The sequence below is a fragment of the Streptomyces sp. NBC_01525 genome, from assembly GCF_045040405.1.
GTDB classification, from domain to species: Bacteria; Actinomycetota; Actinomycetes; order Streptomycetales; family Streptomycetaceae; genus Streptomyces; species Streptomyces benahoarensis.
The window spans coordinates 2953192-3010611 of the sequence record NZ_CP109397.1 but is presented as its reverse complement, the minus strand read 5'-3'; the positions used below and the strand labels follow the sequence as shown (position 1 = coordinate 3010611).

51 protein-coding genes and 3 tRNA genes (1 of these 54 only partly in view) are annotated in these 57420 nt (G+C 72.3%); 40 read left to right on the top strand and 14 right to left on the bottom strand.

The window, feature by feature from the left end; genetic code table 11:
- Window positions 1-716, bottom strand: partial view of a C40 family peptidase gene (locus OG422_RS13365; protein ID WP_143940869.1) — the 5' portion only. 115 nt of this gene lie to the left of the window's left edge; only the first 716 of its 831 coding nucleotides appear in the window; its start codon is at window positions 714-716; its stop codon lies beyond the left edge, outside the window.
- A 717-nt stretch (window positions 717-1433) separates the two neighbouring features.
- Here OG422_RS13365 and OG422_RS13360 point away from each other — a divergent pair.
- From OG422_RS13360 to nuoN, 14 genes are read left to right on the top strand one after another with little or no spacing between them, the layout of a single operon-like run.
- Window positions 1434-1793 (top strand): NADH-quinone oxidoreductase subunit A, encoded by a 360-nt coding sequence (locus OG422_RS13360; protein ID WP_143940870.1) that lies wholly within the window; start codon window positions 1434-1436, stop codon window positions 1791-1793.
- 9 nt (window positions 1794-1802) lie between these two features.
- The gene (locus OG422_RS13355) at window positions 1803-2357 is read left to right on the top strand and encodes an NADH-quinone oxidoreductase subunit B family protein (RefSeq protein WP_143940871.1); all 555 of its coding nucleotides are present in this window, start codon (window positions 1803-1805) and stop codon (window positions 2355-2357) included.
- Window positions 2354-3076: an NADH-quinone oxidoreductase subunit C gene (locus tag OG422_RS13350; RefSeq protein ID WP_143940872.1), complete on the top strand. Its 723-nt coding sequence runs from the start codon at window positions 2354-2356 to the stop codon at window positions 3074-3076. Before OG422_RS13355 ends, OG422_RS13350 begins: the two co-directional genes overlap by 4 nt.
- Window positions 3076-4422 carry an NADH-quinone oxidoreductase subunit D gene (locus tag OG422_RS13345; RefSeq protein WP_143940873.1) on the top strand — a complete coding sequence of 449 codons (1347 nt, stop codon included), beginning with the start codon at window positions 3076-3078 and terminating at the stop codon, window positions 4420-4422. The genes OG422_RS13350 and OG422_RS13345 overlap by 1 nt, the downstream gene beginning before the upstream one ends.
- 26 nt (window positions 4423-4448) lie before the next feature.
- The gene (gene nuoE, locus OG422_RS13340) at window positions 4449-5321 is read left to right on the top strand and encodes an NADH-quinone oxidoreductase subunit NuoE (protein WP_405747772.1); all 873 of its coding nucleotides are present in this window, start codon (window positions 4449-4451) and stop codon (window positions 5319-5321) included.
- Entirely contained in the window at window positions 5321-6676 is a 1356-nt protein-coding gene (gene nuoF / locus OG422_RS13335; protein ID WP_405742922.1) for an NADH-quinone oxidoreductase subunit NuoF, read from the top strand. Before nuoE ends, nuoF begins: the two co-directional genes overlap by 1 nt.
- On the top strand, window positions 6673-9183 hold the full coding sequence (locus tag OG422_RS13330; protein ID WP_405742920.1) for an NADH-quinone oxidoreductase subunit G: 2511 nt from the start codon (window positions 6673-6675) through the stop codon (window positions 9181-9183). The genes nuoF and OG422_RS13330 overlap by 4 nt, the downstream gene beginning before the upstream one ends.
- Window positions 9180-10574 carry an NADH-quinone oxidoreductase subunit NuoH gene (gene nuoH / locus OG422_RS13325; RefSeq protein ID WP_405742918.1) on the top strand — a complete coding sequence of 465 codons (1395 nt, stop codon included), beginning with the start codon at window positions 9180-9182 and terminating at the stop codon, window positions 10572-10574. The genes OG422_RS13330 and nuoH overlap by 4 nt, the downstream gene beginning before the upstream one ends.
- Window positions 10567-11184 carry an NADH-quinone oxidoreductase subunit NuoI gene (nuoI, locus tag OG422_RS13320; RefSeq protein WP_405742916.1) on the top strand — a complete coding sequence of 206 codons (618 nt, stop codon included), beginning with the start codon at window positions 10567-10569 and terminating at the stop codon, window positions 11182-11184. Before nuoH ends, nuoI begins: the two co-directional genes overlap by 8 nt.
- Window positions 11181-12035: an NADH-quinone oxidoreductase subunit J gene (locus OG422_RS13315; protein ID WP_405742914.1), complete on the top strand. Its 855-nt coding sequence runs from the start codon at window positions 11181-11183 to the stop codon at window positions 12033-12035. Before nuoI ends, OG422_RS13315 begins: the two co-directional genes overlap by 4 nt.
- Window positions 12032-12331: an NADH-quinone oxidoreductase subunit NuoK gene (gene nuoK, locus OG422_RS13310; protein ID WP_143940879.1), complete on the top strand. Its 300-nt coding sequence runs from the start codon at window positions 12032-12034 to the stop codon at window positions 12329-12331. Before OG422_RS13315 ends, nuoK (OG422_RS13310) begins: the two co-directional genes overlap by 4 nt.
- A gap of 13 nt (window positions 12332-12344) precedes the next feature.
- The gene (gene nuoL / locus OG422_RS13305; RefSeq protein WP_405742912.1) at window positions 12345-14237 is read left to right on the top strand and encodes an NADH-quinone oxidoreductase subunit L; all 1893 of its coding nucleotides are present in this window, start codon (window positions 12345-12347) and stop codon (window positions 14235-14237) included.
- Window positions 14238-14240: 3 nt separating this feature from the next.
- Window positions 14241-15908: an NADH-quinone oxidoreductase subunit M gene (locus tag OG422_RS13300; protein ID WP_405742910.1), complete on the top strand. Its 1668-nt coding sequence runs from the start codon at window positions 14241-14243 to the stop codon at window positions 15906-15908.
- Window positions 15905-17557, top strand: coding sequence for an NADH-quinone oxidoreductase subunit NuoN (gene nuoN, locus OG422_RS13295; RefSeq protein WP_143940882.1), 1653 nt, complete (start codon window positions 15905-15907; stop codon window positions 17555-17557). The genes OG422_RS13300 and nuoN overlap by 4 nt, the downstream gene beginning before the upstream one ends.
- 93 nt (window positions 17558-17650) lie before the next feature.
- On the opposite strand, the gene OG422_RS13290 is transcribed toward nuoN, so the two are convergent.
- Window positions 17651-18136, bottom strand: coding sequence for a hypothetical protein (locus OG422_RS13290; protein WP_143940883.1), 486 nt, complete (start codon window positions 18134-18136; stop codon window positions 17651-17653).
- Window positions 18137-18267: 131 nt separating this feature from the next.
- Window positions 18268-19479 (bottom strand): fumarylacetoacetase, encoded by a 1212-nt coding sequence (gene fahA, locus OG422_RS13285; protein WP_405742907.1) that lies wholly within the window; start codon window positions 19477-19479, stop codon window positions 18268-18270.
- Between the two features lie 584 nt (window positions 19480-20063).
- Here fahA and OG422_RS13280 point away from each other — a divergent pair.
- Together OG422_RS13280 and OG422_RS13275 are read left to right on the top strand one after the other, a co-directional pair.
- Window positions 20064-21077, top strand: a complete 1014-nt coding sequence (locus OG422_RS13280) for a polyprenyl synthetase family protein (protein ID WP_405742905.1) — start codon at window positions 20064-20066, stop codon at window positions 21075-21077.
- Window positions 21078-21364: 287 nt separating this feature from the next.
- Window positions 21365-22660 carry a LolA family protein gene (locus tag OG422_RS13275; RefSeq protein ID WP_405742903.1) on the top strand — a complete coding sequence of 432 codons (1296 nt, stop codon included), beginning with the start codon at window positions 21365-21367 and terminating at the stop codon, window positions 22658-22660.
- A 79-nt stretch (window positions 22661-22739) separates the two neighbouring features.
- Here the strand turns inward: OG422_RS13275 and rarD are convergent, their stop codons facing one another.
- The 6 genes from rarD to OG422_RS13245 all read right to left on the bottom strand — a co-directional run bounded on the left by rarD (window position 22740) and on the right by OG422_RS13245 (window position 30349).
- Complete coding sequence (gene rarD / locus OG422_RS13270) at window positions 22740-23708, bottom strand: EamA family transporter RarD (protein WP_405747770.1); 969 nt, start codon at window positions 23706-23708, stop codon at window positions 22740-22742.
- Between the two features lie 303 nt (window positions 23709-24011).
- Window positions 24012-25106 carry a 2-oxoacid:ferredoxin oxidoreductase subunit beta gene (locus tag OG422_RS13265; protein ID WP_143940887.1) on the bottom strand — a complete coding sequence of 365 codons (1095 nt, stop codon included), beginning with the start codon at window positions 25104-25106 and terminating at the stop codon, window positions 24012-24014.
- The gene (locus OG422_RS13260; protein ID WP_143940888.1) at window positions 25099-27051 is read right to left on the bottom strand and encodes a 2-oxoacid:acceptor oxidoreductase subunit alpha; all 1953 of its coding nucleotides are present in this window, start codon (window positions 27049-27051) and stop codon (window positions 25099-25101) included. The genes OG422_RS13265 and OG422_RS13260 overlap by 8 nt, the downstream gene beginning before the upstream one ends.
- A gap of 306 nt (window positions 27052-27357) precedes the next feature.
- Window positions 27358-28017, bottom strand: a complete 660-nt coding sequence (locus OG422_RS13255; RefSeq protein WP_285229382.1) for a response regulator transcription factor — start codon at window positions 28015-28017, stop codon at window positions 27358-27360.
- Window positions 28018-28176: 159 nt separating this feature from the next.
- Entirely contained in the window at window positions 28177-28989 is an 813-nt protein-coding gene (locus tag OG422_RS13250; protein WP_405742901.1) for a sensor domain-containing protein, read from the bottom strand.
- Window positions 28990-29149: 160 nt separating this feature from the next.
- Window positions 29150-30349 carry a sensor histidine kinase gene (locus tag OG422_RS13245; protein WP_405742899.1) on the bottom strand — a complete coding sequence of 400 codons (1200 nt, stop codon included), beginning with the start codon at window positions 30347-30349 and terminating at the stop codon, window positions 29150-29152.
- A 440-nt stretch (window positions 30350-30789) separates the two neighbouring features.
- Between OG422_RS13245 and OG422_RS13240 the strand changes: the two genes are divergently transcribed.
- The 14 genes from OG422_RS13240 to OG422_RS13175 all read left to right on the top strand — a co-directional run bounded on the left by OG422_RS13240 (window position 30790) and on the right by OG422_RS13175 (window position 46201).
- Window positions 30790-31575, top strand: coding sequence for an EsaB/YukD family protein (locus tag OG422_RS13240; RefSeq protein WP_405742897.1), 786 nt, complete (start codon window positions 30790-30792; stop codon window positions 31573-31575).
- Window positions 31576-32393: 818 nt separating this feature from the next.
- Window positions 32394-33983 carry a hypothetical protein gene (locus OG422_RS13235; protein WP_405742895.1) on the top strand — a complete coding sequence of 530 codons (1590 nt, stop codon included), beginning with the start codon at window positions 32394-32396 and terminating at the stop codon, window positions 33981-33983.
- Window positions 33984-34237: 254 nt separating this feature from the next.
- The gene (locus tag OG422_RS13230; protein WP_143941903.1) at window positions 34238-34645 is read left to right on the top strand and encodes an NADH-quinone oxidoreductase subunit A; all 408 of its coding nucleotides are present in this window, start codon (window positions 34238-34240) and stop codon (window positions 34643-34645) included.
- The gene (locus OG422_RS13225) at window positions 34636-35304 is read left to right on the top strand and encodes an NADH-quinone oxidoreductase subunit B (RefSeq protein ID WP_405742893.1); all 669 of its coding nucleotides are present in this window, start codon (window positions 34636-34638) and stop codon (window positions 35302-35304) included. Before OG422_RS13230 ends, OG422_RS13225 begins: the two co-directional genes overlap by 10 nt.
- The gene (locus tag OG422_RS13220; RefSeq protein ID WP_405742891.1) at window positions 35301-36833 is read left to right on the top strand and encodes an NADH-quinone oxidoreductase subunit C; all 1533 of its coding nucleotides are present in this window, start codon (window positions 35301-35303) and stop codon (window positions 36831-36833) included. Before OG422_RS13225 ends, OG422_RS13220 begins: the two co-directional genes overlap by 4 nt.
- The gene (locus tag OG422_RS13215; protein ID WP_405742889.1) at window positions 36830-37795 is read left to right on the top strand and encodes an NADH-quinone oxidoreductase subunit H; all 966 of its coding nucleotides are present in this window, start codon (window positions 36830-36832) and stop codon (window positions 37793-37795) included. Before OG422_RS13220 ends, OG422_RS13215 begins: the two co-directional genes overlap by 4 nt.
- A gap of 1 nt (window position 37796) precedes the next feature.
- The gene (locus tag OG422_RS13210; protein ID WP_405742887.1) at window positions 37797-38384 is read left to right on the top strand and encodes a NuoI/complex I 23 kDa subunit family protein; all 588 of its coding nucleotides are present in this window, start codon (window positions 37797-37799) and stop codon (window positions 38382-38384) included.
- A complete protein-coding gene (locus OG422_RS13205; RefSeq protein WP_405742885.1) occupies window positions 38381-39049 on the top strand; it encodes an NADH-quinone oxidoreductase subunit J in 669 nt (222 codons plus the stop codon). The genes OG422_RS13210 and OG422_RS13205 overlap by 4 nt, the downstream gene beginning before the upstream one ends.
- Window positions 39049-39426, top strand: coding sequence for an NADH-quinone oxidoreductase subunit NuoK (gene nuoK / locus OG422_RS13200; RefSeq protein ID WP_143941897.1), 378 nt, complete (start codon window positions 39049-39051; stop codon window positions 39424-39426). The genes OG422_RS13205 and nuoK (OG422_RS13200) overlap by 1 nt, the downstream gene beginning before the upstream one ends.
- On the top strand, window positions 39423-41327 hold the full coding sequence (locus OG422_RS13195; RefSeq protein WP_405742883.1) for an NADH-quinone oxidoreductase subunit L: 1905 nt from the start codon (window positions 39423-39425) through the stop codon (window positions 41325-41327). Before nuoK (OG422_RS13200) ends, OG422_RS13195 begins: the two co-directional genes overlap by 4 nt.
- Window positions 41328-41329: 2 nt before the next feature.
- Window positions 41330-43054, top strand: a complete 1725-nt coding sequence (locus OG422_RS13190) for a NuoM family protein (RefSeq protein ID WP_405742881.1) — start codon at window positions 41330-41332, stop codon at window positions 43052-43054.
- Between the two features lie 8 nt (window positions 43055-43062).
- Window positions 43063-44628, top strand: coding sequence for an NADH-quinone oxidoreductase subunit N (locus OG422_RS13185; RefSeq protein ID WP_405747768.1), 1566 nt, complete (start codon window positions 43063-43065; stop codon window positions 44626-44628).
- Window positions 44629-44857: 229 nt separating this feature from the next.
- Window positions 44858-45721 carry a zinc metalloprotease HtpX gene (gene htpX, locus OG422_RS13180; protein ID WP_405742879.1) on the top strand — a complete coding sequence of 288 codons (864 nt, stop codon included), beginning with the start codon at window positions 44858-44860 and terminating at the stop codon, window positions 45719-45721.
- 87 nt (window positions 45722-45808) lie between these two features.
- Window positions 45809-46201 carry a YccF domain-containing protein gene (locus OG422_RS13175; RefSeq protein ID WP_143941893.1) on the top strand — a complete coding sequence of 131 codons (393 nt, stop codon included), beginning with the start codon at window positions 45809-45811 and terminating at the stop codon, window positions 46199-46201.
- Between the two features lie 137 nt (window positions 46202-46338).
- Here OG422_RS13175 and OG422_RS13170 read toward each other — a convergent pair whose 3' ends face one another.
- Window positions 46339-46827, bottom strand: coding sequence for a YajQ family cyclic di-GMP-binding protein (locus tag OG422_RS13170; protein WP_143941892.1), 489 nt, complete (start codon window positions 46825-46827; stop codon window positions 46339-46341).
- 197 nt (window positions 46828-47024) lie between these two features.
- Here OG422_RS13170 and OG422_RS13165 point away from each other — a divergent pair.
- A tRNA-Tyr gene (locus tag OG422_RS13165) sits at window positions 47025-47106 on the top strand.
- Between the two features lie 127 nt (window positions 47107-47233).
- Here the strand turns inward: OG422_RS13165 and OG422_RS13160 are convergent.
- A complete protein-coding gene (locus OG422_RS13160) occupies window positions 47234-48130 on the bottom strand; it encodes a LysR family transcriptional regulator (protein ID WP_405742876.1) in 897 nt (298 codons plus the stop codon).
- A 147-nt stretch (window positions 48131-48277) separates the two neighbouring features.
- On the opposite strand from OG422_RS13160, the gene OG422_RS13155 reads away from it, so the two are divergent.
- Complete coding sequence (locus OG422_RS13155; protein ID WP_405742874.1) at window positions 48278-49318, top strand: YncE family protein; 1041 nt, start codon at window positions 48278-48280, stop codon at window positions 49316-49318.
- Window positions 49319-49472: 154 nt separating this feature from the next.
- Here the strand turns inward: OG422_RS13155 and OG422_RS13150 are convergent, their stop codons facing one another.
- The gene (locus OG422_RS13150; protein WP_143941889.1) at window positions 49473-49925 is read right to left on the bottom strand and encodes a CBS domain-containing protein; all 453 of its coding nucleotides are present in this window, start codon (window positions 49923-49925) and stop codon (window positions 49473-49475) included.
- A gap of 297 nt (window positions 49926-50222) precedes the next feature.
- On the opposite strand from OG422_RS13150, the gene OG422_RS13145 reads away from it, so the two are divergent.
- Complete coding sequence (locus OG422_RS13145) at window positions 50223-51023, top strand: DeoR/GlpR family DNA-binding transcription regulator (RefSeq protein ID WP_405742872.1); 801 nt, start codon at window positions 50223-50225, stop codon at window positions 51021-51023.
- Window positions 51024-51090: 67 nt separating this feature from the next.
- A complete protein-coding gene (locus OG422_RS13140; protein WP_405742870.1) occupies window positions 51091-52089 on the top strand; it encodes a zinc-dependent alcohol dehydrogenase family protein in 999 nt (332 codons plus the stop codon).
- A gap of 199 nt (window positions 52090-52288) precedes the next feature.
- On the opposite strand, the gene OG422_RS13135 is transcribed toward OG422_RS13140, so the two are convergent.
- Window positions 52289-52951: an NAD(P)H-binding protein gene (locus tag OG422_RS13135; RefSeq protein WP_405742868.1), complete on the bottom strand. Its 663-nt coding sequence runs from the start codon at window positions 52949-52951 to the stop codon at window positions 52289-52291.
- A 389-nt stretch (window positions 52952-53340) separates the two neighbouring features.
- The gene (locus OG422_RS13130; RefSeq protein WP_405742866.1) at window positions 53341-54594 is read right to left on the bottom strand and encodes an amidohydrolase family protein; all 1254 of its coding nucleotides are present in this window, start codon (window positions 54592-54594) and stop codon (window positions 53341-53343) included.
- A gap of 182 nt (window positions 54595-54776) precedes the next feature.
- Here OG422_RS13130 and OG422_RS13125 point away from each other — a divergent pair.
- From OG422_RS13125 to OG422_RS13100, 6 genes are all read left to right on the top strand, one after another.
- Window positions 54777-54849 (top strand) — tRNA-Thr (locus OG422_RS13125).
- A gap of 46 nt (window positions 54850-54895) precedes the next feature.
- Window positions 54896-54968, top strand: a tRNA-Met gene (locus OG422_RS13120).
- Window positions 54969-55056: 88 nt separating this feature from the next.
- On the top strand, window positions 55057-55221 hold the full coding sequence (gene rpmG, locus OG422_RS13115) for a 50S ribosomal protein L33 (protein ID WP_006604855.1): 165 nt from the start codon (window positions 55057-55059) through the stop codon (window positions 55219-55221).
- An 86-nt stretch (window positions 55222-55307) separates the two neighbouring features.
- On the top strand, window positions 55308-55763 hold the full coding sequence (locus tag OG422_RS13110; protein WP_143940018.1) for a MaoC family dehydratase N-terminal domain-containing protein: 456 nt from the start codon (window positions 55308-55310) through the stop codon (window positions 55761-55763).
- Between the two features lies 1 nt (window position 55764).
- Entirely contained in the window at window positions 55765-56199 is a 435-nt protein-coding gene (locus OG422_RS13105; RefSeq protein ID WP_405742864.1) for a MaoC family dehydratase, read from the top strand.
- A gap of 63 nt (window positions 56200-56262) precedes the next feature.
- A complete protein-coding gene (locus tag OG422_RS13100; RefSeq protein WP_405742862.1) occupies window positions 56263-57327 on the top strand; it encodes a UDP-N-acetylmuramate dehydrogenase in 1065 nt (354 codons plus the stop codon).
- Window positions 57328-57420: the final 93 nt, after the last annotated feature.

The window sequence follows — 57420 nt, the reverse complement described above, 5'->3', positions numbered from 1 at the left end:
TGGTAGGCGCTGCCCGCGCCGCCCCAGTAGAGGATGTCGCCGACCTGGAGGTTGCTCAGGCCGACCTGGGTACCGGCGGTCGACTGCGACTGCGAGACGCGCGGCAGCTCGATGCCGATCTGCCGGAACGCGGCCTGGGTGAGGCCGGAGCAGTCGTACGCGGAGGGGCCGGTGGCGCCCATGACGTACGCCTTGCCGACCTGGGCGCGGAGGAAGGAGAGCAGCGTGGCGGTGGAACCGGTGGCACCGGTGGACGGTGTGGAGTCGGTGGAGCCGGAGCCCGAGGAGTCACCGCCCGTCAGGCTGGTGCGGTCGGCGGAGCGGGAGGCCCGCGCCTGCACGGCCTCGGCGGCCTTCTTCTTCGCCTCCGCCGCCTTCTTCTTGGCCTCGGCGGCCTTCTGCTCGGCCTCGGCCTTGTCCTTCTTCGCGGCCTTGGCGGCGGACGACACCGCCTTGTCCTGCGCGGCCTGACGCTCGTAGGACTCCGCGACCTGCTGGGCGGTGTCGGCGCTCTCGGCGAGGTCGGCGGTGAGCGCCGTCGTGATGGTCGGCAGCTCCTGCGTCTCGGCCACCGGCTTGTCGGCGGCGTTGGCCGGAACGGTGGCGCCGGCCACCGCGAGGGTGAGGAAACCACCGGTCACGCCCGCACGCAGGGCCCGCGAGGACGCGGAACGGCGGGGCTTCCGGTGGCTGGGTATGAGTGCGTTCGGGGACATGGCACCACGGCTATCAAGAGTCACAGGTTGCTGCCAACAAAGGTGGCCTGCGCCACACTTGACGCGCACATGATGAATGAAAGGGACTTATTGCCACTCGTAGTGCCACTCGAACGGTGTCCGAAAATCGCGATCATGCACCTACGCACGGCTTTTGCAGCCGATGTGGGTGCGCGGAGGCGCCTATCACCTCTGCGGGCGCCACGCCAAGGCTTCCCGGAGGTCAAGGAGTTATGGCGCGAAACCGCGTGGGATAGCTCACTCGCGAGTGCCCGTTATGTTCCCGTGATCCGTCCGCACCCCGGCGCTCGTGAAGGCGTGCACGTACGGGCCATCACGAGCGGATCACGGGACGGTCACATCACCGGCCGTGCGGCTTATAGCAGTTGAGGGTGTCCAGCGCCAATTTGCTTGTGCAGTCACCGTCTTGATAGTGACTCAGCCGCTTTGACCAGCGGTAACTCGTATGAATGTCACCTCTCGTGATCACTCGCGCGCTTCACGTGTGTAGATCACCGCTCATCCGACTTCATGATCCTTCGTCAGGTGGTGGAGATCACAAAGGCGTTGACGTACCCCGTGTCGCAGATCACAGGATGACGGGCATAAGATGCAGGCGGTCCGGGCTTGTGAACTGCCTCACATGCGCACGATCTCTGTGGGGCGAGCCCGGGCGGACCGCCATCCAGTCATCGTCGACTGAAGGGAGCGAGGACGGTGAACGCCTATGCGCCCATCCTCGTACTGGGAGCCCTCGGGGCAGGCTTTGCGATCTTCTCCGTCGTGATGGCCACGCTCGTCGGACCCAGGCGCTACAACCGGGCCAAGCTCGAAGCGTACGAATGCGGAATCGAGCCGACCCCGCAGCCGGCCGGCGGCGGTCGCTTCCCGATCAAGTACTACCTGACGGCGATGCTCTTCATCGTCTTCGACATCGAGATCGTCTTCCTCTACCCCTGGGCCATCACCTTCGATGCCCTGGGGCTGTTCGGGCTCGTCGAGATGCTCCTCTTCGCGCTCACCGTCTTCGTCGCCTACGCCTATGTATGGCGTCGCGGCGGCCTGGAATGGGACTAGGGGTCACCCATGGGACTTGAAGAGAAGCTGCCCAGCGGCTTTCTGCTGACCACCGTCGAACAGGCCGCGGGCTGGGTACGCAAATCCTCCGTCTTCCCCGCCACCTTCGGGCTCGCCTGCTGCGCCATCGAGATGATGACGACCGGCGCCGGGCGCTACGACCTCGCCCGCTTCGGCATGGAGGTCTTCCGCGGCTCACCGCGCCAGGCCGATCTGATGATCGTGGCCGGGCGGGTCAGTCAGAAGATGGCGCCGGTGCTGCGGCAGGTCTACGACCAGATGCCGGATCCGAAGTGGGTGATTTCCATGGGGGTTTGCGCATCATCGGGCGGGATGTTCAACAACTACGCCATTGTTCAGGGTGTCGACCACATTGTTCCTGTTGACATCTATTTGCCGGGATGCCCGCCGCGCCCCGAGATGCTGCTGGATTCCATCCTCAAGCTGCACCAGAAGATCCAGGAGACCAAGCTCGGCGTCAATCAGCGGCAGGCGGCCCGCGAGGCGGAGGAAGCCGCGCTCAAAGCGCTCCCGACGATCGAGATGAAGGGACTGCTGCGGTGAGCGAGCAGGACGACCCCAACGCGCCCGGCCAGAACGTCCCGGCGCAGCGCGACGACACCGGCGACCTCATCGCCACCCGCCGCGGCATGTTCGGCCCCGCCGCCGGCGGCGACACCTCCGGCTACGGCGGCCTCGTCCGCACCGTACGGCTGCCCGGCGCGAGCGCCCGGCCCTACGGCGGCTGGTTCGACGAGGTCGCCGACGAGCTGGAGGGCGCCCTGGAGGAACAGGACCTGGTCCCCACCGCCGTCATCGACAAGACCGTCGTCGACCGCGACGAGCTGACCTTCCACATCGAGCGGGAGTACCTCCCGGCCGTCGCCCGCACGCTCCGCGACGACCCCGCGCTCCGCTTCGAGCTGTGCACCGGCGTCAGCGCCGTCCACTTCCCCGACGACAAGGGCCGCGAGCTGCACGCCGTCTACCACCTGCGCTCGCTCACCCACAACCGGCTGATCCGGCTGGAGGTCTCGGCCCCCGACGCCGACCCGCACATCCCGTCGGTCGTCGACGTCTACCCGACCAACGACTGGCACGAGCGCGAGGCGTACGACTTCTTCGGCCTGATCTTCGACGGCCATCCGGCGCTCACCCGGATCATGATGCCCGACGACTGGCAGGGCTTCCCGCAGCGCAAGGACTACCCGCTCGGCGGCATCCCCGTCGAGTACAAGGGCGCCCAGATCCCGGCTCCCGACCAGCGGAGGTCGTACAGCTGATGACTCCTTCCCCTTCCCCCGCCGCCGCGTCCGCCGCCCCCGGGCCGCGCGAGACGACCGAGGGCGCCGTCTACACCGTCACCGGCGGCGACTGGGACGAGATCGCGACGGCCGCGGCAGCGTCCGACGACGAACGCATCATCGTCAACATGGGCCCCCAGCACCCCTCCACGCACGGCGTGCTGCGGCTCATCCTGGAGATCGACGGCGAGACCGTCACCGAGGCGCGCTGCGGTATCGGCTACCTCCACACCGGTATCGAGAAGAACCTCGAATACCGGAACTGGACCCAGGGCACGACGTTCGTCACGCGCATGGACTACCTCACGCCGTTCTTCAACGAGACGGCGTACTGCCTCGCGGTGGAGAAGCTCCTCGGCATCACCGAGCAGATCCCCGACCGGGCCACTGTCCTCCGCGTCATGCTCATGGAGCTGAACCGGCTCTCCTCCCACCTCGTGGCCATCGCCACCGGCGGCATGGAGCTGGGCGCCACCACCATCATGATCTACGGCTTCCGCGACCGGGAACTCATCCTCGACCTCTACGAGTTGATCACCGGCCTGCGGATGAACCACGCGTACATCCGCCCCGGCGGCCTCGCCCAGGACCTCCCGCCCGGCGCCGTCGACCAGGTCCGCGCCTTCATCAAGAAGATGCGCAAGAACCTCCCCGAGTACGACAAACTCGCCAGCGGCAACCCCGTGTTCAAGGGCCGCATGGAGGGCATCGGCTACCTCGACCTGGCCGGCTGCCTGGCCACCGGCGCCACCGGCCCCATCCTCCGCGCCGCCGGCCTCCCGCACGATCTGCGCAAGACCCAGCCGTACTGCGGTTACGAGACCTACGACTTCGAGGTGCCGACCGCCGACACCTGCGACGCCTACGGCCGCTTCCTGATCCGGCTGGAGGAGATGCGCCAGTCGCTGCGGATCGTCGAACAGTGCCTGGACCGGCTGGAGCCCGGGCCCGTCATGGTCGCCGACAAGAAGATCGCCTGGCCCGCGCAGCTCGCCCTCGGGCCCGACGGTCTCGGCAACAGCCTCGACCACATCAAGAAGATCATGGGCACCTCGATGGAAGCCCTCATCCACCACTTCAAGCTGGTCACCGAGGGCTTCCGGGTCCCCCCGGGCCAGGCGTACACCGCCGTGGAATCCCCCAAGGGCGAACTGGGCGTGCACGTCGTCAGCGACGGCGGCACCCGCCCCTACCGCGTGCACTTCCGCGACCCGTCCTTCACCAACCTGCAGGCCATGGCGGCCATGTGCGAAGGCGGCCAGGTCGCCGACGTCATCGTCGCCGTCGCATCCATCGACCCCGTGATGGGAGGCGTCGACCGGTGACCGAGAACACTGCGACGAGCCTGGGCATGCCCTCGCTCCCCGCCCCCGACTACCCGGACGACGTCCGCGCCCGGCTGGAGGCCGACGCCGCGGAGGTGATCGCCCGCTACCCCGACTCCCGCTCGGCGCTGCTGCCGCTGCTCCACCTCGTCCAGGCCGAGGAGGGGCACGTCACCCGCACCGGCATGCGCTTCTGCGCCGACCGGCTCGGGCTGACCACCGCCGAGGTCACCGGCGTCGTCACCTTCTACTCCATGTACCGGCGCACGGACGGCGGCGACTACCAGGTCGGCGTCTGCACCAACACCCTCTGCGCGGTGATGGGCGGCGATGCCATCTTCGAGCAGCTCCAGGAACACCTCGGCATCGGCAACGGCGAGACCACCGAGGACGGCGCCGTCACCCTCGAACACATCGAGTGCAACGCCGCCTGCGACTACGCGCCCGTCGTGATGGTGAACTGGGAGTTCTTCGACAACCAGACCCCGCAGTCCGCCAAGCGCCTCGTCGACGACCTGCGCGCCGGACGCACCGTCGAACCCACCCGCGGCGCCCCGCTCTGCACCTTCAAGGAGACCTCCCGGATCCTCGCCGGTTTCCCCGATGCGCGCCCCGGCGCCGTCGAGGCCACCGGCGGCGCCGGGCCCGCCTCCCTCGTCGGGCTCCGCCTCGCGAAGGGCGAGACGGCACCGGGCCGCGGCGCCGACCACGTCATCGCCCCGCGCGCCACCGCCGACGGGGACGACCACACTGGCGAACCGCCCCCCGGCGAACCGCCCTCGGGCGCCCCCGGGGAGCAGGCGCCCCCCACGCACCCCAGCTCCCACGACGCACCCCGGAGGACCTCGGCCTCCGACGAGCAGCACCCGGCCGGGCCCGAAGCCGAGGAGGGGAAGTGATGACGGTGGCAGCCGAGGTCGACGAAACCAGCCCGCAGAAGATCCTCGCGCCGGTGCTGTCCGCCTTCTGGGACCAGCCCGGCTCCTGGACCCTGGACACCTACCGCCGCCACGACGGCTACGCGGGGCTCCGCAAGGCCCTCGCCATGGCGCCCGACGACGTCATCGCCTACGTCAAGGACGCCGGGCTCCGCGGACGCGGCGGCGCCGGATTTCCCACCGGCATGAAATGGCAGTTCATCCCGCAGGGCGACGGCAAACCGCACTACCTCGTCGTCAACGCCGACGAATCCGAACCGGGCACCTGCAAGGACATCCCCCTCCTCTTCGCCAACCCGCACTCCCTCATCGAGGGCATCGTGATCGCCTGTCACGCGATCCGCTCGCACCACGCCTTCATCTATCTGCGCGGCGAGGTCGTCCCCGTCCTCCGCCGCCTGCACGAGGCGGTGCGCGAGGCGTACGCGGCGGGCTTCCTCGGCAAGGACATCCTCGGCTCCGGCCTCGACCTGGACGTCGTCGTGCACGCCGGCGCCGGGGCGTACATCTGCGGTGAGGAAACCGCGCTGCTCGACTCGCTGGAGGGCCGTCGCGGACAGCCCCGGCTGCGTCCTCCCTTCCCCGCGGTGGAGGGCCTGTACGCCTGCCCCACCGTCGTGAACAACGTCGAGTCCATCGCGTCGGTTCCCGCCCTCATCCACCGCGGCAAGGACTGGTTCCGCTCGATGGGCAGCGAGAAGTCGCCCGGCTTCACGCTCTACTCCCTCAGCGGCCATGTCGCGAGCCCCGGCCAGTACGAGGCGCCCCTCGGCATCACGCTGCGTCAGCTCCTCGACATGAGCGGCGGTATGCGCCCCGGCCACCGCCTGAAGTTCTGGACCCCCGGCGGCTCCTCCACCCCGATGTTCACCGAGGAACACCTCGACGTCCCCCTCGACTACGAGGGCGTCGGTGCCGCCGGATCGATGCTCGGCACCAAGGCCCTCCAGTGCTTCGACGAGACCACCTGCGTCGTCCGGGCCGTCACCCGCTGGACGGAGTTCTACGCCCACGAGTCCTGCGGCAAGTGCACCCCCTGCCGCGAGGGCACCTACTGGCTCGTCCAGCTGCTCCGCGACATCGAGGCGGGCAAGGGCCGCCCCGGCGACCTCGACAAGCTCAACGACATCGCCGACAACATCAACGGCAAGTCGTTCTGTGCCCTCGGCGACGGCGCCGCCTCGCCGATCTTCTCCTCCCTCAAGTACTTCCGCGAGGAGTACGAGCAGCACCTCTCCGGCAGGGGCTGCCCCTTCGATCCCGCCAGGTCGACCGCCTGGGCCGACAACGACGCTCACCTGGGGGTGAACGCATGACCGTCACCACGAATGCCCCCCACAACGGGGGCGGCGAGGCGGCGAAACCGCCCGAGGACCTCGTCACGCTGACGATCGACGGCGTACAGCTCTCCGTCCCCAAGGGGACCCTGGTCATCCGCGCCGCCGAACTCCTCGGCATCGAGATCCCGCGCTTCTGCGACCACCCGCTGCTCGATCCGGCGGGCGCCTGCCGCCAGTGCATCGTCGAGGTCGAGGGCCAGCGCAAACCGATGGTCTCCTGCACCATCACCTGCACCGAGGGCATGGTCGTCAAGACGCAGCTCACCTCGCCGGTCGCCGAGAAGGCCCAGCGCGGCGTCATGGAGCTGCTGCTCATCAACCACCCGCTGGACTGCCCGGTCTGCGACAAGGGCGGCGAGTGCCCGCTGCAGAACCAGGCCATGCAGGTCGGCGCCCCGGAGAGCCGCTTCGAGGGCCGCAAGCGGACGTACGAGAAGCCCGTCGCGATCTCCACGCAGGTCCTCCTCGACCGGGAACGCTGTGTGCTGTGCGCCCGCTGCACCCGCTTCAGCAACCAGATCGCCGGCGACCCGATGATCGAGCTGATCGAGCGCGGCGCCCTCCAGCAGGTCGGCACCGGCGACGGCGACCCGTTCGTCTCGTACTTCTCCGGCAACACCATCCAGATCTGCCCGGTCGGCGCCCTCACCTCCGCCGCCTACCGGTTCCGCTCCCGCCCCTTCGACCTCGTGTCGTCGCCGAGCGTGTGCGAACACTGCGCCGGGGGCTGCGCCACCCGCACCGACCACCGCCGCGGCAAGGTCATGCGCCGTCTCGCCGCCGACGATCCCGAGGTCAACGAGGAGTGGATCTGCGACAAGGGCCGCTTCGCCTTCCGGTACGCGCAGCAGCGCGACCGGCTGGAGAGCCCCTTCGTCCGCAACGCCGACACCGGTGAGCTGGAGCCGGCCAGCTGGCCCGAGGCGCTGGCCGCCGCCGCCCGCGGTCTCGCCGCCGCCCACGGCCGCACCGGCGTGCTGACCGGCGGCCGCCTCACCGTCGAGGACGCGTACGCCTACGCCAAGTTCGCCCGTACCGTCCTCGGCACCCACGACATCGACTTCCGGGCCCGCGCGCACAGCGCCGAGGAGGCCGACTTCCTCGCCGCCCGCGTCGCGGGGCGCGGTCTAGATCTCGACGGTGGCGGCGTCACGTACACCGCGCTGGAGAAGGCGCCCGCCGTCCTCCTCGCCGGGATCGAGGCCGAGGAGGAGGCGCCCGGCGTCTTCCTGCGGCTGCGCAAGGCGCACCGCAAGCACGGTCAGCACACCTACGGGCTCGCCCCGTACGCCACCCGCGGCCTGATCAAGACCGGCGGCACGCTGCTGGCCGCCGCCCCCGGCACCGAGGCCGAATGGCTCGACGCGCTCGCCGGGGGCGTCGGCCTCGACGGCGACGGGCGCGAGGCCGCCGAGGCGCTGCGGGCCGACGGTGCCGTCCTCGTCGTCGGCGAACGCCTCGCCACCGTGCCCGGCGCCCTGACCGCCGCGGTCCGCCTGGCCACCGCCACCGGCGCCCGCCTGGTGTGGATCCCGCGGCGCGCCGGGGAGCGTGGCGCCGTCGAGGCGGGCGCCCTGCCCGGGCTGCTGCCCGGCGGCCGCCCCGCCACCGACCCGCGGGCCCGCGAGGAGACCGCCGCCCTCTGGGGCGTCGCCGATCTGCCGCACGGTCACGGCCGCGACACCGGCGAGATCGTCGAGGCCGCCGCCACCGGCGAGTTGGGCGCCCTCCTCGTCGGCGGCGTCGAGGTCGCCGACCTGCCCGACCCGGCCCGCGCCACCGCCGCCCTCGACGCCGTCGGCTTCCTCGTCAGCCTGGAGCTGCGGCCGTCCGCCGTCACCGACCGGGCCGACGTCGTCCTCCCCGTGGCCGCCGTCGTCGAGAAGTCCGGCACCTTCCTCAACTGGGAGGGCCGGGCCCGGATGTTCGAGGCGGCGCTCAAACCGGACCAGATGACCCGGCGCCACCTCCAGGCCGATGCCCGGGTCCTCCACATGCTCGCCGACGCCCTCGGCACGCCCCTGGGACTGCCCGACGTGCACGCCGTCCGCCGGGAACTGGACCGTTTCGGCGGGCGCCGCGGCCCGTACGCCGCCGACCCGCTGGCGACCGGCCGCCCGGCGCCCCGGCCCGAGCCGGGCGAGGCGGTGCTCGCCGGGCACCGCCTCCTGCTCGACCAGGGGAAGCTTCAGGACGGCGACGAGGCGCTGGCCGGCACCCGGCACCCGGCCGAGGCGCGGCTCTCCGCCGCCACCGCGCGGGAGACCGGCGTCGCCGCCGGCGATCTGCTGGCGGTCACCGGCCCGTCGGGCACCGTCCGGCTGCCGCTGCACATCACGCCGATGCCCGACCGGGTCGTCTGGCTGCCGCTGAACTCCACCGGCGGTGGCGTGGCGGCCGACACCGGCGCGCGCCCCGGTGAACTGGTCACGATCGCCGCCGTCCCCGGTGCCCCGGCGACGGCCGAGGAGGTGGACGCATGATGCCGCAACTCGCCCTCGGCGGCCCGGCGCTGGCGCAGGAAGACCTGTCGATGTTCGGCCGCGACCCGTGGTGGCTCATCCTCATCAAGGCGGTCTTCTGCTTCGCCTTCCTGATGCTGACCGTGCTGTTCTCCATCGTCTGGGAGCGCAAGGTCGTCGCCTGGATGCAGCTGCGCATCGGCCCCAACCGCCACGGCCCGTGGGGCATGCTCCAGTCGCTCGCCGACGGCATCAAGCTGATGCTCAAGGAGGACCTGGTCGTCAAACGCGCCGACAAGGCGGTCTACGTCCTCGCGCCCGTCGTCGCCGCCATCCCCGCGTTCATGGCCATCGCGGTGATTCCCTTCGGCCCCGCGGGCAACGAGATCTCCATCTTCGGCCACCGCACCCCGATGCAGCTGACCGACCTGCCCATCGGCGTCCTCTACATCCTCGCGACCGCCTCCGTCGGCATCTACGGCATCGTCCTTGCCGGCTGGTCGTCCGGCTCGACGTATCCGCTGCTCGGCGGGCTCCGCTCCTGCGCGCAGATGATCTCCTACGAGATCGCGATGGGCATGTCGTTCGCCGCGGTCTTCCTCTACTCCGGCTCGATGTCGACATCGACGATCGTGGAGTCGCAGCAGAGCCGCTGGTACGTCCTGCTGCTGCCGGTCTCCTTCATCATCTACATCGTCGCGATGGTCGGTGAGACCAACCGTGCGCCGTTCGACATGCCGGAGTCCGAGGGCGACCTCGTCGGCGGCTTCAACACCGAGTACTCGTCCATCAAGTTCGCGATGTTCATGCTCGCCGAGTACATCAACATGGTCACCGTCTCCGCCGTCGCCATCACCCTCTTCCTGGGCGGCTGGCGCGCCCCGTGGCCGATCTCCACGTTCTGGGAGGGCGCCAACCACGGCTGGTGGCCGCTGCTGTGGTTCACGCTCAAGGTCCAGCTGCTGCTGTTCTTCTTCATCTGGCTGCGCGGCACGCTGCCCCGGGTCCGCTACGACCAGTTCATGAAGCTGGGCTGGAAGGTCCTCATCCCGGTCTCGCTGCTCTGGCTGATGCTCGTCGCCACCGTCCGCGTCCTGAAGAACGAGGGCCACGACTTCCAGCAGATCGTCCTGTACGTCGCCGGAGCCGCCGTCGCCCTGCTGCTGATCTCCCTCGTCGCCGACTTCTTCCGGCGCGGCGCCGCACCGGACGGCAAGGAGCCGGACGGCGCGGAGGACGGCGCCTTCGACCCGATGGCGGGCGGTTTCCCCGTCCCGCCGCTGCCCGGACAGGAGGTGCCGCCGGTGCCACGCCGACGGCCGCGCCAGGAGCGCGAGTTGATTGTCAGTGGCCGGGTGGACACTGTCAGTGACGTAGAGGGATCCGATGGAAAGGGGGGCGACGGTGCCTGAGTTCCAGAACCCTGTGGCCGGCTTCGGCGTGACCTTCAAGGCCATGTTCAAGAAGCGGCTCACCGAGCAGTACCCGGAGGAGAAGAAGCCGACGGCGCCCCGCTTCCACGGCCGCCATCAGCTCAACCGCCACCCGGACGGCCTGGAGAAATGCATCGGCTGCGAGCTGTGCGCCTGGGCCTGTCCCGCCGACGCCATCTACGTCGAGGGCGCCGACAACACCGAAGAGGAGCGCTACTCCCCGGGCGAGCGTTACGGCCGCGTCTACCAGATCAACTACCTGCGCTGCATCCTGTGCGGCCTGTGCATCGAGGCGTGCCCGACCCGCGCGCTGACCATGACGAACGAGTACGAGCTGGCCGACAGGTCCCGCGAGTCGCTCATCTACACCAAGGAGGAGCTGCTCGCGGGCCTGGAGGACACCATGGTCGACACCCCGCACGCGATCTTCCCCGGGATGACGGAGAAGGACTACTACAGGGGCCTCGTCACCGAGGCCGCCCCCGGCACGGTCCGTCAGACCTCCCACAGCAAGGGCGAGATGCCGCAGGAAGCGGCCCACACCACCGGGGAGAACGAACCGGCCGCCCCGGAGGTGATCGAACGATGAACTCCCTCGCTGCCGCGGCCTCCACCGGCGAGGCCGTGCAATTCTGGATCCTCGGCACCGTCGCCGTCGTCGGCGCGCTCTCCACGATCCTGATGAAGCGGGCCATCCACAGCGCCCTCTCCCTCGCCGGCACCATGATCGTCCTGGCGGTGTTCTACCTCGCCAACGGCGCCTACTTCCTCGGCGTCGTCCAGATCGTCGTCTACACCGGCGCGATCATGATGCTCTTCCTCTTCGTCGTGATGCTCGTCGGTGTCACCGCCGCCGACTCCCTCAAGGAGACGCTCAAGGGTCAGCGCTGGCTCGCCGCCGTCCTGGGGATCGGCTTCGGCATCCTCCTCATCGCCGGTATCGGCAACGCCTCCCTCAAGGAGTTCAACGGCCTCGGCGACGCCAACGCCGGGGGCAACATCCAGGGGCTTGCCGCCCTCATCTTCACCAAGTACGTCTTCGCCTTCGAGGTCACCGGCGCCCTGCTCATCACCGCCGCGGTCGGCGCGATGGTCCTCACCCACCGCGAACGCACCGAACGCACCTCGTCCCAGCGGGAGCAGTCCCTGACCCGCGTCCGCGAGGGAAAGCAAGTCACGCCCCTCCCCGCACCCGGCGTCTACGCCCGTCACAACGCCGTCGACATCCCGGGCCTGCTGCCCGACGGCACCCCGTCCGAGCTGACCGTCAATCCGACGCTCCGCGAGCGCGGCCAGATCCGCGACGTCTCCCGGGAATCCCTCGCCGAGCTGAAGGCCCTGGAACAGCGCTCCCAGGAATGGCTCGGCCGCGGCGGCTCCGAGCCCCCGGCCGCCCCGACCACCACACCGGCGGCACCGAAGGAGGAAGCCGGCAAATGAACCCTGTCCACTACCTCTACCTCGCCGCCCTGCTGTTCACCATCGGCGCGGCCGGCGTGCTGATCAGGCGGAACGCCATCGTGGTGTTCATGTGCATCGAGCTGATGCTCAACGCCTGCAACCTCGCCTTCGTCACCTTCTCCCGCCTGCACGGCAACCTCGATGGCCAGATCATCGCCTTCTTCACGATGGTCGTCGCCGCCGCCGAGGTCGTCGTCGGGCTGGCGATCATCGTGACGATCTTCCGCACCCGTCATACGGCCTCGGTCGACGACGCCAGCCTGATGAAGCTGTAAGGGGTCGCACAAAGTGGAGAACTTGATCGCGCTGCTCATCGCGGCACCGCTGGTCGGTGCGGCCCTGCTGCTGTGCGGCGGAAAACGCCTCGACCGCACCGGCCACTGGATCGGCACGCTCCTCGCGGTCGCCTCCTTCGCCGTCGCCGCCGTCCTCTTCACCGACATGCTCGGGCGGACCGCCGATGACCGCGCCCTGCACCAGCACCTGTTCACCTGGATCCCGGTCGGCGGCTTCCACGCCGACCTCGCCTTCCAGCTCGACCAGCTGTCGATGACCTTCGTCCTGCTGATCACCGGGGTCGGCTCGCTGATCCACCTCTACTCGGTCGGCTACATGGCGCACGACGAACGGCGCCGCCGCTTCTTCGGCTACCTCAACCTCTTCCTCGCGGCGATGCTGCTGCTCGTCCTCGCCGACAACTACCTTCTCCTGTACGTCGGCTGGGAGGGCGTCGGCCTCGCCTCGTACCTCCTCATCGGCTTCTGGCAGCACAAGCCCAGCGCCGCCACCGCCGCCAAGAAGGCGTTCCTCGTCAACCGCGTCGGCGACGTCGGCCTCTCCATCGCGATCATGCTCCTGTTCACCACCTTCGGCACCTTCGCGTTCGGACCGGTCCTCGACGCCGCGGGTACGGCCACGTCGGCGGGCGAGGGCAAGCTCACCGCCATCGCGCTGCTGCTGCTGCTGGCCGCCTGCGGCAAGTCCGCCCAGGTGCCACTGCAGTCCTGGCTCGGTGACGCGATGGAGGGCCCGACCCCGGTCTCCGCCCTGATCCACGCCGCGACCATGGTCACCGCGGGCGTCTACCTCATCACCCGCTCCGGGACGCTCTTCGACGCCGCGCCTGCGGCCCAGACCGCCGTCGTCGTGGTCGGCGCCGTCACGCTCCTCTTCGGTGCGATCGTCGGTTGCGCCAAGGACGACATCAAGAAGGCCCTCGCCGGGTCCACGATGTCGCAGATCGGCTACATGATCCTCGCCGCCGGGCTCGGCCCGATCGGCTACGCCTTCGCCATCATGCACCTCGTCACCCACGGCTTCTTCAAGGCCGGGCTCTTCCTCGGCGCCGGTTCCGTGATGCACGGGATGAACGACGAGGTCGACATGCGGCGCTACGGCGGGCTGCGGAAGCACATGCCGGTCACGTTCGTCACGTTCGGCCTGGGCTACCTCGCCATCATTGGGTTCCCCGGTCTCTCCGGCTTCTTCTCCAAGGACAAGATCATCGAGGCGGCGTTCGCCAAGGGCGGCACCGAGGGCTGGATCCTCGGCGGCGCGGCCCTCCTCGGCGCCGCGATCACCGCGTTCTACATGACCCGCGTCATGCTGATGACCTTCTTCGGCGAGAAGCGCTGGGATCCGGACGAGGTCCATCCGCACGAATCCCCGAATACCATGACGATCCCGATGATCATCCTCGCCTTCGGATCGGTCTTCGCGGGCGGCCTGTTCAGCGTCAACGAAGCCTTCGTCCACTGGCTGGAGCCCGTCACCTCCCTCGCGCACGGCCATCCGCCGCTCGGCGCGACGGCCACCACCGCCGCCACCGTCGTCGTCCTTCTCCTCGGCGTCGCCGCCGCCTGGCTGATGTACGGCCGTAAGCCCGTACCGGTCACCGCGCCCCGCGGCTCGGTCCTCACCCGCGCCGCCCGCCGCGATCTCCTCCAGGACGACTTCAACCACGTCGTCCTGGTCCGCGGCGGCACCCACCTCACCGACACCCTCGTCCGCCTCGATCACACCCTCGTCGACGGCGCCGTCACCGGCACGGCCGTCGCCATGGGCGGACTCTCCGGATGCCTGCGCCGTCTGCAGAACGGCTTCGTCCGTTCCTACGCCGCCCAAATGGTCGGCGGGGCCGCCGTCCTCGTCGCCGTGACCCTGCTGATGAGGGGTGTCTGACCCATGGCAGATCTCTCGTTCCCGCTGCTGACCTGCGCCGCGGCGCTCCCGGCGGTCGGCGCCGTCGCCACCGCCGCGCTCCCCGCGGCCCGGCGCACCGCCGCCAAATGGGTCGCGCTGCTCTTCTCCGTCGCCACCTTCGCGCTGGCCCTGGTCATCGCGTTCCGCTTCGACCCCGGCGCCAAGGGACCGTTCCAACTCACCGAATCCCACGCCTGGATCGCCGACTTCGGCGTCCGCTACGAACTCGGCGTGGACGGCATCGCCGTCGCCCTGATCGCCCTGACGGCGCTGCTCATCCCGTTCGTCATCCTCGCGGGCTGGCATGACGCCGACCCCTTGGAGGAGGCTCGGCCCAACCGCCGCTGGCGCCCCACCCAGGGCTTCTTCGCGCTGATCCTCGCCGTGGAGGCGATGGTGATCCTCTCCTTCGAGGCCACCGACGTCTTCCTCTTCTACCTCTTCTTCGAAGCCATGCTCATCCCGATGTACTTCCTCATCGGCGGCTTCGGCGACGGCGCGAGCGGCGCCGACGAGGGCGAGGCGGCGGCCCGGCGGGCGAGCGCCGCCGTGAAGTTCCTGCTGTACAACCTCGCCGGTGGCCTCATCATGCTCGCCGCGGTCATCGGCCTCTACGCCGTCACCGCCGACCAGCTCGGCACCGGCACCTTCTCGCTCCAGCAGATCGTCGAGGCCCGCGCCTCCGGCCATCTCACCCTCGGCACCGGCACCGAACGCCTGCTGTTCCTCGGCTTCTTCTTCGCCTTCGCGGTGAAGGCGCCGCTGTGGCCGCTGCACACCTGGCTGCCGGGCGCCATGGGCGAGGCGACCTCACCCGTCGCCGTGCTGATCACCGCGGTCGTCGACAAGGTCGGCACCTTCGCGATGCTCCGCTTCTGCCTCCAGCTCTTCCCCGAGGCCAGCAGCTGGGCCACCCCGGCCATCCTCGTCCTGGCCCTGATCAGCATCCTCTACGGCGCCCTGCTCGCCGTCGCCCAGCGGGACATCAAGCGCCTGATCGCGTACGCCTCGATCTCCCACTTCGGCTTCATCATCCTGGGCATCTTCGCCATGACCTCCCAGGGCCAGAGCGGCGCCACCCTCTACATGGTCAACCACGGCATCTCCACCGCCGCGCTGATGCTGGTCGCCGGGTTCCTCATCAGCCGCCGCGGCTCCCGCCTCATCGCCGACTACGGCGGGGTGCAGAAGGCCGCGCCGCTGCTCGCAGGCACCTTCCTCATCGGCGGCCTGGCCACCCTCTCGCTGCCGGGGCTCGCCCCGTTCGTCAGCGAATTCCTCGTCCTCGTCGGTACGTTCAGCCGCTACCCGGTCATCGGCATCATCGCCACCGCCGGCATCGTCCTCGCCGCGCTCTACGTCCTCGTCCTCTACCAACGGACGATGACGGGCCCGCCCAAGGACGAGGTCCGCGCCCTCCCGGATCTGCGCGTCCGTGAGCTGGTCGTCGTCGGTCCGCTGATCGCCCTGCTGCTCTTCCTCGGCGTGTATCCCAAGCCGCTGACCGACCTCGTCAACCCCGCGGTCGACCACACCCTCTCCGTCGTGGACGAGCAGGACCCCAAGCCCGAGGTGCGGGTGGACGCGGTGCCCGGGCACCAGCGGGCCGGTCACCCCGCGCACCACCACGATGCGGAGGCCGCGAAGTGAACCCTGTGACGGATGTCCACACCCTGTGGACAACGGCGGCCGAGGTGCCCGGGAGGATCCCGGCCCCGCATATCGAGTACGCCCAGATCTCCCCGACCCTCATCGTCTTCGGCGCCGCGATCGTCGGCGTCCTCATCGAGGCGTTCCTGCCCCGCCGCAACCGCTACACCGCCCAGCTCCTGCTCTCCGTCGTGGCGCTGGCCGCCGCATTCGCCGCGGTCATCGGCCTCGCCGCGGGTGGCTTCGCCACGACGAAGGCGCACCTCGCGGCGATGGGCGCGCTCGCCGTAGACGGCCCCGCGCTCTTCCTCCAGGGCACCATCCTGCTGGTCTCCCTGGTCGCGGTGTTCACCTTCGCCGAGCGCCGCCTCGACCCGGCGGCCCACGGCAAACGCGTCGACTCGTTCGCCGCGCAGGCGGCCGCCGTCCCCGGTGGCGCGGCCGAACAGGCCGCGGTCAAGGCCGGGTTCGCCACCACCGAGGTCTTCCCGATCCTGCTGTTCGCCGTCGGCGGCATGCTGATCTTCCCCGCCGCCAACGACCTGCTGACCCTCTTCGTCGCCCTGGAGGTCTTCTCCCTCCCGCTCTACATCCTCTGCGCGCTCGCCCGCCGCAAGCGCCTCCTCTCCCAGGAAGCCGCCCTCAAGTACTTCCTCCTCGGCGCGTTCTCCTCGGCGTTCCTCCTCTTCGGCATCGCCCTGCTCTACGGCTACGCCGGAACCGTCACGTACGCGGGTATCGCCGAGGTCGTCGCGGACGGCGCCAAGCAGATCGACCCGGCCCTCGCGGGCACGATGGGCAACGACGCGCTGCTGCTCATCGGCGGCGCACTCGCCCTGATGGGCCTGCTCTTCAAGGTCGGTGCCGTCCCCTTCCACATGTGGACGCCCGACGTCTACCAGGGCGCTCCCACCCCGGTCACCGGTTTCATGGCCGCCGCCACCAAGGTCGCCGCCTTCGGCGCGCTGCTGCGGCTGCTGTATGTGGTCCTGCCCGGGATGCGGTGGGACTGGCGGCCGGTGATGTGGGGCGTCGCCATCGTCACGATGCTGGGCGGCGCGATCGTCGCCATCACCCAGTCCGACATCAAGCGGCTGCTGGCGTACTCCTCCATCGCGCACGCCGGGTTCATCCTGGCCGGTGTTCTCGCGACCACCCGGGACGGCATCTCGTCCGTCCTCTTCTACCTCGCCGCGTACTCCTTCGTGACGCTCGGCGCGTTCGCCGTCGTCACCCTCGTCCGCGACGCCGGGGGAGAGGCGACGCAGCTGTCCAAGTGGGCGGGTCTTGGCCGTCGTTCACCGCTGGTCGCCGCGGTCTTCGCGGTGTTCCTGCTGGCCTTCGCCGGTATCCCGTTGACCTCCGGTTTCGCCGGGAAGTTCGCCGTCTTCAAGGCGGCGGCGCAGAGCGGCGCCGGGTGGCTCGTCGTCATCGGTGTGCTGTCGTCGGCCATCGCCGCGTTCTTCTACATCCGGGTGATCGTGCTGATGTTCTTCCACGAGCCGAAGGCGGACGGTCCGACCGTCGCGGTGCCCAGCCCGCTCACCACGACCGCCATCGCCATCGGTGTCGTCGTCACGCTGGTGCTCGGTCTGGCGCCGCAGTACTTCCTCGATCTCGCGGGGCAGGCGGGCACCTTCGTCCGCTGACCCACCGGTGGCGGCTTCGGTCCCGCTCACACGAACGGCCGCCGCCCGGCCCCTTCCGCAGGGGCCGGGCGGCGGCCGTCGTACGGACCGGGCTCAGCCGCCGTTCGGGGCGCCGCTGGGCAGCTCCGGCAGATCGGGAACCTTCACCTTGCCGTCCTCGGAGCGCTGGAACTTCTCCGTCGGGCCGCCCTCCCAGCTGACGGTCAGGCTCTTGCCGTCCGCACCGGGCTTGAGCCGGCCCATCGTGCGGCCGGTGTCCCCGTCGGTGCACTTCAGCGCCACCATCGACATACCGGCCATCGACTGGATCTTGCCCAGGCACCCGGCCTTGTGGCCCCGGCTGAGGGCGGCCGTGCCGTTCTTGAACACCAGGATGAGCGGGTCGCCGCCCTCCTTGGTCTCCCAGGCGCCCTCCAGCGCCGCGCCCTCGGCGGGCTTGCCGCCCGCGTCGGGTGCCGACGGCGCGGTCGTCTCCTGCTTGCCCGGAGTGTCCTCGGAGTTGCCGCCGCTGCTGCCGCAGCCGCTGAGCAGCATCGCGGCGAGGGCGGCCGCTCCGGCGATCTGCGCTGCCTTGCGCACCTACGTCTCCTCGATCGGTGGGGAGGGGAAAGCCGTGAGGCTAGCAGGAGCGGTGTGGAGGCGAGGTGACGATCGTGGGCCCGCCTCCGCCACCTCTTCTGCCGTTGCCCACGCGGCCGTTGACCGTGGGGTCATGGGGCGGGCGGCATGGCCGGCGCGGGGAGGATGCGGCCGGTGACCTCGCCCAGGCCGATGCGGGCGCCGTCCGGGCCGGGGGCCCAGGCGGTCAGCGTCACCTCGTCGCCGTCCTGGAGGAACGGGCCCTTGCCCTCGGTGAGTTCGAGGAGGCAGCCGCGCTGGTCCGGCTCGGGGCCGGAGACCGTACCGGAGGCATAGAGGTCGCCGGTGCGCAGGGACGCGCCGTTGACGGTCATATGGGCCAGCTGCTGGGCGGCCGTCCAGTACATCGAGGCGAACGGGGGCCGGGAGACGGTCTCGTCCTTGATCCGGACCTCGATGCGCAGGTCGATGCCGCCCGGTTCGGCCGTCGCGTCGTCGAGGTAGGGCAGCAGCGGGAAGTCGCGGGCGGGCGGGACGGTGCGGGCGTCGTCGAAGGCGTCGAGCGGGGTGATCCACGCGGAGACGGAGGTGGCGAAGGACTTGCCGAGGAACGGGCCGAGGGGGACGTACTCCCACGCCTGGATGTCGCGCGCGGACCAGTCGTTGACGAGGCAGACCCCGAAGACGTGCTCGCGGAACGACTCCAGGGCGACCGGCTCGTGGAGCGTGGAGGGGGTGCCGACGACGAAGCCGACCTCGGCCTCTATGTCGAGACGGCCGGAGGGGCCGAACGTCGGCGCCGCGTCGGCGGGGGCCTTGCGCTGGCCGTTGGGGCGGACGACGGGGGTGCCCGACACCACGACGGTCCCGGCGCGGCCGTGGTAGCCGATCGGCAGGTGCTTCCAGTTCGGCGGGAGGGCGGCGCCGTCCGGGCGGAAGATCTTGCCGACGTTGGTGGCGTGGTGCTCGCTGGCGTAGAAGTCGACGTAGTCGGCGACGTCGAAGGGGAGGTGGAGGGTGACGTCGTCGAGGGGGTGCAGCAGGGGGGAGACGGCGGAGCGGTGCGCGGGATCGGTCAGCGCGGCGCGGACGGCGGCCCGGACCTCGGTCCACACCGGCCGCCCGGCGGCCAGCAGTGGGTTGAGGGTCGGCGCGGCCAGCAGCTCGGCGTGGGCGGGACGGAGGGGCTCGGGCAGCGCGCTCAGATCGAGGACGTACCGGCCGTAGCGGACGCCGAGGCGGCGCAGCGCGGGCGCCCCGGCGGTGCTGAACACGCCGTAGGGCAGGGTGTGCGGGCCGAAGGGGTCGCCTTCGGGGAGGTCGAACGGGCTCTGCTCGGGCATGACAGCTCCTCGCGTTCGTCGTCACCGGCGGGCGCGGCGCGGCGACCCCGCCCGCCCGGCCGGTGGCCGTGGGGTCGATCAGCAGGCTACGGCCCGTCCGGCGCTCGCCGTGGGCACTGTGGACAACTCCCCGGATGCCTGCCCAGGTGGGGGAAGCGGGGCGAGGCGCGCAGCGGGACCGGGCATCGGGCGGACGCGGCCCGGACGCACGTGGCGCCCGCACGCGCGCGCTGCCCGTGCGGGCGCGGAGCCGCCCCCGCCCATGCCGCCCGGGCCTGTGACGCCCGCACCGGCGCGGAGCCGCCCCGGACGCAGGGCCCGCGCATCTGCTCCGGGCCGCCCGCCTCGCCCCCTCGGGCCCGCCCCGGCCCTGCCCGCCGAGGGGCACGCGCCCGCCCCATCCACGTCATATCGGGGAAAAATGGGGCCATGGAACATACCGGGCACAGGGCTGGTCGGCTGCCGATGGGGTTCGGGGGGCGGGCGCTCACGGTGATCGAACTGGGACCGGATACGCTGGCAGGCGGTGGAGACAGCGACAGATCGACATTCCGTTTGATCGTCAGCAGACAGGAGTACCCCTCGTGACCGTCGTCGGGCCCTTCGGGCTGAGCGTGCGGGACCAGGCTCTTGAGGCCGATGTCCAGGCCGGGTTGGCGGCTGTCGAGGAGGGCCTGCTGGAGGCCACCAAAAGCGACGTGCCGTTCATCACCGAGTCCGCACAGCATCTCGTCCGCGCGGGCGGCAAGCGGTTCCGGCCGCTGCTCGTCACGCTCGCCGCGCAGTTCGGCGATCCGTACGCCCCCGGTGTGGTGCCCTCGGCCGTCGTCGTCGAGCTGACGCATCTGGCGACGCTGTACCACGACGACGTGATGGACGAGGCGGACGTGCGCCGCGGCGTGGCCAGCGCCAACGCCCGCTGGGGCAACTCCCTCGCCGTCCTGACCGGCGACTTCCTCTTCGCGCGGGCCTCGCACATCCTCGCCGACCTCGGGCCCGAGGCGGTCCGCATCCAGGCCGTGGCGTTCGAGCGGCTGGTGACCGGCCAGATCCTGGAGACCGCGGGGCCGCGCGACGGGCGTGACCCCGTGGACCACTACCTCGACGTCCTCGCCGGGAAGACCGGTTCGCTGGTCGCCGTGGCCTGCCGCTTCGGCGCGATGATGTCCGGCGCCGACGAGACGGCCGTCGACATCCTCACCCAGTACGGCGAGCGGCTGGGCGCCGCCTTCCAGCTGGCCGACGACGTGCTCGACATCGCCAGCGACTCCCACGAGTCCGGCAAGACGCCCGGCACGGACCTGCGCGAGGGCGTCGCCACCCTGCCCGTGCTGTATCTGAGGGCCCGCGCCGAGAGCCCGTCCGGCACCGCCGAGGACCGCGCCCTGTGCGAGCTGCTCGCCGGTGATCTCACGGATGACGCCCGGCACGCCGAGGCGCTCGCCGCGCTCCGCGCCCACCCCGCGCTCGAACAGGCCCGCCGCGACACCGTCCGCCACGTCCAGGAGGCCCGCGCCGTGCTGGCGCCGCTGCCGGACTGCATGGCGAAGACGGCGCTGGAGAGCCTCTGCGACGCGGTGGTGCACCGGGCGGGCTGACCGGAGCGGGCGGCAACGGCGCGACAGGGCCGGTCCCCGGGACCGGCCGATCCGCCTCGCCCCCAGCCTCCGTCAGGGTGCGCGTCACCCTCCCGGAGTAGGTGTGCCGTCGTGCGCTGACCGGATGTCATACCCCAGCAGGAGGACGGGTTGGCTCCGTGGGTTGACGCGGTGTGCCGGTCGTTTTGGTGGGATGGGAGTCACCACAACGCGGCGGTACGGCCACGAAGGGGCCCGGGGGACCGGTGCGCAGCGCGGGCCCGCCGCTCATGACCGGAGGTAGGCACATGCCACGGAACGAACCGACAGACGACGCCACCGCAGGCAGCCAGGGCCCGGAGGCGGACGTCCCGGTGCGGCGCCGCAAGGCCGTCCGGTACGGCGTCCCGGTCGCGGTGGCGGGGGTGGTGGCGGCGACGGTCGGGCTGGTCCCGGCGTTCGCCGGATCCGGCTCGCCCGACCTGCCGAAGATCACGGCGCAGCAGCTCCTCGCCAAGATGGCCGCGTCCGACACCCAGCAGCTGTCCGGCACCGTCCGCGTCACCACGGACCTGGGCCTGCCGTCGCTGCCGGGCGCGGGCGGCGCGATGCCGGGCTTCGGCGGCGCGGGCGGCTCCGGCGAGGGCGACGGCAGCGGTGCCCCGCAGTCGCCGCGGAACAAGCTGATGGAGCTGGCGTCCGGCGCCCACACCCTGCGGATAGCGGCCGACGGCCCCGCCAAGCAGCGCGTCACCTTCGTCGACGGCGGATCCGAGTACAGCCTCATCCGCGACGGCGACCGCACCTGGGCGTACGACGGTGGCAGCAACACCGCCGTCCGCTCCGGGCGTCCCGCGGGCGCCGCGCACGGCCCGCGGCCCGGTGCGGGTCTGCCGCGGGACCTGGCCGGGGCCACCCCGCAGGACCTCGCCCGGCAGGCGCTGAAGGCCGCGGGGGACACCACGTCCGTCACCGTCGGCTCCACCGCGAAGGTCGCCGGGCGGGACGCGTACCAGCTGGTGCTGACGCCGAAGCAGTCCGGTTCGACGGTCGGGTCGGTCCGGATCGCGGTGGACGCCGCCAACGGCGTGCCGCTGAAGTTCTCGCTGCTGCCCCGGAGCGGGGGCGACGCCGTCGTCGACGCGGGCTTCACCACCGTCGACTTCGCCCGCCCGGCCGCCTCCTCGTTCGCCCCGCCCCGCGACGCGAAGATCGTCGACGGCGCCCGCATACCCCAGGGGAAGGGCCACGGCGGTGGTCTCCAGGGGCCGCACGGCGGCAAGGACTTCAAGGGCTTCAAGGAGTTCCGCGGCGAGGAGGGCGCGCGGAACGCCGCGGGCCCGCACGGTGTCACGGTCCTCGGCAAGGGCTGGACCGGCGTCGCCGTGCTCAAGGGGACCGGCTCCCTGCCGACCGGCAAGGGCGGTGCGGCCGCGTTCCTCGACAGCCTCGGCGACACGGTCCACGGCGACTTCGGCTCCGGCCGGGTCTTCAGCACCCGCCTGGTCAACGCCCTGCTGACCGACGACGGCACGGTCTACGTCGGCGCTGTCGACAAGCAGACCCTCGTCAGCACGGCGAACACGGCCCACGCCGCCAAGTAGGCCTCAGGGGCGCCCGACGTCAACCGGCGCGCTCCTGGGCCGGAACGGCCCAGGGGCGTAAGGGCCCCGCGCGCCCGCCCTAGCCCAACGACTCATCCGCAGCCGCCGGAAGCGGGGCCGGGCCTCCCGCTTCCCGGCGCTCCGGGCCCCCGGTCGCCGCAGCCGCGCCCTCGGAGACCGCGGCGGAGGCCCGGCGCCTCGCGGCCGCCACCGCCGCTCGTGCGGTGTGGGCGGTCCGCAGCGCGTCCCAGGTCAGCAGCGCCAGTGCCAGCCACACCAGGGCGAAACCGGCCCACCGCTCCGGCGGCATCGACTCGTGGAAGACCAGCAGGCCCAGCGCGAACTGGAACGTCGGCGCCAGATACTGCAGCATCCCGATCGTCGTCAGCGGCAGCCGGACCGCCGCGGCGCCGAAGCAGATCAGCGGCACCGCCGTCGCCACCCCACACCCCGCGAGCAGCAGCGCCGTGCCGATGCCGCCGCTCACGAACGCCGAGTCGCCGCGTACGCCGAGGAAGACCAGGAAGACCACCGCGGGCACGAACTGCATCGCCGTCTCCGCGGCGAAACCGTCCACGCCGTCGAGCTTGATGCCCTTCTTCAGCAGGCCGTACGTCGCGAACGAAAAGGCCAGGACCAGCGAGATCCACGGCACCCGGCCATAGGCGACGGCCATCACGAGCACCGCGAGGGTGCCCACGCCCACCGCCGTCCACTGCAACGGCCGCAGCCGCTCCCGCAGCACCAGCACCCCGAAGGCGATGCTGACCAGCGGATTGATGAAGTACCCGAGCGACGCCTCCAGGACGTGCCCGGCGTTCACCGCCCAGATGTACAGGAACCAGTTGACGGAGATGACCGCCGCGCACGCCGCGATCAGCGCCATCCGGCGCGGCTGCCGCAGCAGCGGACGCACCCACGACCAGCGGCGCAGCACCGCCAGGATGAGCGCGGCGACCGGCAGCGACCACGCCATGCGGTGCGCCAGGATCTCGGCCGGTGACGCGGCGTCCAGCAGATGCCAGTAGAGCGGCAGCAGCCCCCACATGCCGTACGCCGCGAGACCGTACGCGAGCCCTGTGCGCTGCGTGTTCCCAGACTCCAAGGGGCCCTCCCGTTGCTGCCCGGCCGCTCCGGGCGTGCGGCGCCGACCCTGTGACGGTAGCGCCGCGCCACCCGCCTGTCATGTGCGTATCGACATACGGTCATGACCACCGGGCGGCGCCTCCGCACACCGCCCGCCACCGGCGAACACCCTGGTCACGGCCTCGGAACGCGCCGGTGCCCCCACCGGGCGAGCCGGGTGGCTCGCGCCCGTGGGGGCACCGGGGAGAACGCGCGGGTGCGGACCTCAGCCGACGACCGTCCAGGCGTCGTTACCGGCCAGCAGGGCGCCGAGGTCGCCCTTGCCCTGCTGCTCGACGGCGGCGTCCAGCTGCTCGGCCATCAGGGTGTCGTAGACCGGGCGCCCGACGTCGCGCAGCACACCGATGGGGGTGTGGTGGAGCGTGTCCGGGTCGGCGAGGCGGGAAAGCGCGAACGCGGCGGTGGGCGACGGGCTGTGCGCGTCGTGCACGAGGATGCCGTCGGTGCCCTCCTCCTGTACGTCGATGACCCGCAGGTCGCCGGTGGCCGGGTCGCGGACCACGCCCTTGGAGCCGAGGCCGTCCGGGGCGGGCACGCCGAACCGGATCGGCTGCCCGTGCTCCAACCGGATGACGGCATCCTCCGCCTTCTCCTTGTCCTTGAGGACCTCGAAGGCGCCGTCGTTGAAGATGTTGCAGTTCTGGTAGATCTCCACCAGCGCGGTGCCCGGGTGGTCGGCGGCGGCGCGCAGCACCGAGGTGAGGTGCTTGCGGTCGGAGTCGACGGTGCGGGCCACGAACGACGCCTCCGCGCCGAGCGCCAGCGACACCGGGTTGAACGGTGCGTCCAGCGACCCCATCGGAGTCGACTTGGTGATCTTGCCGACCTCGGAGGTGGGGCTGTACTGGCCCTTTGTCAGACCGTAGATCCGGTTGTTGAACAGCAGGATCTTGAGGTTGACGTTGCGGCGCAGGGCGTGGATGAGGTGGTTGCCGCCGATGGACAGCGCATCGCCGTCGCCGGTGACGACCCAGACGGACAGGTCGCGGCGGGAGGACGCCAGGCCCGTGGCGATCGACGGGGCGCGGCCGTGGATGGAGTGCATCCCGTAGGTGTTCATGTAGTACGGGAAGCGGGAGGAGCAGCCGATGCCGGAGACGAAGACGATGTTCTCCTTCGCCAGCCCCAGGTCGGGCATGAAGCCCTGGACGGCGGCGAGGACGGCGTAGTCACCGCAGCCGGGGCACCAGCGGACCTCCTGGTCCGACTTGAAGTCCTTCATGGACTGCTTGGCCTCGGCCTTGGGCACCAGCGCCAGCGCCTGCGGCCCGGCCGCCGGCCCCGGGATCGTCTCAGTCATTGATGGCCTCCTTGAAGACCTCGGCGAGCTGCTCGGCCTTGAACGGCATTCCGCTGACCTGGGTGTACGAGCGCGCGTCCACCAGGAACTCGGCGCGCAGCAGGGTGGCGAGCTGGCCGAGGTTCATCTCCGGCACGATCACCTTGTCGTAACGCGCCAGGACCTCGCCCAGATTCCGCGGGAAGGGGTTGAGGTGGCGCAGATGGGCTTGCGCGATGCGCTGCCCCGCGCCCCGGACGCGCCGCACCGCGGCGGTGATCGGACCGTACGTCGAACCCCAGCCCAGTACGAGGAGGTCCGCGCCCGCGCCGTCCTCACCGGCCGGGTCGTCGACCTCCAGGCCGGGCACCTCGATACCGGCCACCTTCGCCTGGCGGGTGCGGACCATGAAGTCGTGGTTGGCCGGGTCGTACGAGATGTTGCCCGTGCCGTCCTGCTTCTCGATGCCGCCGATGCGGTGCTCCAGACCGGGCGTGCCGGGGAGAGCCCAGGGGCGCGCGAGGGTCTGCTCGTCGCGCTTGTACGGCCAGAAGACCTCGGTGCCGTCCGCCAGCTGGTGGTTGGGCCCGGTGGCGAACTGGACGCGCAGGTCGGGGAGTTCGTCGATCTCCGGGATGCGCCACGGCTCGGAGCCGTTGGCGAGGTAGCCGTCGGAGAGCAGGAACACCGGGGTGCGGTAGGTCAGCGCGATCCGGGCGGCGTCCAGGGCGGCGTCGAAGCAGTCCGCGGGGGTCTTCGGCGCCACGATCGGCACCGGCGCCTCGCCGTTGCGGCCGTACATCGCCTGGAGCAGGTCGGCCTGCTCGGTCTTGGTCGGCAGGCCCGTGGAGGGGCCGCCGCGCTGGATGTCGACGATCAGCAGCGGCAGTTCGAGGCTGACGGCGAGGCCGATGGTCTCCGACTTCAGCGCCACACCGGGGCCGGACGTCGTCGTCACCGCGAGCGAACCGCCGAACGCCGCGCCCAGCGCCGCGCCGATGCCCGCGATCTCGTCCTCGGCCTGGAACGTCCGCACGCCGAAGTTCTTGTGCTTGGACAGCTCGTGCAGGATGTCGGAGGCCGGGGTGATCGGGTACGAGCCCAGGTAGACCGGCAGGTCCGCCTGACGGCCCGCGGCGACCAGCCCGTAGGAGAGCGCCAGGTTGCCGGAGATGTTGCGGTACGTCCCCGTCGGGAACGCCTTCGACGCCGGGGCGACCTCGTACGAGACGGCGAAGTCCTCCGTCGTCTCGCCGAAGTTCCAGCCCGCCCGGAAGGCCGCGACGTTCGCCTTGGCGATGTCCGGCTTCTTCGCGAACTTCTCCGCCAGGAACTTCTCGGTGCCCTCGGTCGGCCGGTGGTACATCCACGACAGCAGGCCCAGCGCGAACATGTTCTTGCTGCGCTCGGCCTCCTTGCGGGAGAGTCCGAAGTCCTTCAACGCCTCGACCGTCAGTGTGGTCAGCGGCACCGGGTGGACGCGGTACGCCTCCAGCGAACCGTCCTCCAGCGGGCTGGTGGCGTAGCCGACCTTCGCCATCGGGCGCTTGGTGAACTCGTCGGTGTTGACGATGATCTCCGCGCCGTGCGGCACGTCCGCGAGGTTCGCCTTCAGGGCGGCGGGGTTCATCGCCACCAGGACGTCGGGGGCGTCGCCCGGGGTGAGGATGTCGTGATCGGCGAAGTGCAGCTGGAAGCTGGAGACGCCGGGGAGGGTCCCGGCGGGCGCGCGGATCTCGGCGGGAAAGTTCGGCAGCGTCGACAGGTCGTTGCCGAAGGACGCGGTCTCCGATGTGAACCGGTCGCCCGTGAGCTGCATGCCGTCACCGGAGTCACCCGCGAACCGGATGATCACCCGGTCCAGACGCCGGATCTCCTTGTCTGTGCCCCCGTCGCCAAAGGAGCGCTGTTCCCCGACGTGCGCTCCGTCGGCCTGCTCGGCTGTGCTGCTGACCTGGCTGGTCACTGCTTCGGACCTCCCTAGAGGGGTACGGCTCCCCGCCGGAGGGCGGGATCGGGACGTGTCGTGCCGACCGGACGGTCCCCTCACCATCGTACGGGGGTAAGGGTCGCCTTCCCTGGGTCGATCACATGGTGGACGTCGCCATGAGATGATGGCTGGTTGCGAATTGTCATGAAAACACTGGTTCCGTCGCCCTCGCCGGGGACGCCCCGGGCTCCGGTGACGGTCCGACATTGGTGGTAGGACCCCGGACCTACGTCTCCGGGGGCGCGCGGCGCATGCCTGGTCCGGGGCGGGGTGGCGGGGGCGTCACGGCCGGAGATAGGTGAGGACGGCGAGCACCCGACGGTGATCCCCGTCACTCGGCGCCAGGCCCAGCTTCAGGAAGATGTTGCCGATGTGCTTCTCCACCGCGCCGTGGCTGATCACCAGCTCCCGGGCCACGGCCGCGTTCGTCCGGCCCTCCGCCATCAGGGCCAGCACCTCCCGCTCACGCGGTGTCAGCCGGTCCAGCGCCTCCTGCCGACGGCTGCGGCCCAGCAGTTGTGCCACCACCTCGGGGTCGAGTGCGGTACCGCCGTCCGCGACCCGCACCACCGCGTCGACGAACTCCCGCACCTCGGCGACGCGGTCCTTGAGCAGATAGCCGATGCCGCGGGTCGAGCCGGCCAGCAGCTCGGTCGCGTACTGCTCCTCGACGTACTGCGACAGCACCAGCACACCGACCTCCGGATGCGCCCGCCGCAGCGTGAGGGCGGCCCGCACCCCCTCGTCGGTGTGGGTCGGCGGCATCCGTACGTCGGCCACGACCACGTCGGGCGGTGTACCGGCGGCGGCCAGTTCGCCGACCGCCGCGACCAGCGCGTCACCGTCGCCGACACCGGCCACCACGTCGTGCCCGCGGTCGGTCAGCAGCCGCGTCAGTCCCTCCCGCAGCAGCACCGAATCCTCGGCGATGACCACCCGCACCCTGTCCTCCACGTCGCCCGTCTCTCCCGAAGCGCCCACGCGCCGCCGCCCCGCTCCACCCCGGTGCGGCACCTCAGCATCCCAGCATCCGGACGCGGAGGGGGAGAAACGGGGGAGCGGGGCGCGGGGCGGAAGGGGAACGTGGGGTTTCTGGGGCGGTCAGCTCTCCCGGTGCTCCGGGCCTTCCCGGAGCGCCGGACTCCGTACGGTTTCCGGGGCGCCGCCGTGCGGGGCGGGCGCCGCCCCGGGCCCGGCGCCTGTCCCCGGTCCCGGGGCGGCCCCCGGCCAGGGACCGAGCAGGACGCGTACCAGGGCCCGGTCCGGGACGGTCAGCGCGTACGTCACCCGGGGCAGGGCGAGGACGAGCAGCAGGCCCACGGCGGCGGCGAGCGCGATCTCGGGCGGGGTCTCGACGTATCCGGAGAAGGTGCCGGGGGCGGTGTCCGGGTTCCATACCTCGATGCCCGGCTGGCCCAGGTAGCGCGGGAACGTCCACCGCCACAGCGGATACAGCAGCAGCGACCAGCCGAGCGCCCAGTACGTCACCGTGAGCACGAAGGCGGCCACCGCCCAGGGGAAGCGCAGGAAGCAGCAGAGCAGCTGCCGCCAGGACGACCCGTCCCGCAGCAACGCGCCGGTCCACCGCACCACGCCGCCCCCGGCCGCCCGCACCGGTGGCGGCGCCGCGACGGTCACCCCCAGGAGTGCGCGGGCCCGCGCCCGCTCCATGGCGCCCAGCCCCCGCGCCCCCGCCAGCCCCGCCGCGAACACCGGGATACCCGCGACCGTCACCAGCAGTCCCGCGCTCAGGGCGCACAGCGTCGTCGCGTACGCGAACAGCGCGACGGCCACCGGGAGATTGGTGAGGAGGTAGAGGAACGCGCGCCAGGTACGCCCCGAGAAGGGGGCGCGCAGCGCCAGGAGTACGCGGGGGGCGCCCGCCCGCCGCTCGGAAGCCGTGGCCATGGTCATGCCGTCCGTCCTGTCGGTGTACCTGAAGTCGGTGGTGCTTGATGCCGGAGGTGCCTGATGCCGGGGTGGCCGATCCGCCGGACGCGGCCCGGAGGTGGTCCGGGCGTCCGGATGCGGCGCGGCGCACCGGCCATGGCGCCGTGGTGCGGGCGCGGTGTGGTCAGGCGGCCGGGGCGGTGCCCGTGGTGCGGCCGCGCCAGGGGAGTGCGGCGATGATCCGGGTGGGGCCGCCCGGCGGGGAGTCCAGGGTGAAGGCGCCGTCCACCGACGCCAGCCGGTCGGCGAGCCCCGCCATGCCGCCGCCCGCTACCCGCCGGGCGCCGCCGCGCCCGTCGTCCGTGACCGTCACCAGCAGCCGCCTGCCGGACCGCCGCACCCCGACGGCGGCGGACCGCGCCCCGGAGTGCTTGGAGACGTTCTGCAGCAGCTCGGAGACGGTGAAGTACACGATCCCCTCGATGGCCGGTACCGGGCGCTCCGTCAGCTCCACGGAGACGGACACCGGGGCCGTGCAGCGCCCCGCCAGCGACGTCAGGGCCGGGCCGAGGCCGCGGTCGGTGAGGATCGCCGGATGGATGCCCCGGGCCAGATCCCGCAGCTCCTGGAGGGCCAGCTTCACCTCGCCGTGCGCCTCGTCCACCATCGCGGCGGCCGCCTGCGGATCCTCCGTCAGCTTCTCCTTCGCCAGCCCGAGCCCCATCGCGAGCGCCACCAGACGGGCCTGCGCGCCGTCGTGCAGATCCCGCTCGATGCGCCGCAGATCCGCCGAGGCGGTGTCGGTCACCTTCTCGCGGTCCGCTTCCAGCTCGGCGATCCGCCGCTCCAGCCCGTCCGACGGCGACAGGAGTCCGCGCACCATGGCCCGGTCGACGTCGGTCAGCAGGCGCGCCGCCCAGGGCAGCACCGGCCAGCCCGCGACGAGCAGGACGAGGGTGAGGGTGAAGGTCAGCACCACCCACGGCAGCCGGACGAGCGCGAACAGTGCGTGCCGCCACCCCACCGGGTCCGTCAACCGCGCCCACAGCCTGGGGAAGAACCCCGGCTCGCGGGCGCGCAGCGGGGACGGCTCCGGCACCCGCAGCCCCAGCAGCGCACGGGCCCGCGCCCGCTCCAGCCGTCCGTACCACCGGCACGCCGCCAGGCCCACGGCCAGCAGCGGCAACCCGACCACCGTGATCGACAGCCCCAGACCCAGCGCCAGCCACACCAGCACCACCTCGAAGGCGAGCACGCCCAGCGGCAGATTGGTCAGCAGGTACCCGATCTCCCGCCAGGTCGCGGGGGAAAGGGCGGCGCGCGGGCGGGGCGGTGGCGCCCCCTCGTTCTCGCGTCCGCCGTCCGGGGTCACGGTCTGTGTCATACGGCAAGCCTGCCCGGACGTCGCGCCGCCCTGCCATGGGGTGCACGGGTCGGGTGGGGGTGGGGTTGTCCCCACCCTCGGAGGGACGGCCGGGCCTCCCCGGGTGCGGCCGCCCCGGACGTCCCCGGGGAGGCCGCCCGCCCGGCCCTCGGGCCGACTTGCCCCTGTGCGGGGGTGCTCGCCCCGGTACCGGCTCTGACCTGCCCGTTTGCCGGTTCCGTCGGCGCTTCCGGTGGACAGGGGGCGCGGAGGTGACCGTAGGGTGTCGCCGTGCGTACAGGGGAGGGGTGAGGGGCGATGGCGCGGGATATCGGCGGCCGGTCGCCGGGGGCGGACACCACTCGGCCGCGGCAAACCCGGCACACACCCCCGTACGGGCCCAAAAAGCCGACAGGTGACGGCTGTTGGGCGTGCCGCCTCCACCGGGCGGAGGCCCCGGCGTGAGCGCGGCCGTGGGCGCCCCCGGGGAGCGGCGCACCACCCTGAGCCGGGTCCCCCTCGTCACCGGGGGAGGCCACCGCACCGACCTCGTCGTCCCGTCCGGGGAACCCGTAGGGGCGCTCCTGCCGGAGCTGCTGCGGCTGCTCGGCGAGCGCCCGGCCGGACCCGGCGCGCAACGGCTGGTCACCGCCGACGACACCGTCCTCGCACCGCACGACTCCCTCGCCGCCGCCCGCCTCGCGGACGGCGCCGAACCCCCTCTCGTCACGGGCCCGTTCACGCCCGGCACCCGCCCCGGGGGCGGCCTCGATGCCGACGTCGCCGCCCCGCTGGAGGTACGCGGCCGGGGCTGGGGCGCGCGGGGCGCCGCATGGGCCGCGGGCGCGGCGGGCGTCCTGCTCGGCGCCGGCGCCGACCGCTGGTACGGCGACGCCGCCGCCCTGTGGCTCGGCATCGCCGCGGTACCGCTCGGCGGCGCGGGCGCCGCCCTGGCCGCGACCCGGGCCACCCAACGCGCCTCCGGGGCGGCCCTGTTGCTTCTTGGCGGCACCCTCGGGGCGTACGCCTCCTGGCACGCGACACCGAGCGGCGCGGCCCGCCTAGCCGCCCTCCTGTGCCTCCTGGCCGCCCTCCCGGCCGCGCTCCTCGCCCTGCGCACCATGGACCCGCCGCGCACCGCACTGCGGCGCGCCGTCGCCCGCACCGAGTCGGCGGCGGTCGTGGCCCTGACCCCGGTGACGGTGGGCGCCCTCGGCGTGTACGCCCTGCTGCGGGACGCGTTCTGACGCGGAGCGGCGGAGGAACGGACGAGCGGATGAACGGTACGGAACGGGTGACCCGGGACCGGGGACTGCCGGTTACGGAGGTGGCGGACCCGTTGGCGGCACCCGGCCGGTCGGTACCGCAGGCGGTACCCGAACGGTCGGAGCGGGCGGTCCCAGGAGAACGGCCAGAGGCAACGGAGCGGCCGGTCCGGCCGGAGGCACCGGGAGCACCGGGGGAAGAGGGGTGGCGGGGCGTGGAGGCGCAGACGCAGGACGGAACGGGCGGTGCGTCCGGGGCACCCGGAGCAGGCGTCTCGGGGGCGCCCGGAGGCGGCGTCTCAGGGGCGCCTGCGGCGGAGCCGGGGGCGCCCGGGCAGGTGGCGCACGCCGGGGGAGAGGCGGCGGGGCCCGGTCCGGCCGTGATGCCGGGTGGGCCGGGCCCGGGGCCGTACGCCGTGTCAGGTCCGGGGCCGGGCGCCGCGGCAGGGTCGATGCCGATTGCCGGAACGGGACCGAATCCGGGTGCTGCGCCGGACGCGCCCGCGGGGCAGGCGCCGGACGCGGCTTCAGGTGCGATGCCGGGCGGGGCGCTGCCCCTGGCTTGGCCCGCGCCCGTGCCGCCGGGGCCGGGCCCGGCCGTATCGGGGCCCCCGGTCCAGGCGCAGGCCCCGACCGCACCCGTTGACCTGCGCCCGGGTCCGGCTCAGGCCCCGGCCGCCCTCATCGCTCCCGGCCCGGCCCAGCCCCCGCTCACCTCTACCGCCCCCACGGACGCCGCCCCCGCCCCCGCCCCCGTCCCCGGGCGGTACGGGCGGCCCGGGCTTCCCGCGCGTACGCCCGTGTCGGTACCGCTGTTGCCGCCCGAACTCGCCGACGGGCAGCCCAAACCGCGGCGGGGTGACCCGTTGGGGCGGCGGGCCGGGCGGGCGTTGCGGAGGGTGTTCGCCTCGTCGCCGGCCATCGAGACGGCGACGGTCACGAAGGCGGCGTACGCCATCCAGCAGCCGGTCGTCACCGGGCGGCAGATCGCGGTCTCCAGCATCCGTGGCGGCGCGGGCAAGTCCACCGTCGCGGCGCTGCTCGCGTTGACCTACGCCCACTACCGGCCCGACCCGGTCCTCGCCGTCGAGGCCGATCCGGCGCTCGGCACGCTGCCGCACCGGCTGGGCGCGCGCGAGGTGCGCTGGTCGGGCAGCGATCTGGCGGAGATCGTCGACCCGTCGATGCTGATCACCGACCTGACCGGTTATCTGCTGCCGTTCGCGGGCGGCGGCTGGCTGCTGCCGGGCAGCCAGGGCGCGATCGGCACCCGGCTGGACCTCGACGCGTACCGCGTCGTCATGACCTCGCTGCGGCGCCACTTCGCCGCCACCGTCGTCGACTGCGAGACCCTGCCCGCCGAGGTGGCCCGCACCGCGCTGGTCACCACGCAGGCACGTGTACTGGTCACCCCGGCCACCCCCGAGGGCGTCGCAGCCACCCGCTCCGTACTGGACTGGGTGGGCGGTCTGCACCCGGGCCTGCTGCCGACCACGGTCGTGGTCCTCACCCATCTGGCACCCGACACCGGCGTCGACGCCCGTACGGCCGCCACCCACCTCGGCGCGGGCGGCGCGGCGGTGCTGCCGCTGCCCTACGACCGCCACCTGGCCGCGGGCGGCGCGATCCGTACGGAACTGCTGGGCGCGCGCACCCTCGCGGCCACCGCCCGGATCGCCGCCGAGGTGATGAACCGCGCGGTCTCCCGCGAACCCGGCCGCCGCCCGTCCGACCGGACCGCCCGCGGCGGCGAACCGTACGTCGCCCATGGCGTCGTCCGCCCCGCCGGATCCACGACCGCTCACCCGCAGCCGCCGCAGCAACCCCAGGGCCAGCTCCTGCACCAGAACCACCACCCGCACCCACTCCACCAGCAGCCCCTACTCCCGCAGCAGATCCAGACAACACATCAGGGCCAGGCGCCGCAGCAGTACCGGGCGACACAGTCGGGACACATGACGCAGCCGCCCCACGTCTCACAGTCAGGGCAGATGACGCAGCCGCCCCATGCCCCGCAGTCGGGGCACATGACGCAGCCGCCCCACGTCTCGCAGCGACCCCTGTCCCCGCAATCACCCGCCTCGTCCCTCGCATCACCTCAGCCCTCCGTGCCCCCGCAGGCCACCCCGTACATACAGCCCCACCCGCCGTACGCCGCCCAGCAGCCGCCCCCGGCACAGCAGCAGCCCCAGGCAACCCCGTACGGGCAGCCACCACACCAGTCCCACCTCACCCCCACTCCTCCCCGGCAACCGGAACCCCTGCGCGCCACCCGGCACCCCCAGGCACCGCCCCCGGGCGCGGACCGGACCCCCTTCGACGGACCGCCCGACGAACGGAGCCCCTTCGACGGCGGCCCGCTGCCCCGCCCGGACAGCGCCGGAGCCTGACCGTCCGGCACGGCCCCGGCCCGGTGACGGCGGCCCCGGCCCGGCGACGTACGGACGGGCCCGCGCCGGCCCCGGTCCCGTCCGCATGGTGGGCAGGACCGTCCGGCAGTCGGTCGCAGAGCCGGGACGAAGTGGGGTCAACGCCACCGCCGTCGTGACGCGGCTGCTCAGCGCGGGGAGGGCAGGGCCTAGACTCCGTATGTACAGATCGTCGAAGTCGTGGAACAAGCGCAGTCAGGGAGCGAGGGGCGGACGTGCCGGACGACACGACCGTGCGCACCATCAGCAGCGCCGCGGAGTACTTCCAGGGGTATTCCTTCGTCGGCCTGGTTGCCGTCGTCGGTGTCCTCTTCGTGGCCGTGGCCTTCGGCGCCGGGCGGTTGCTGCGGCCCGTGGTGCCGACGCCCGAGAAGCTGCTGACGTACGAATGCGGTGTGGACCCGGTCGGCGAGGGCTGGGCGCACACCCAGGTCCGCTACTACGTCTACGCGTTCCTCTACGTGATCTTCGCCGTCGACTCGATCTTCCTGTTCCCCTGGGCGACGGTCTTCGCCGCCCCCGGCTTCGGCGGCGTCACGCTCGTGGAGATGTTCATCTTCCTCGGCTTCCTCACCGTCGGCCTGCTCTACGCATGGAAGAAGGGCGTCCTGGAATGGACGTGACCCCCGCCCCCGACGGCGCGTCGGCAGCGGCCGAGGGCTCCGCCCGCGCCGATCTGCCGATGCCGCGACGCCTGGGCACGCTCGCCCGTCTCGCGCCCGAACCGATGAAGGTGGTCCTCAACTGGGGCCGCCGCTACAGCCTGTGGGTCTTCAACTTCGGCCTCGCCTGCTGCGCCATCGAGTTCATCGCCGCCTCCATGGCGCGCCACGACTTCATCCGGCTCGGCGTCATCCCCTTCGCGCCCGGCCCGCGCCAGGCCGACCTGATGATCGTCTCGGGCACGGTCACCGACAAAATGGCCCCGGCCGTCAAGCGTCTCTACGAGCAGATGCCCGAGCCGAAGTACGTCATCTCCTTCGGCGCCTGTTCCAACTGCGGCGGCCCCTACTGGGACTCGTACTCGGTGACCAAGGGCGTCGACCAGATCATTCCGGTGGACGTGTACGTACCGGGCTGCCCGCCCCGCCCGGAGGCGCTGCTGCAGGGCATTCTCAAGCTCCAGGAGAAGATCGCCCGCGAATCGCTGGGTGAGCGCTACGCGACCGGCCCGGCCGCCGCGCCCTCGGCGAACGCGCTGCGCAGCGGCCTGGTGGCGCCCCCGAAGCCCGGTCCGTCCACCACGGCGGAACCCGGCGGTCCGGGGGAGGAGCCCCGATGAGCGAGCCGACGAACGAGCCGACGAACGGACCGGTGGACGAGCCGACGAACGAGCCCGTGGACGGCGTCGCGGACGGCGTCGAGGACGGTGCGGGCGAGGCGGCCGAGCCCGTCGTCGGCTGGCTGCCCGGCCCGGCGAGCGCCCTCTTCGGCACGGGCGCCACCGCGGAAGCCGCCTACGATCTGCTGACCGTCGACGTACCGGCCGACCGCTGGATCGAGGCCCTGACCGCCGCCCGGACCGCCCTGGGCTGCACCTTCTTCGACTGGCTGAGCGCCGTCGACGAGCCCGGCACCGGCTTCCGGATCTGTGCTCACCTCGCCGATGTGTCCCGGCCCGGCTCCGTCCGCCGGCTCCTCGTCCGCACCACCGTGCCGCACGACGCGCCGGTGCTGCCCACCGCCACCGGCGTCTACGCGGGCGCCGCCTGGCACGAACGCGAGACGTACGAGATGTTCGGCGTGGACTTCACCGGCCACCCGCACCTCGTCCCGCTGCTGCTCCCGGAGAACTTCGAGGGCCACCCGCTGCGCAAGGACTTCGTCCTCGCCGCGCGGGTCGCCAAGGCATGGCCGGGCGCCAAGGAGCCGGGCGAGTCCGAGCACGGCGGCCCCAAGCGCCGCCAGATGCTGCCGCCAGGCGTCCCCGACCCGAACGAATGGGGCCCGCTCAAGGGCCAGCTGCCCCCGGCCCCGGCCCGCCCGGCACGCGGCGCCCGCGCGGCCGGTGGCGCCCGCGCCGCCGGCGCCGGACGGACGGCCGGTGCGGGACGCGCCGGAGCGGCGGGCGAGCGTCCGGCGGCAGGAGAGCGTCCGGCGGCGGGAGAGCGTCCGGCGGCGGGAGAGCGTCCGGCGAGGCGCACCCGCTCGGCGAGCACGGGGTCGGCCAGCCAGCGTGCCACCACCACCGGGCCGGAGCAGCCCGCGTCGGAGCAGCCTGGGGCCGGTGGCCCGGCCGCTGCCCCTGCTACGTCGACGGGGCCTGCGGCACCGGCCGGACCCGCCGCACCGGCCGGACCCGCCGCACCGGCCGGACCCGCCGCACCGGCCGGACCCGCCGGACCTGCGGCTTCGGCCGGGCCGGAAGCGTCGGCCAAGCCGGAGACGTCGGCCGAGCCTGAAAAGTCGGCGAAGCCCGAGGCGTCGGCGAAGCCCGAGGCGTCGGAGAAGCCTGAAGCATCGGCCGGGCCCGTGGCGGCGACCGGCCCTGCCGCTTCGGACGGGGGAGCCGCCTCCCGTCCGTCCAAGCCCTCCGCCACCTCCTCGGACGCGCCCTGGCACCACGCCCGCCCGACCTTCGAGGAACCCGAGCCCGCCCCGGCCGACGAGGCCACTCCCGCGCAACCGGACACGACCTCCGACGGCACCGCTACGAACGAGAAACCCGGCACCGAAAAGGAAACCGGCCCCGGCAAGGACACCGGCCCGGACGAGCAATCCGGCACCGGCAGGACCACCGGCACCGGCGAGGAACCCGGCCCCGACAAGGGCACCCCCACCCAGGACCCGGCAGGAGGCGACACCCCATGAGCGACGCTCTCGACATCGTGGTGCGCCTGCTCGCCGTCTTCGTCGCCTTCCTCGTCCTCCCATTGGTCGTCGGGCAGACCGAACACAAGGTCATGGCCCATATGCAGGGTCGCCTCGGACCGATGTACGCGGGCGGGTTCCACGGCTGGGCGCAGCTCGTCGCCGACGGGGTGAAGTTCGCGCAGAAGGAGGACATCGTCCCGGCCGGTGCCGACCGGCGGATCTTCCAGCTCGCGCCCGCCGTCGGACTGCTGCCGTATCTGCTGGTCCTCGTCGCCATCCCGATCGGCCCGCACAACGCGGTCGGCCAGAGCCTCGACGCGGGCCTCTTCTTCGTCCTCGCGGTGATGGGCGTCGGCGTCCTCGGTTCGATCATGGCGGGCTGGGCGTCGGCCAACAAGTTCTCGCTGCTCGGCGGCTTGCGTACGGCCGCCCAGCTGCTCGCCTACGAACTGCCGATGCTGCTCGCCGCCGCCTCCGTCGCGATGGCCGCCGGAACCCTCTCGCTGCCCGGAATCCTCGACTCCTTCCACTGGTGGTGGGTGCCGTGGCAGCTCATCGGCGGTGTGGTCTTCTTCGTGGCCGGTCTCGCCGAGCTGCAACGGCCGCCGTTCGACATGCCGGTGGCCGACTCGGAGATCATCTTCGGCGCGTACACCGAGTACACCGGCCTGCGGTTCGCGCTCTTCCTGCTCGCCGAGTACGCGGGCATCATCGTGCTCTGCGCGCTGACCTCCGTCCTCTTCCTGGGCGGCTGGCACGGACCGTTCGGCGCCGACGGCCTCGGCTGGCTGTGGACCCTGCTGAAGACCGCCGTCCTCGCCTTCGGTGTCATCTGGCTGCGGGTCACCTACCCGCGGCTGCGCGAGGACCAGCTGCAGAAGCTCGCCTGGACCGTCCTGATCCCGCTCACCCTCGTCCAGATCGCCCTCACCGGCGTCGTCAAGGTGGTGACCTCCTGAGATGGCCGCGGACAAGAAGCCCAAGCCGTCCGGTTTCCCCGGCTCCGGGCTCGCCAAGGGCCTCGCCGTCACCCTCCGGACGATGACGAAGCGCAGCGTCACCGCGCAGTACCCCGACGTCCAGCCCGACCTGGCGCCGCGCACCCGCGGCGTCATCGGGCTGTTCGAGGAGAACTGCACCGTCTGCATGCTCTGCGCCCGCGAATGCCCCGACTGGTGCATCTACATCGACTCCCACAAGGAGACGGTGCCGCCCGCCGCCCCCGGCGGCCGCGAGCGCAGCCGCAACGTCCTCGACCGCTTCGCCATCGACTTCTCCCTCTGCATGTACTGCGGCATCTGCATCGAGGTCTGCCCCTTCGACGCCCTCTTCTGGTCACCGGAGTTCGAGTACGCCGAGACCGACATCCGCGAACTGACCCACGAGCGCGACAAACTCCGCGAGTGGATGTGGACCGTGCCCGAACCGCCCGCCCTCGACCCCGCCGCCGAGGAACCCAAGGAGATCGCCGCCGCCCGTAAGACGGCCGACAAACTGGCCGCCCAGCAGGCCGCCGCCGATGCCGAGACCTCCGGGGAGGACGCGTGACGCTCGCCGCCGCAAGCCACGGCTTCCTCACCCCCTCCGGCGTCGAGATCGCCTTCCTCCTCGTCGGCCTCGTCACCCTCGGCGCCGCGGTCGTCACCGTCACCACCCGGCAGCTCGTCCACGCCGCGCTCTGGCTGGTCGTCGCCCTCGGCGGCACCGCCGTCGAATACCTGCTGCTGACCGCGGAATTCATCGCCTGGGTACAGGTCCTGATCTACGTCGGCTCCGTCGTCGTCCTCCTTCTCTTCGGGCTGATGCTCACCAAGGCGCCCATCGGCCGGTCGCCGGACGCCGACTCCGGCAACCGCTGGGCCGCCGTCGCCGTGGCCGCGGCGTCCGCCGTCGCCCTGGTGTGGGTCGTCGTCGACGCGTTCCGCGCCACCTGGATCGAACTCGGCACCCCGCAGGGCAGCACCGAGACCACCGGCCGCAGCCTCTTCCAGTACTGGGTGCTCCCCTTCGAAGCCCTCTCCGTCCTGCTGCTCGCCGCCCTGGTCGGCGCGATCGTCCTCTCCCGCAAGGGCGACACGGCGATCACCGGCGACGGCGGTACGCCCCCGGGCCCGGGCACCCCCCCGGCCCCCGGCGGCACGGCCCCGGTCGCCCGCGCGGCCACCGGCCCCGTCGCCACCCCCGGCCCCGCCCCGCGCGAGGAGCAGCGCTGATGCATCTCGTCTATCCGGCCGTCCTCGCAGCCCTCCTCTTCTGCACCGGTCTGTACGGCGTGCTCGCCCGCCGCAACGCGATCCTGGTGCTGATGTCCGTCGAGCTGATGCTCAACGCCGTCAACCTCAACCTCGTCGCCTTCGACGCCTGGCTGCGCGACACCCTCCACGCCGGTCAGGCACTGACCCTCTTCACCATCGCCGTCGCCGCCGCCGAGATCGGCATCGGTCTGGCGATCGTGCTGCTCGTCCACCGCCACCGCGGCATCTCCGACATCGACCGGCTGCGCGACCTCGCCGACACGCCGGGCACCCCGGACGCCGACGCCACGGACCAGCAGCCGCAGCCGGACACCAAGGCGGAGGCCACCGCGTGACACCCACGACCACCGCCGTCCTCGTCCCCCTCCTGCCGTTCCTCGGCGCGGTCGTGGGGCTCTTCCTGGGCCGCCGCGCCCCCGGCTTCGTCCGGCCGCTCGCCGTGCTGCCCACGCTTGCCGCCGCCGCGCTCGCCGCCGTCGTCGCCGCCGGAGTGGGCACCGGGCCCGCCACCGACGTCGCCACCCGGCTGACCCCGACCGGCTCCGTCCCCATCGACCTGGCCCTGCACCTCGACGGCTTCGCCGTACTGATCGCCGTGCTGGTCGGTGTCGTCGCGACCTGCGTGCAGATCTACTCCACCGGCTATCTGCGCGACGACCCGCGCTACCCGTCGTACGCCGCGCTGGTCTCGCTCTTCACCTCCGCGATGCTGCTCGTCGTCTACACCGGCGACCTGATGGTGCTGCTCGTCGGCTGGGAAGTCATGGGCATCTGCTCGTACTTCCTCGTCGGCCACTACTGGGAGACCGAGGCCGCCCGTGCCGCCTCCCTCAAGGCGTTCCTCGTCACCAAGCTCGGCGATGTCCCCTTCCTCTTCGGCATCTTCGCGCTGGCCGCCGATACCGGGACCTTCCGCATCACCGGCATCCTCGGCTCCGTCGCCCGCGACGGTCTCGACCATCCGACGCTGATCGCGCTGCTGCTGCTCGCCGGTGTCGCGGGCAAGTCCGCGCAGTTCCCGCTGCACACCTGGCTGCCCGACGCCATGGCCGGTCCCACCCCCGTCTCGGCGCTCATCCACGCCGCGACGATGGTCGCCGCCGGTGTCTATGTCGTCGCCCGGCTCCTCCCCGTCTTCGCCGCCTCCGCCGCGGCGCTGGTCGTCCTCGCCGTCATGGCCGCGATCACCATGATCGGATCCGGTCTGGCCGCGCTCGCCCAGGACGACGTCAAACGCGTTCTCGCCTACTCGACCGTTGGCCAGCTCGGCTACATGACCGGCGCCCTGGCCGTCGGCGACCGCGGCGCCGCCGTCTTCCACCTCCTCTCCCACGGAGCCTTCAAGGCCCTCCTCTTCCTGGGTGCCGGGGCGCTCATCCACGCCGCCGGTACCAACTCGCTCTCCGCCATGTCCCGGATGAGCGGCCTCGACCGGCGCGTCCCCGACGCCTACTGGACCGTCACCGTCGCGCTCCTCGCGCTCGCCGCCATCCCGCCGTTCTCCGGCTTCTTCTCCAAGGAAGCCGTCCTCGGTGCCGCCGAGCACGCCGCCACCGGCGGGGCCGCGGGCATTCCCGGCGCGGCCGGGTGGACCGTCCTGATCTCCGGGCTGATCGCCGCCCTCCTCACCGCCGGATACACCACCCGGCTGTGGCTGCTCGCCTTCCGCGGCAGCGGACCCGAGGCCCCCGACCACGGCCCGCAGCCCCTCGCCATGAAGGCCGTGCTGTGGGTCCTCTTCGTCCCCACCGCCGCCTTCGGCCTGGCTGCCCCTTTCCTGCCCGACTGGTTCGACGGACGCTCCCTCATCCCGACCCTCACCACCTCCGTCCTGGGTACCGGCATCGCCCTCGTCGGCGGCCTCGTCACCTACGCGACCTGGCGCCACACCACCGCCCCGGCCACCCGCACCGCGGCGGACGGCGCCGCCACCGACCCCGGCCGGGTGCTGCTCGGGCCGCTGTACCGCCCCGCGGCCGCCGGCTTCCACCTCGACGCCGTCTACCGTGCGCTGTTCGTCCGGCCCGTGCGCGCCGCCGCGGTCCTCGTCCGCTTCCTCGACCGTGAGGTCGTCGACACCTACGTCCGCGCCGCCGGTACCGGCCCCCGCTGGCTGGGCGCCGCCGTCCGCCGCGCCCAGACCGGCAACGTGCAGACCTACCTCGGCGCGCTGCTCGCGGGCGCGCTACTCCTGGCCGTCGCCGCCGTCCTCGTCGCCATGGGCACCGGAGCCTGACCATGAATCACACCGCTATGCAGCTGCTCCTCGCGGGCGTCGTCGTGCTCCCGCTCCTGGGCGCCGTCGGCGCGCTGCTCCCGGCCCCGCCCGGTCTCCGCGGCCGCGGCCCCGACCAGGCCGTACTGCGCCACGGCGTGACCGTCACCGGCGTCGTCCTCGCGGCGGCGGTGGCCCTCGCCATCGGCTTCGACCACGGCCACCCGGCCCGGATGCAGGCCACCACCGACATCCGCTGGATCCCCGCGCTGGACATCCGCGTCCACCTCGGCATCGACGGCATTTCGCTCCCCCTCGTCGTCCTGACCGCGCTGCTGACCTTCCTCTGCGCGCTCTACAGCTACTTCTCGATGCCCAAGGGACCGTCCCCCAAGGCGTTCGTCGCGCTGCTGCTTCTCCTGGAATCCGGCACCCTCGCCACCTTCGCCGTCCTTGATCTCGTGCTGTTCTTCCTCGCGTTCGAGATGGTGCTCATCCCGATGTACTTCCTCATCGCCCGCTGGGGCGGCAATTCCGGAGGCGCGGCGCCCGGCACTCCGTCCGGCCGGGAGTCGGGCGGTCGTCAGGCGGCCGCCTGGAAGTTCATCCTCTACACGCTGCTCGGCTCCGTCGTCATGCTGCTCGGTCTCCTCCTCATCGGAGGAAAAACCGGCACGTTCGACATGGTTGCACTCGCCGCTGACAACGGACCGAAATCCCAGCTCAGCCACACCGTTCAGCTCGTCGCGGTGCTCGCGATCGGCATCGGACTGGCCGTCAAGTCGCCGCTGTGGCCGCTGCACAGCTGGCTGCCGGACGCCCACACCGCCGCCCCCACCGTCGGCTCGGTGCTGCTCGCCGGTGTCCTGCTGAAAATGGGCACGTACGGCTTCGTGCGGATCGCGCTGCCGATCGCGCCCGAGGGCATGCACACCTTCGCGCCCTACCTCGCCGCCCTCGCCGCCGTCGGCATCATCTACGGCTCGCTCGCCTGCCTCGCGCTGGTCCGCAAGGGCGCCAAGGGCGACCTGAAGCGGCTGATCGCGTACAGCTCCGTCGGCCACATGGGCTTCGTGCTGCTTGGCATCGCCTCCATGACGCCCACCGGCGTCAACGGCGCGCTCTTCGCCAACATCGCCCACGGCCTCATCACCGGCCTGCTCTTCTTCCTGGTCGGCGCCCTCAAGGACCGCACCGGCACCACCGACCTCGACACCCTCGCCGGCACCACCGGCGCCGCCCTCTACGGCCGCGCGCCCCGCTTCGGCGCCCTCCTCGCCTTCGCCGCCGTTGCCTCCCTGGGCATCCCCGGGCTCGCCGGTTTCTGGGGCGAGATGCTCGCCATGTTCGGCGCGTTCCACCCGGCCCCCGGCCTCAGCCGCCCCGCGTTCCTCACCTTCATGGCGCTGGCCGGGCTCGGCACCCTGCTGACCGCCGCGTATCTGCTGCTCGTCGTCCGCCGCGTCTGCATGGGCGCCACCCCCGAGGCCGCCGAGCCCGCCGCCGCGGTCGAGGAGGGCACCGCCTCCCCGGACGAGGCCGCGCACCGCGCCGCCCCGGACACGCCACGGAACCGCCCCGCCACCGGGAGCCCGGCGGCGGGGCCCGTGATCCCCGACATCGCGCGCCACGAATACGCGGCCTGGACCCCCCTCGCCGCCCTCACCGTCCTCGCCGGACTGTGGCCCGCGGCCCTCCTCGGCCTCACCGACCCGGCCGTCCAGCAGCTCCTCGGAGGCGGCAAGTGACCAGCCCGATGATCCCGACGGCCGCGAGCGGAACGGCGTCCCTGGTGCAGTCCGTCGACTGGATCGCCCTGGCGCCCCCGGTCCTCACCGCCGTCGTCGCCCTGGTGGTGCTCGTCGCCGACCTGTTCCTCCCGGTGGCCCGCAAACCGCTCCTGGGGTGGCTCGCCACCGGGGGCCTCGCCCTGGCCGGACTCTCCCTGCTGCCCCTGCTGGGCGGCGACCGCCGTACCTTCTGCGTCGGCGGCGGCGACGTCTGCAGCTATGTCGCGGACCCGTTCGCCCTGGCCATCCAGTTCCTGGTGCTGGCCGGTGCGCTGCTGACCGCGCTGCTGTCCATCGACACCGTCAAGGACGGCGGCCTGCCCGCGGGCGAGTACTGGTTCCTGCTGCTCTCCTCGGCCTCCGGTGCCGCCCTGCTGCCCGCCTCCCGCGACCTGGCGACCCTCGTCCTCGCCCTGGAGGTGGCCTCGCTGCCCGCCTTCGCGCTGGTCGGCCTGCGCCGCGGCGACCGGCTGTCCTCCGAGGCGGCCCTGAAGTTCTTCCTCTCCTCGGTGGCCGCCACCGCCGTGATGCTCCTGGGCGTCAGCTTCCTGTACGCCGCCACCGGGAGCCTCCATCTGACTCGCGTCGCCCATGGGCTCGCCCACCTCGCGGACCCGCGGCTGGCCACCCTCGCGAGCGCCGGCGTTGCCCTCACCCTTGTCGGCTTCGCCTTCAAGACCGCCGCCGCGCCGTTCCACTTCTGGGTGCCCGACACCTACGTCGGCGCCCCGCTGCCCATCGCCGCGTACCTCTCCGTCATCGGGAAGGCCGTCGGCTTCTCCGGCCTGATCCTCGTCACGGTCAAGGGCTTCCCCTCGTACGCGCACGTCTGGGGCCCGGTGCTGGCGGTGCTGGCCGCGCTGACCATGACCGTCGGCAACGTCGCGGCGCTGCGCCAGGACCCCGGCCGCACCCACAGCGCCGTACGGCTGCTGGCGTGGTCCTCCGTCGGCCAGGCCGGGTACCTCCTGGTGCCGATCGCCGCCGCCGCGTACGCCGACGCCCCGGGGCGCGCCATCGGGTCGACCGTCGCGTACGCCCTGATGTACGCCGCGGTGAACCTCGGCGCGTTCGCGGTCGCCGCCCTGGTGGCGCGTACCAGCCCGGCCAACCGCCTCACCGATTACCGCGGCCTCGCCACCCGCCGCCCCCTGGTGGCGCTGGCCCTCGGCTTCTTCCTGCTCTGCCTGGCCGGGCTGCCGCCGGGTGTCATCGGCCTGTTCGCGAAGGTCACGGTCTTCGCCGCGGCCGTCGACGCGGGCCTGGGCTGGCTCGCCGTGGTCATGGCCGTCAATGTGGTGATCGCGCTCTACTACTACCTCCGTTGGACGGCCGCGCTCTTCCACGCCGCCCCCGAGGACGCCGCGGCATCCGTGGACGTGACGGCCGGGGGCGCCGCCGCCGTCCGCCCCGTGGCCGCCCGGATCCCCGTACCGCTCGCCGTCGCGCTCACCCTGGCCACCGTCCTCGGCGTGGCCCTCTCCGGCGCCCCGCAGCTCGTCCTGCGCTTCGCCGCCGGCACCCTCCTGTAGCTCCGGCCCGGGGCCGTGCCCCGGCCGGAACACGGCGCTCCGCCGTGGGCGCCCGCACCGCCGCACACGCCCTCCGCGTACGCCCCGGGCGCCGGAACCGGCCCTCCCCGGGTGCGGCGGGCGAGGGAACCTGCCCTGCTCATCTCGCGTTGACCAGTGAGTAAGGGTCCACTGGAGAGTGGACATCGCAGCAGCGGGTTCCCCTGCCGGATCGCTTGGAGGGCGTACGGTGCACCGCCGGCACAACGGGCTCAGAACCGCCGTACTCCTCGGTGGCCTGTCCGCCCTCATCATCGTCATCGGCAGCTTCTTCGGCCGTACGGGCCTGATCGTCGCCGTGCTCGTCGCGGTGGGGACGAACGCCTACGCGTACTGGAACAGCGACAAGCTCGCGCTGCGGGCCATGCGTGCCCGCCCGGTCAGCGAATTCGAGGCCCCGGGCCTGTACCGCATGGTCCGTGAGCTGTCGACGGCCGCCCGCCAGCCGATGCCGCGCCTCTACCTCTCCCCGACCCAGGCCCCGAACGCCTTCGCCACGGGGCGCAACCCCCGTAACGCCGCGGTCTGCTGCACCGACGGCATCCTCCAACTGCTGGACGAACGGGAGCTGCGCGGGGTGATCGGCCATGAGCTGAGCCATGTCCACAACCGCGACATCCTCATCTCCTCGGTGGCCGGGGCGCTGGCCTCCGTGGTGATGTTCCTGGTGAATTTCGCCTGGCTGATCCCGGCCGGCCGCTCGGACGACGACGACCGCCCCGGAGTGCTCGGCATGCTGCTGATCATGATCCTGGGGCCGCTCGCCGCCTCCCTGATCCAGCTCTCCGTCAGCCGCTCCCGCGAGTACCAGGCCGACGCGTCGGGCGCGCGCCTCACCGGCGATCCGCTCGCCCTGGCCTCCGCGCTCCGTAAGCTGGAGAGGGGCACCCAGCAGCTGCCGCTGCCCCCGGAGCCCCGGCTGGAGACCGCGGGGCACATGATGATCGCCAACCCGTTCCGTGCGGGGGACGGCATGTCCCGCTTCTTCGCCACCCACCCGCCGATGCGCGAGCGCATCAACCGTCTGGAGCGGATGGCCGGCCCTCACATATAGGGGTGCCCGCGTCGCAACGTTCCCCACCGGCCGCCGCGTCTACCAGGGCGTACCCACCCGTCGCCCCGCCGTGGAAGGCTGTCGATCATGAAGCTCATCCTCAACGTCATCTGGTTGGTCCTCAGCGGCTTCTGGCTGGCGCTCGGCTATGTCCTCGCGGGAATCATCTGCTGCGTCCTGATCGTCACGATCCCGTTCGGCATCGCGTCCTTCCGCATCGCGGGCTACGCGCTCTGGCCCTTCGGCCGTACCACTGTCGAACGCCGGGACGCGGGCGCCGGATCCACGATCGGCAACGTCATCTGGATCATCTTCGCGGGCTGGTGGCTGGCGCTGGGCCACATCTGCACGGGTATCGCCCTCTGCATCACGATCATCGGCATCCCGTTCGGCATCGCCAACTTCAAGATGATCCCGATCTCCCTGATGCCGCTCGGTCGCGAGATCGTCCCCACGGACGAGCCGTTCGCCACCCGCTGACCGCTACTGCCGCCCGCCGCCCCGTGTGCACACGCCGGTGGGGCGGCGCGCCCACGGCCCGCCGCCCCGCCCGGTTGCTGCGTATCCCGCTGACGGAACGTCCGGGCCCGCGGGCCGGTGCCGTCGTGCGCCGGTGACTACCGGTAGTTCACGAACTGGATCGCAAAGTCCAGGTCCTTGCCCTTCAGCAGCTGCTGGACGGCCTGGAGATCGTCGCGGTTCTTGGAGCTGACCCGCAGCTCGTCGCCCTGCACCTGCGCCTTGACGCCCTTCGGGCCCTCGTCGCGGATCATCTTGGCGACCTTCTTGGCGTTCTCCTGGGAGATGCCCTCCTGGATGGAGGCGAAGATCTTGTACATTTTGCCGGAGAGCTGGGGCTCGCCCGTGTCCAGCGCCTTCAGCGAGACCCCGCGCTTGACCAGCTTGGACTGGAAGATGTCGAGTACGGCCTTGACCCGCATGTCGGCGTTGGCGCGCATCTCGATCTTCTCGCCCGACCACTCGATCGACGCGTCCACGCCCTTGAAGTCGTAGCGCTGCGAGATCTCCTTGGCGGTCTGGTTGAGGGCGTTGTCGACCTCCTGCCGCTCGACCTTCGAGACGATGTCGAAACTGGAGTCGGCCATGGTGAGTTGGCTCCTCGTGGATAGGTCCGTCAGGGAAACGGCCCGTCCCGGACCGCCCCGCCAGCCTAGAGGAGGCGGCCCCGTCACCCACGACCCCGGCCACGGAACCGAGTGGCGGAGCACCCCCTGCCATCAGGTATGGTTTACGTCGTTGCCACGGAGCGCCGCACCAAGCGGATCTCAAGGCAGCAAACCCTGGCGGTGTGCCCGAGCGGCCAAAGGGAGCAGACTGTAAATCTGCCGGCTTCGCCTTCCCAGGTTCGAATCCTGGCGCCGCCACAGTGGAGGAAACCCCCTCCGAACTGCATCACAGCAGTTCGGAGGGGGTTTTCGTTTACCCGAAAGAGGGCACTACGGTCTGCCCGGGTCGGGGCTGACCCACCCTGACCCACCGCCCCGCACCGCCCTACGGACACCCTTCACCCGGCCCCACCGCCTTCACCTGGGCGCGGAACCAGCGGTGTGCCGGGTCGGCGGAGTGGCGCGGATGCCAGGCCATGCCGAGGTCGAGCGGCGGCAGATCGAGCGGGATGGGGAAGGTGCGCAGGCCCAGCGCGTCGGTGGTGTCCCGGAGCCAGCCGTCGAGGGTGAGGGCGACGAGGTCGGTGTCGCGGGCCAGTTGCATCGCGCTCATATGGCTGGGGACGACGACGGCGACGCGGCGCCGCAGCCCCAGCCCGGACAGTGCCCGGTCGATCGGGCCGAGGCGTTTGCCGCGCCGGGAGATGCCGATGTGGTCCGTGGCGGCGAACCGGCGGGCGTCGAGCGGCCCGTCGAAGAGCGGGTGACCGGCGCGGGCGACGCCGACCAGCGACAGCCGGGCGAGCGGCTCCGTACAGGTCTCCGGGTCCAGATGGTCGAGGACGCCCAGCTCCACGTCGACGCGGCCCTGGCGGAGCGCCGGGCCGTCCTCCACCGACTCGGGCAGGAAGACGAGATCGACCCGCGGGGCGGCCGCGCGCAGCCGGTCGGTCAGCGGACCGGCCAGGCCCGCCAGCAGGACGTCGCTCGCCTGCAGGATGAAGGTGCGGTCCAGTTCGGCGGTGCGGAACGGCGCCGACGGGCGGAACAGCTGCTCACAGTCGCGCAGCACGGCGCCGACCTGGTCCCGCAGCTCCAGGGCGCGCGGGGTGGGCACCATCGTCTGCCCGGCGCGGACCAGCAGCGGATCGCCGACGGCGCGCCGCAGCCGCGCCAGGGTGCGGCTGACCGCGGCGGGCGAGGTGCCGAGCCGTTCGGCGGCCCGGGTCACGCTGTTCTCCTGGAGCAGTGCGTGCAGAGTGGGCAGCAGCTGAAGATCCACGGTCCTGGCGAACCTTTCTGACCTGCATCTTTGTCGATGCTGTCAATGATTCCGTGCTCATCTTTGCATTGCTGCGTAACGCGGTGCGCGCCGAGAGTAAGGATGTCGCCGCACCCGCGGGGACACCCCTGACCCAAGGAGCGCGCCATGCCGCAGTCCGTCCGTGCCGGTCGTGAAGGCGACGTCCTGGCCGTGGTCAGCCTGACCGGCCCCACCGTCTCGTTCCACGACGCCGCCACCGACCGGCACCTCGGTACGACCGAACTCGCCGCCGAACCGCACGAGTTGTGCTTCGACCCCGTGCAGCGCCTGCTGTGGTGCTCCACCCCGTACTTCTCCGGCAACTACCACACCAACACCGGGCGCCGCAGCGATCTCACCATCCTTGACGCCGATACCCGCCGCGTCGTCGAGATCGTCGACCTCGCCCCGGAGCACGGCCCGCACGGCCTGGCGCTGGACGCGGCGCGCGGGCGGCTCTACGTCAGCGTCGAGGGCTCCGCGGACCGGCCGGGCGGCGTCGTCGTGATCGACACCGCGACGCGACGCCCCCTGGGGCGGATCGACACCGACGCGCCCGTCCCGCACTGGTTCGCCCTCTCCCCGGACGGCACGACCGGGTACGCCACCAACAAGGAGGCGCCCTTCGTCTCCGTCGTCGACCTCGGTGCGGGCACCCTCACCGCGAAGATCGAGGTCCCGGGGAGCGAGGGGCTGGCGCTCTCACCGGACGGTGCGCGCCTCTATGTGGCCGCGCCCCACGCCGGGTTGGGCGCGCCCGGGGAGCAGCGGCCGGAACCCGGGATCCGGGTGATCGACACCCGTACGCTGCGGGTGGCCGGCACCCTGCCGACCCAGGACGTCGTGCTGCCGGTGCACACCACGGTGGACGGGACGCTGCTCGTGGGGGAGACCCGCCGGGAGCCCGGGCCGGGCGGCGGGCAGGCGCCGGGGCACCTCACCGTCTTCACCGCCGACGGCCACCGCCGGGGCGGGCTGGAGGTGGGGCGGCTGCCGCTGACCCTCACCTCGTCGCCCGACGGCCGGATCGGCTATGTGGCTGCCATCGGTTCCTCGACCGTCGACATTGTCGACCTGACGTCCCTGGAGCGGCTGGCCCGGCTCGATGTGCCGCGCCGGGGGGAGACGGGCGCCCACGGGATGGCGTATCTGCCGCGGGCCGTCTGAGCGGCGGGTGGCGGTACGCGGCTCCGGGGCGGACGGTGCATGGGCTTCAGGCCGCCTGGTCCGGGGCGCGCTTCGGGGCGGGTCCGGTGTCCGACGGGCCCGCCCCGCGCGTCACGGCGGCCGCGCGTTCACCGCACGCCCTGCCGTCCGCTCCTCACGCGTCCGCGTACACCCGCCCGGCGAACTCGGCCACCTGGGCATCGCTGAGGTTCTTCGCGAGATCCGCCTCGGTGATGATGCCGACAAGGCGGTGACCTGCGCGGACGTCGATCACCGGGAGGCGCTTGATCCGGTGCTGTTCCATCGTGTCGAGGACTTCCCTGGCGTCCGCCGCCGAGTCGATCCAGTGGACCGGACCGTCCAGCGTCCCGGCCTGCACCTCCGCCGGGTCGATGCCGTCGGCGCAGCACCGGACGACGATGTCGCGGTCGGTGATCATGCCGATGAGGCGGTTGTTGTCGCCGCAGATGGGCAGGCAGCCCACGTCCATATCGCGCATCATTCGCGCCGCCGCGTGCAGTGTCTCGTGGGCGCCGACGCAGTGCGCGCCGCCGGTCATGATGTCCTGGGCGCGCAGCTGACCGGCCGCGCCGGGTGTGCCGGGCATGACAGCCTCCTTCCGGGTGGCGGAGCACCGCGACACCCCCCCGGTGGCGCTCCTGGGGCGGCTCCCCTCCGCCCCTCTCGTGCCGTCTTCTCCCTCCATCACACCACCGATGGCCGGGCCCCGCCGCCCGCCCCGGACGAGTCCCACGGGCGGGCGCAACCCCCAAGGGGAACCCTGGGAATTCCCTGAACTTCACATAAAGTGTGTGACTTTCATGGGGCGCGCCTTATCGTCGAAGGGAGCCGTGAGCGACATTCCGGGGGAACGCGTCGAGCCAGCGAAGGGGGGCGGTCGGCCATGCGGCCGAGCCGTGGGTCCGAGGCAGAGGTGGAAGAGCGCCGCAGAACGGTGCTGCGTCAGGTCGCCGACGAGGGCGAGATACGGATAGCCGATCTCGCCGAACGCCTCGGCGTCAGCGTGATGACGATGCACCGCGATCTCGACAACCTCACCGAACGCCAACTCCTCCACAAGGGCCGCGGGGTGGCCACCGCCTTCCCCGTCGTCACCATGGAGAGCGCGGTCCGCTTCCGCGAGCACGCCGACCTCGACGTCAAGACGGCGCTCGCCGCCGAGCTGATCGAGGAGGTCGCCCCGGGCAGCACCGTCCTCGTCGACTGCGGCTCCACACTCTTCCCGTTCGCCCGCCGCCTGGCCGCCGTCGAGGGCCTGCACGTCATCACCAACTCCCTGCGCGTCGCCTACCTGTTGTCCGGTTCGTCCACCGAAGTCACCCTGCTGGGCGGCCGGTTCCACGAGGACTTCGAGTCCTGCGCGGGCCCCCGCTCCCGGCGCGAGCTGCGGAGCCTGCGCGCCGCCGTCGCCTTCGTCACCGCCACCTCGATCAGCGCCGGACGGCTCTACCACCCGGTCCGCGAGTACGCCGACAACAAACGCGCCTACCTCCAGGCCGCCGACCGGACCGTACTCGCCGTGGGCCACCGCAAGTTCGGCCGCACCGCCACCTACGGCTACGGCGACGTCGGCGGATACGACCTGCTGGTCACCGACGATCGCGCGCCCGCCGACGAGCTGCGCGCCGCCCGCGATCTCGGCGCCGAGGTCCACACCGTCACGCCCACCGCCCCACCGACCTGAAAGGCCCGCGCCGCACCCGCCACCGCCGCACCACCGCACCGCATCCGCAACGAGAGAGGCCGATCCCTTGCGCGCCGTCGTCGTCGAAACGCCCGGTACCCACACCCTCGCCACCGTCGACGACCCGACACCCGGGCCCGGCGAGGTCGTCGTGGCGCCCGCGGCCGTCGGGATCTGCGGGACCGATGTGCACATCGTGGCGGGCGAGTTCGCGCCCACGCCGTACCCGATCATCCCCGGGCACGAGTTCACCGGCGAGGTCATCGCGCTGGGGGAGGGGGTGACGGGACTGCCCGTGGGCACCCAGGTCGCCGTCGACCCGTCGCTGTTCTGCGGCGCCTGCCGCTTCTGCGCCATCGGCCGCGGCAACCTCTGCGAGCGATGGGGCGCCATCGGCGACACCGTCGACGGCGCGATGGCCGAGTACGTCGCGGTGCCCGCCGCCAACTGCTACCGGCTCCCCGAGAACGTCGACACCGTCCAGGGCGCCCTCATCGAGCCGCTGTCCTGCGCGGTCCGCGGTTTCGACGTCCTGCCGCGCCGCCTCGGCGACCACTACCTGATCTACGGCGCCGGGACGATGGGCCTGCTGATGCTCCAGCTCGCCCGCGCCGCCGGTGCCGCCTCCCTCTCGGTCGTCGACGTCAACGAGGACAGGCTCGCCGTCGCCGCCCGCCTCGGCGCCGACGCCACCGCCACCGGCGCCGCCGCGCTGGAGCGGCCCGGCGGCTGGGAGACCGTCATCGACTGCACCGGCGCCGTCCCTGCCATCGAGGACGGCCTCACCCGGGTGCGCCGCGGCGGCACGTTCCAGCAGTTCGGGGTCGCGCCGTCGGCGGCCAAGGCGTCGTTCTCGCCGTTCCAGGTCTACAACGACGAGATCACCATCGTCGGCTCGATGGCCGTCCTGCACAGCTTCGGCCGCGCCGTCGACCTCATGGCCAAGGGCGTCATCGACGCCGACACCATGCTCACCCACCGCTTCGGCCTCGCCGGCTTCGCCACCGCCCTGGACACCTTCCGCGCCGGAACGGGCCGCAAAATACAGATCCATCCTGGGGTCTGAGCGGCAGTGTGACGGTGGGCGGTCGGGCCGGGTGGGCGCGTGACGGGAGCGGCCCGGCCGGGCCGGCGGTGCGAGGGCGGCGGCCCGGGTGGGCCCGCTCCGGCCGGGCCGCCGGAGACGGCCGGGGCGGGCCGGGTCGGTCGCGTGAGGGTCCGGTCCGGTGGTGTGACGCCGGCGCCCGGGCACGAAAACGGCCGGCTCAGCCCCCGGCCACCGCCCGCACCGCCTCCGCGACCGGCGTTCCGCCGTTGATCAGCTCCAGCGTGCGGTGCGCCGTGCCCGGCGCGTCCAGCAGAGCCAGCAGCGTCGCCGCGACGTCGTCGCGGGTCACCTCCGCCCGGCCCGTCGACTCCGCCAACGTCACCCGGCCCGTCCCCGTGTCGTCCGTCAGCCGCCCCGGGCGCAGGATCGTCCAGTCGAGCCCGGCCCGCGCCCGTACGTCTGCGTCCGCGGCGCCCTTGGCCCGCAGATACGCGGCGAACACCGGGTCGGTGCCCTCCGGCGGCTCCCGGTCCGCGCCCATCGACGACACCACCACGAACCGCTGGACGCCCGCCGCCTCCGCCGCATCGGCGAACAGCGCCGCCGCACCGCGGTCCACGGTGTCCTTACGGGCCGCGCCGCTGCCCGGCCCCGCGCCCGCGGCGAACACCGCGGCGTCCGCGTCCGCCAGATGCCGCGCCACATCCGCCACCGACGCCGACTCCAGATCGCACACCACCGGCTCGGCACCCGCCGCCAGCAGGTCACCCGCCTGCTCCGGCCGGCGGATGATCCCGGCCACCTCGTCCCCGCGCCCGGCGAGCAACCGCTCCAGCCGCAGCGCGATCCGACCATGTCCACCTGCGATGACAATGCGCATGCCGCCGACCGTAGACGACCCCGCCCGGAATCCCGCCCGCCGCGACGTCCCACGCCCGGTCCGGGTCCGCACGGCCGACAGCGCTGTCCCCCCGCCCGGAGCCGCCCGGCCTTGCGCCCCGACCTACCCGGCCTCGGGCTTGGCCCTCAGGGGTGTCCGCAAAGTCCACCTGGCTTGCGACGCCCTCCGGGCGAACGACGGGACTTTGCGGGCACCCCCTAGGGGAAGCCCTGGCCTGGCCGCCCCGGCCGCCCGGCCCCGAGCCCGCCCTGGCCGCGCCCCCGGCCCTCAGGGGCACACCCCGCCCCGGCCCCGCCCACAAGGCCCCGCCCCGACCTCGTCCCGCCCGGCCCCTACGGGCACCGCCACACCGCCCCGTAAGCCCCCACTCACCGCTGCGACTGCCGCGGCAGCTCCAGCGCCACCGCGACCGCAGCGTCGCAGTACTCCCGTACCGCGCTGGTCCGCGCCACCACCCGCCCCCGATGGACCACCACCCGGCTGTACGCCAGCGACAGCACCCCCGCGATCCGCTCGCCCCGCACCGCCAGCAGCTCCGCCGGGAAGCCCGCCTCGACGCGTACCTCCGGCAGCCCCTGCACCGCCCGCGCCGCGCCGCTCACCGCCTCGTACGCGGCCTCCGGCGTGGCCTCGCCCAGGGACGCCAGCAGATACGCCGCCTCCAGCGGATCACCGCGGCCCACCGGGTTCGCCGCGTCCCGCAGCGCACCGCTGCCCGCCGCCACCCGCACCCCCGCCGCCCGCAGCAGCCGCACCGGCGCGGGCCGGGCCACCCGGGACCCGTACCGCTCCAGCGCCGCGCAGTCGCCCTGCGGCAGACAGACGACGGTGACCTCCGCCGCCGCGAGCTGCTCGGCGACCCGGCCCGCCACGCTCCGCGGCATCCGGGCCATCCCGGCGCACGGCCCGATCGCCACCCCGGGCCGCAGCCCGCCCGCCATCGCCGCCAGCCGGGCCAGCCGCGCCGGATCGTCCCCGTCCGTGTGCAGGTCCACCGGACAGCCGTGCTCCGCCGCCACCGCCAGCACCGCCTCGACGTGCCCGGCGGGGTCCGGGTCCAGATCGGGACAGCCGCCGACCACCGACGCCCCCATCGCCACCGCGTCCCGCAGCATCGCCAGCCCGTCCGCGCCCGCCACCCCGGTCAGTACCCGAGGCACCGCCACCGCCGACAGATCCGCCAGCCCCCGCAGCGACCGCCGGGCCTTGAGCACCGCCTCCAGCGCCCGCAGCCCCCGCACCCCGCCGACCCGCACATGGGTGCGCGAGGCGGTAGCACCGTGCCCGAGCTGGAGCAGCGCCGCCTCGGTGGTACGCCGCTGGACGTCCTCGGGGGAGTCGGACGCCGGGCCCGCCGCGTCCGCGGTCAGCGCCGTATCGCAGTGCGCGTGCGGTTCGGCGGGCGCCGGAAGCAGCAGATAGCCGGAGAGATCGACCCGGGCGCCCTGCGGGGCCAGCGCCCCGGCCGTCCCGACCGCCTCGATCCGGCCACCGCCGAGCCGTACGTCCACCGTGCGGCCGTCGGCGAGCCGCGCGCCGCACAGTGCCAGGGAGCCCGCGTCGGAGCCGCCATCCGGCTTGCCCGGCCGCGGGGACGGCTGCGGTGAACTGCTGTCGGACATCGCGCTCCTCGAAGCCACGGGCGTGCAAGATCACGCAGCGTGCCCCGAGCCTAGGCCGCGGCCTCGGGCGGCCCGCGCAGGCGCGGAATAGTCGTACCGGCGTGGTGCGGGCCGCCGGAGCGGGCGTCACCCGGATACGGATTTCACGTTTGGCGGCGGGCCGTGTAATGTCTTCATCGCTCGCCCCAATAGCTCAGTCGGCAGAGCGTCTCCATGGTAAGGAGAAGGTCTACGGTTCGATTCCGTATTGGGGCTCTGGTGTGAGGTTCCTCGTCTTCGGACGAGGTTTCCTTCGCATCGCAGCGGTGTAGCTCAGTCGGTAGAGCAAGCGGCTCATAATCGCTGTGTCACCGGTTCAAGTCCGGTCACCGCTACTGACAGTAGCCGATTGCGGGGTCGGTCCTTCGATCGGCTACTCTTTTATGCGTTCATCCGTCCGTCTTTCCGTCAAGGAGCACTCACGTGGCTGCCACCGACGTCCGCCCGAAGATCACGCTGGCCTGCGTGGAGTGCAAGGAGCGGAACTACATCACCAAGAAGAACCGGCGTAACGACCCGGACCGTCTTGAGATGAAGAAGCACTGCCCTCGTTGCAACTCGCACACCGCGCACCGCGAAACGCGATAACACAGGCTCGTACGTGAGGCCGTCCCCAGATGATGGGGGCGGCCTTACGGCGTTATCACCCCAGTAGTCAGGGAGGTTGCGAGCCAATGGCGCTCGATCCGTCATTCATCGGTCATACGTACCCGCCCACCGACCCGTATGAGGTCGGCCGGGAAAAGATCCGGGAATTCGCCGAGGCGATCGGTGATCCGAATCCCGTGTACACCGACACCGAAGCGGCCAAGGCGCTCGGTCACCCCGAGGTGATCGCCCCGCCGACCTTTGTGTTCGCGATCACTTTCCAGGCCGCGGGCCAGGTGATCGAGGACCCGCAACTCGGCCTGGACTACAGCCGCGTGGTGCACGGCGACCAGAAATTCGCCTACACCCGCCCCGTACGCGCCGGTGACCGGCTCACGGTCACCTCCACCATCGAAGCGATCAAGACGTTGGCCGGAAACGACATCATCGACATCCGCGGCGACGTCCACGACGAGAACGGCGAACACGTCGTGACTGCGGCCACCAAGCTCGTCGCCCGCGCCGTCGAGGAGGCGTCCTGACATGACCGCGAAGATCTCCTACGACGACGTCGAGGTCGGCACCGAACTCCCGGCGCAGTCCTTCCCGGTGACCCGCGCCACCCTCGTCCGCTACGCGGGCGCCTCCGGCGACTTCAACCCGATCCACTGGAACGAGAAGTTCGCCAAGGAAGTCGGGCTGCCGGACGTCATCGCACACGGCATGTTCACCATGGCCGAGGCGGCCCGCGTCGTCACCGACTGGGCCGGTGACCCGGCGGCCGTCGCCGAGTACGGCGTCCGCTTCACCAAGCCCGTCGTCGTCCCCAACGATGACACCGGTGCGGTCATCGAGGTCAGCGGCAAGGTCGCGGCCAAGCTCGACGACGAGGCCCGTACCGTCCGCGTCGACCTCACCGCGATGAGCGGCGGCCAGAAGGTGCTGGGCATGTCCCGCGCCGTGGTCCGCCTCGCCTGACCGGACATCCCTACGGGGGCGGCCCGGCGGACGGCGCCGGGCCGTCCCCGTACCCTTGGGCGCGTGCAGGAACGCCACGAGGAACACCAAGCCCCGCTCGCACCGCTGACCACCTTCCGGCTCGGCGGCCCGGCGAACCGACTGATCACGGCCGTCACGGACGACGAGGTGATCGCCGCAGTCCGGGACGCCGACGCCGCCGGGGCGCCGCTGCTGATCATCGGCGGCGGCTCCAACCTCGTCATCGGCGACAAGGGCTTCGACGGCACCGCCCTGCGCATCGCGACCCGCGGCTTCGCCCTCGACGGCACCCGCCTGGAACTCGCCGCCGGTGAGAACTGGTCCGACGCCGTCGCCCGCACCGTCGAGGCCGGTCTCGCCGGTGTCGAATGCCTCGCCGGGATCCCCGGCTCGGCCGGTGCCACCCCGATCCAGAACGTCGGCGCGTACGGCCAGGAGGTCTCCGCGACGATCACCGAGGTCGTCGCCTACGACCGGCGCGCCGAGGAGACGGTCACCCTCACCAACGCCGAGTGCGCCTTCTCCTACCGGCACAGCCGCTTCAAGGCGGAGCCGGACCGCTACGTCGTGCTGCGCGTCCGCTTCGCCCTGGAGGACGCGGGCGGGCTCTCCGCGCCGCTGAAGTACCCCGAGACGGCCCGGGTGCTCGGCGTCGAGGCAGGCCAGCGCGTCCCCGCGGCGACCGCCCGCGCCACCGTTCTCGCGCTGCGCGCCGGTAAGGGCATGGTCCTGGACGCGGACGATCACGACACCTGGTCCGCCGGTTCCTTCTTCACCAACCCCGTCCTCACCGAGGCCGAGCACACCGCGTTCGTCGCCCGCGTCCACGACCGCCTCGGCCCGGACACCGCCCCGCCCGCCTTCCCTGCGGGCGACGGCCGGGTGAAGACCTCCGCGGCCTGGCTGATCGACAAGGCCGGCTTCCCCAAGGGCTACGGCACCGGCCCCGCCCGCATCTCCACCAAGCACACCCTCGCCCTCACCAACCGCGGCGAGGCCACCACCGAGGACCTGCTGGCCCTCGCCCGCGAGGTCCGCGACGGCGTCCACGCGGCCTTCGGCGTCACCCTCGTCAACGAGCCGGTGACGGTGGGCGTCAGCCTCTGAGGCGGACCGTCGGCGGCTCCGGGGGAGCCGGGGCCGCCCCCGGGCGCGCCCGGGGCCGGGAGCCCGGCCACGACGTCCGGGACGTCCGGAACC

Excerpts from the sequence above, each read along its gene's own strand:
- nuoK (WP_143941897.1), top strand. The coding sequence starts at position 39,049 with ATGCATCTCGTCTATCCGGCCGTCCTCGCAGCCCTCCTCTTCTGCACC.
- OG422_RS13145 (WP_405742872.1), top strand. The coding sequence starts at position 50,223 with ATGCGGCCGAGCCGTGGGTCCGAGGCAGAGGTGGAAGAGCGCCGCAGA.
- OG422_RS13135 (WP_405742868.1), bottom strand. The coding sequence starts at position 52,951 with ATGCGCATTGTCATCGCAGGTGGACATGGTCGGATCGCGCTGCGGCTG.
- nuoK (WP_143940879.1), top strand. The coding sequence starts at position 12,032 with ATGAACCCTGTCCACTACCTCTACCTCGCCGCCCTGCTGTTCACCATC.
- OG422_RS13265 (WP_143940887.1), bottom strand. The coding sequence starts at position 25,106 with ATGACTGAGACGATCCCGGGGCCGGCGGCCGGGCCGCAGGCGCTGGCG.
- nuoH (WP_405742918.1), top strand. The coding sequence starts at position 9,180 with ATGATGCCGCAACTCGCCCTCGGCGGCCCGGCGCTGGCGCAGGAAGAC.
- OG422_RS13150 (WP_143941889.1), bottom strand. The coding sequence starts at position 49,925 with ATGCCCGGCACACCCGGCGCGGCCGGTCAGCTGCGCGCCCAGGACATC.
- OG422_RS13110 (WP_143940018.1), top strand. The coding sequence starts at position 55,308 with ATGGCGCTCGATCCGTCATTCATCGGTCATACGTACCCGCCCACCGAC.
- OG422_RS13210 (WP_405742887.1), top strand. The coding sequence starts at position 37,797 with ATGGCCGCGGACAAGAAGCCCAAGCCGTCCGGTTTCCCCGGCTCCGGG.
- OG422_RS13250 (WP_405742901.1), bottom strand. The coding sequence starts at position 28,989 with ATGACCATGGCCACGGCTTCCGAGCGGCGGGCGGGCGCCCCCCGCGTA.
- rarD (WP_405747770.1), bottom strand. The coding sequence starts at position 23,708 with ATGTGGGGGCTGCTGCCGCTCTACTGGCATCTGCTGGACGCCGCGTCA.
- OG422_RS13220 (WP_405742891.1), top strand. The coding sequence starts at position 35,301 with ATGAGCGAGCCGACGAACGAGCCGACGAACGGACCGGTGGACGAGCCG.
- OG422_RS13330 (WP_405742920.1), top strand. The coding sequence starts at position 6,673 with ATGACCGTCACCACGAATGCCCCCCACAACGGGGGCGGCGAGGCGGCG.
- OG422_RS13225 (WP_405742893.1), top strand. The coding sequence starts at position 34,636 with ATGGACGTGACCCCCGCCCCCGACGGCGCGTCGGCAGCGGCCGAGGGC.
- OG422_RS13245 (WP_405742899.1), bottom strand. The coding sequence starts at position 30,349 with ATGACACAGACCGTGACCCCGGACGGCGGACGCGAGAACGAGGGGGCG.
- OG422_RS13215 (WP_405742889.1), top strand. The coding sequence starts at position 36,830 with ATGAGCGACGCTCTCGACATCGTGGTGCGCCTGCTCGCCGTCTTCGTC.
- OG422_RS13275 (WP_405742903.1), top strand. The coding sequence starts at position 21,365 with ATGCCACGGAACGAACCGACAGACGACGCCACCGCAGGCAGCCAGGGC.
- nuoF (WP_405742922.1), top strand. The coding sequence starts at position 5,321 with ATGACGGTGGCAGCCGAGGTCGACGAAACCAGCCCGCAGAAGATCCTC.
- OG422_RS13345 (WP_143940873.1), top strand. The coding sequence starts at position 3,076 with ATGACTCCTTCCCCTTCCCCCGCCGCCGCGTCCGCCGCCCCCGGGCCG.
- OG422_RS13185 (WP_405747768.1), top strand. The coding sequence starts at position 43,063 with ATGATCCCGACGGCCGCGAGCGGAACGGCGTCCCTGGTGCAGTCCGTC.
- OG422_RS13130 (WP_405742866.1), bottom strand. The coding sequence starts at position 54,594 with ATGTCCGACAGCAGTTCACCGCAGCCGTCCCCGCGGCCGGGCAAGCCG.
- OG422_RS13300 (WP_405742910.1), top strand. The coding sequence starts at position 14,241 with ATGGCAGATCTCTCGTTCCCGCTGCTGACCTGCGCCGCGGCGCTCCCG.
- OG422_RS13355 (WP_143940871.1), top strand. The coding sequence starts at position 1,803 with ATGGGACTTGAAGAGAAGCTGCCCAGCGGCTTTCTGCTGACCACCGTC.
- OG422_RS13175 (WP_143941893.1), top strand. The coding sequence starts at position 45,809 with ATGAAGCTCATCCTCAACGTCATCTGGTTGGTCCTCAGCGGCTTCTGG.
- OG422_RS13155 (WP_405742874.1), top strand. The coding sequence starts at position 48,278 with ATGCCGCAGTCCGTCCGTGCCGGTCGTGAAGGCGACGTCCTGGCCGTG.
- OG422_RS13105 (WP_405742864.1), top strand. The coding sequence starts at position 55,765 with ATGACCGCGAAGATCTCCTACGACGACGTCGAGGTCGGCACCGAACTC.
- OG422_RS13190 (WP_405742881.1), top strand. The coding sequence starts at position 41,330 with ATGAATCACACCGCTATGCAGCTGCTCCTCGCGGGCGTCGTCGTGCTC.
- OG422_RS13315 (WP_405742914.1), top strand. The coding sequence starts at position 11,181 with ATGAACTCCCTCGCTGCCGCGGCCTCCACCGGCGAGGCCGTGCAATTC.
- nuoE (WP_405747772.1), top strand. The coding sequence starts at position 4,449 with ATGCCCTCGCTCCCCGCCCCCGACTACCCGGACGACGTCCGCGCCCGG.
- fahA (WP_405742907.1), bottom strand. The coding sequence starts at position 19,479 with ATGCCCGAGCAGAGCCCGTTCGACCTCCCCGAAGGCGACCCCTTCGGC.
- OG422_RS13170 (WP_143941892.1), bottom strand. The coding sequence starts at position 46,827 with ATGGCCGACTCCAGTTTCGACATCGTCTCGAAGGTCGAGCGGCAGGAG.